We start from the raw sequence: 55509 nt of genomic DNA, 5'->3' as shown, positions 1-55509 counted from the left end.
GCAGCAGCTCGAATTCTCTCCTAAAATGAGGTGGGTGATCTTCAAGCTCGTCGGCGACGGACGCCCTTATCCCGAACACGGTCTGACGAACCGAGAGTGGGCGCAGATCCCTCCCAGGCAGGTCCGGCTCGACTCGTTGATCACCACGAAGGCCATGCTGGACCTGCACTCGTTGCTCGCCGCCGACTCCACTTTCTACGGCGACCTGTTCCCGCACGTGGTGCAGTGGCAGGGCGAGCTCTATCTGGAGGACGGCCTCCACCGGGCCCTGCGCGCGGCCCTGCACCAACGGTCGATCCTGCACGCCAGGGTCCTGGATCTGCCCAACTGAAACGCGCCGAAAAAGGGAGCCGCCATTCGCGGCTCCCTTTTCATGTGTCAACCTGATCGACGTGCCGTGTGTCACGTCCGCGTCTTTCAACATCGTTCGGAGAATGCCGTGTCGTATCCACCGCCACACGGGTCGTGGCCACCACCCGGATACGGTCCGCCGCCCTACTACTCGCAGCCGCCGGCGCACGAGTACGTCGAGGAGCCCGAGCCGCTCGACAATCGCAACCTGATCGTGCTGCTGGCCATCGGGCTGCCGCTGCTGCTCCTGAGCGCCTGCGGCGCGCTGTTCTTCGTCCTGACCGACGACGGCCGCCCGGAGGCCCGCGTCGGCGAGACGGTCCAGACGCAGGTCGTCGAGGACAGCCCGCCGGACATCCAGCTCAACCTGAATCCGCCGGCCGACGGGCCCACCCAGCAGCCCTGAGGGCAAAGAAAAGGGCCTCCGAGGTCGTCGGAGGCCCGATGGCGGTGGTGGTGGGATTTGAACCCACGGATGAGTTGCCCCATCACACGCTTTCGAGGCGTGCGCCCTCGGCCACTAGGCGACACCACCGCGGACGAGCTTACCGGATTCTCCGAGTAGCGAAGAACTCCTTCAGGACGGCAGAGCATTCTCCGGCCAAGACGCCCATGACGACCTCGGGCCGATGGTTGAGCCTCCGGTCGCGTACGACGTCCCAGAGCGAGCCCACGGCGCCGGCCTTCGCGTCGACGGCGCCGTACACGATCCGGTCGACCCGGGCGAGCACGGACGCGCCGGCGCACATCGTGCACGGCTCCAGCGTGACCACCAGCGTGCAGCCGCTCAGCCGCCACTGCCCGCGCAGCGCGGCGGCCCGCCTGAGCGCGAGCACCTCGGCGTGCGCGGTGGGATCGGCGGCGGACTCGCGGTCGTTGCCCGCCGCGGCCAGCACCTCGCCGAGCGGGCCGAGCACGACGGCGCCGACGGGGATCTCGCCCCTGCCGCCGGCCGCGACGGCCTCGGCCAGGGCCAGGCGCATCGCTTCCTCGTGGGTCAACGCAACCGGTCGAGCTCGTCGGCGAACGACAGCCGTTCGGCGATCACCGAGAGGATGTCGGCGGGCAGCAGGCCCTCCTCCATGCTCAGCTCCAGCAGCTCCTCCGAGCTCACGCCGAGGTCGCTGAGCAGCTCGAAGTCACCGGCGGGACGCACGCCGAGCCCGTTGCCCTCCTTGTCGGGGGCCGCGCCGGCGAACTCGGCGAACAACTCGCCCATGCTGTTGGAGGTGATCGCGTGCACGTCCGACAGGAACACCCGGGGCTCGTCCTCGCCGCGGTAGCGGGCGATCGCGAACCATTCGTCCTCGACCTCGACGCAGAGCAGGGCCAGCTCGTCGCCCGTCAGGCCCAGGGTCTCGATGACGGCGTCACCGAAGTCGTCGACGATCTCCGCGTCCCGCAGATCGACCTCTGCGCCGGTCCAGCCGTCAGAAGTCCTGACAAAAGCCGCAGAGAAGGTGTTGGACGCCATGCCCGCACTCCAGGGGGGTCAGCCGAAGACCGATTCGATGGCACGCTCGAACGGCTCGGAGAAGCCGAGCCGCGCGGCGATGCTGGACAGCACATCTTCGGGGAGGAGATCGATGTCGCCGGAGAGGATGCCCAGCTCCATCTCGTCCAATCCGAGATCGGCGAAGATCGACAGATCTCCCGCCGGCAGCACGGTCTCCTCGTCCTGGAGGATCTCGTCGAGCTCCTCCTCGTCGGGGACCGGCACGTCGAGGTAGTGCAGCACCTGGCGGGCTAGCGGGAAGTCCCAGGAGGCGGCGATGTCGGACAGGAAGACGTCGACGCGGTCGCCGAGCACGCGCAGCGCCACGAAGAACTCGTCGCCGACGGCGATCAGGCCGATGGTGCCGCTCTCGCTCGGCTGCTGCCTGAGGGCCTGGATCAGGCCCTGGAGGTCGGACGTGAGCGTGACGGGCAGCAGCTCAGCGTGCCACCGCTCGTCCTCGCGGTAAATCACTATGGCGAAGTCGAGCGCATCTTCGTCTGTCATCGCCATCCCCACCCGAGCCTCTGACACGACAGGTTCGTACCAGACCCCAATCGTTCCAGAACAGGCCACGCGGCGTGTGCTTCTCCGACCAAATTGTGATCAAAACCAAAGGCCCGGGATGCCACCACTCCGTCCACCGGATACCGTTGGCCTCTATGGAAACCCTCGTCGTCGACCATCCGCTCGTGGCCCACAAGCTCACCACGCTGCGCGATGTCCGCACCGACTCGCCGACCTTCCGCAGGCTCGCGGACGAGCTGGTGACGCTGCTGGCGTACGAGGCGACGCGCGACGTCCGGGTCACCGACGTGACCGTCCAGACCCCGGTCTCCCCCGCCCACGGGGTGCGCCTGGCCAAGCCCCAGCCGCTGGTCGTGCCCATCCTGCGCGCCGGGCTCGGCATGCTCGACGGCATGACCCGGCTGCTGCCCACCGCCGAGGTCGGCTTCCTCGGCATGATCCGCAACGAGTCCACCCTCCAGGCCGAGACGTACGCCACCCGCCTGCCCGACGACCTGTCCGGGCGTCAGTGCTTCGTCGTCGACCCGATGCTCGCCACCGGCGGCACGCTCGCCGCGGCCGTGCAGTTCCTGTTCGACCGGGGCGCGGTCGACGTCACGGCCATCTGCCTGCTGGCCGCCCCCGAGGGTCTGGCGTACATGGACAAGGTGTTCGCCAACTCGGGCAAGCCCATCCGCGTGGTCACCGCCGCCCTCGACGAGCGGCTCAACGAGAGCGGCTACATCGTCCCGGGCCTCGGCGACGCCGGCGACCGCCTCTACGGCGTGGTCTGACCCTTCCATCGGCTCCCCTTCTCCTTACGCTGGGTCGTCACTTCGTTACATACTGTGGTTGGGTGGGTACGAAGAGACAGGAAGGGAACTTCCGCATGCGCGTGGGGGAAGCACGATGAGCGACATGCCCGGTGCCGAGGAGTCCTCGTGAACGAGCGAGCGACCGGCAACAGCAGTGCCCCGTCTCATGCGACCGGCACAGGAGGGCGCATGAGCGAGCACACCGAGGCCGACCCGACCCCGTACGCGGAGGTCGAGGCCGCGCTGCGCGACGAGTTCGCCGGCGTGCATTCCTCCACCACCGTAACGCGCTGTGTGGAAGCAGCGCACTACGGCGCGCTGGAGGTAACCGGCTATGCGCATCCGAGCCTTGTGGAGCGCATCGCCCGGAAGCACCTTCACGTCCTGGCGCTGGTCGCCAGCGAACGTGGCTAAGCAAGATCAAAACTAACCCGCCAAGTTACCTTTACCCCGGCTACCGGGTGGGTAATGTATACGGCGGGTGGAGTGGGTTAGTGGCACGGAGGCGACAGTGCAGGTCAAAAAAGTCCTCACATACAGTGGGATCGCATTTGTGGCGTACTACCTGTTCGCACGACCAGCTGATGCCGCAGACGCGGTGAAGGGGGCGTTCGACACAGTGTTCAACGCGGCCGACTCTCTGGCCCAATTTGTGAACAACCTCGCATGAGACTGGTGACCCACGGGGACTCTGCTCCGTCGTCGGTCAACCGCTACCTCCTCCCCAATGAACAACAGGTCATCATGGTGCGGCGTCATCCCGCCGTGCTGCTGCGTCCGGTCGCCGAGGTCTTCGGCGGCCTGATCATCGCCGGGCTCCTCAGCAAGTTCTTCGGTGGAGGGGAGTCCGGCGGCACGGCGCTCGTCGTGGTGTGGTGGCTGTGGCTGCTGCTGCTCGTGCGGTTCGTGTGGAAAGTCGCGGAGTGGTCGGTCGATTACTTTGTGGTGACGTCCAAGCGGATGTTGCTCACCACGGGGTTGATCACGCGCAAGGTCGCGATGATGCCGCTCGGCAAGGTCACCGACATGAGCTTCCAGCGATCTCTCCTGGGCCGCATGCTCGGTTACGGCGAGTTCATCCTCGAGTCCGCTGGTCAGGACCAGGCTCTGTCAACGGTCGAGTACATTCCGTATCCGGAGACCCTCTACCTGGAGGTCTGCCAGATGCTTTTCCCCAGCAAGGACGAGAGCGACGATTAATCCCGCGTGGCAAATTCTTCACGCGGGGATACCAGATTCGGCTACTTCATGCAATCATTGCGTGTTGTTGACCCTTCCCCGCCTTGAGAGATGAGATGCCGAGTCAGGGAACCATCGGTGACCGCGTCCGTGGACTGCGGCTGAACAGGCGGATGTCCCAGGCCCAGTTGGCCGGACCCGACCTGTCTGACAGTTATGTCTCGCTCATCGAGTCGGGCAAGCGTACGCCGACTCCTGTCGTGGCCCGCCTCCTCGCCGAGCGGCTGGGATGCACCACCGAGTTCCTCCTGCACGGCATCGAGCCGCGCCAGCGCATCGACACCGAGCTGGGCCTTCGCCATGCCGAGCTTGAGCTGCAGCACGGCGACCCCGCGGTGGCGGCCGACCGCTTCACGGAGATCGTGAAGGCGGCCGACGAGGAGAACGCCATGCTCACCGCGCACGCCCGCTTCGGCCGGGCCCGTGCGCTGGAGGTCCAGGGGCGTCTCGGTCAGGCCGTCGAGGCGTTCGAACGGCTGCGCAGGGAGGCCGCCGCGCATCCCGAGCGCCTGGCCGACCTGCCGCTCACGATCGCGCTGAGCCGCTGCTACCAGCGGGCCGGCGACCGGCTGAGGGCCCGTGACCTGGCCGCGTCCGCGCTGGAGCAGGCCGAGCGGCTGTCCATCTCGCAGGGCGAGATCGCGGTCGACCTGGCCACCGCTCTGGTCGAGGCGCGCAGCGAGCGTCAGGGCGACTCCCCCGAACTCGAGTACGTCAAGCGGGTGCTGGACAACAGCGGCGTTCCTGAAGTTATGGACCGTTCCGAGGAGATCCACGCCCTGTGGCAGGCGAGCTCCGCCGCCGCCGCCGGCGAGGACTCCGCGCTGGCCGTGCGCCTGGCCGACGACGCCATCATGGCGGGCCGTCAGTCCCGGCTCGCGCTGCAGCTCGCGCGGGCGGCCATGCACTGGTCCAGGCTGGTCACCGCGCCGCTCGACGAGGCCGAGCGGCTGGCCGCCGCGGCGTCGCGCGCCTTCGCGTCCTCCCCCGGCAGCGTCCGCGAGCACGGCGAGAGCCTGGTCGCGCACGCTCGGGTGCGGCTGCGGGCGGGCGACCAGGCGGGTGCCGCCGAGCTGGCCACCACGGCGCTGGGGCTGGCCCACGACGGTTCGGGCACCACGCCGGCCGAGGCGAACCTCGTGCTCGCCACGGTCGCGCTCGACCTCGACGGCAGTGCCACGACGCAGCTGCGCACCGCGCACGAGATGCTCGACTCGCTCGACCGTCCGGTGTTCGGGTCCGACAGGCAGGCCGCCCGCTGCTGGCGCGAGCTGGGTGACCTCTATGGCAGGGTCGGGGAAAGAGCACAGCAGACCGCCGCATATCGTAAAGCCCTTGAAGCTGCCGGAGTTCGCTCCGCGTTGGCAGGGGTGACGGTCGAGGCCACGGTCGCGCACTGAACCTCCGGGAGCTCCAGATTTGGACTTTTGAGTCTGGAATAATTAGGGTCGACCAGTCATTGACTCATAGGATGATTGGTTTCCCCGGAGGAGGCGGACTGTGAGTCTGCGTACGGCGCAGCGGGCTTCGCTCGTCGACCAGGTGATCGATCAGCTCAAGGAGCAGATCACCTCAGGGTCGTGGCAGATGAACGGCAAGATCCCCACCGAGACCGTGCTCGCCGAGCAGCTCGGGGTGGGACGCAACACCGTTCGCGAGGCCGTGCGCGCGTTGACGCACGCCGGGCTGCTCGAGTGCCGTCAGGGGGACGGCACTTACGTCCGGGCGACCAGCGAGCTGTCCGGGGCGATGCTGCGCCGGCTGCGCCAGGCCGAGCAGCTGGAGATCCTTGAGGTGCGGCGCGCGCTGGAGGTCGAGTCCGCCCGGCTGGCCGCGACCCGCCGCACCGATGAGGACATCCGCCGCATCGAGGCCGCGCTGGCCGAACGCGACCGCGCCTGGGAGCTGGACGACCCCGACTTCTTCGTCGAGGCCGACCTCGCCTTCCACATGGCGGTCGCGCACGCCACCCACAACCTCGTGCTCATCGACCTCTACGAGGACTTCTCGGCGGCCCTGCGGGCCAGCATCACGGCCGCGGGCACGTCGTTCAACAAGAGCTACATCCCGCACGACGCCATCGCCCGCGCCATCGCGGCCGGCGACGCCACCGCGGCCGAGCGGGCCGGGCACGCCTGCATGGAGCACATCCTCATCGCCCTCACCGACTCCTGACCGGCCCTCAGGCGGCGGGGCGCAGCTCGGCCGCATGGTCCTTGGCGAACTCGGTGAAGGTGCGGCCCGGGCGCCCGGTCACGTCGGTGAAGGCCGTCGTCGTGAAGTTCCCCCAGTTCGCGGTGTACGCCGTGAGGTACTCCCTGGTGACGGCCGCGTCCCATTCGCGCAGGCCGGCGTCGATCATCGAGCGGTAGGCGTCGTCGGGGGCGACGGGCTGGTAGGCGATCGGCGTGCCGTAGACGTCGGTCAGGGCGGTGGCCGCCTCCCCCATCGAGATGCTGGCCGGGCCGGTGAGCGTGTAGGTGCGGCCCTTGTGGGAGGCCGGGTCGCGCAGCACCGCGGCGGCGAAGTCGCCGATGTCGCGGACGTCGATCAGCCCGATCCGGCCCTCGCCCGTGCCGCCGTAGAGGGTGTCGCCGGCGACCGAGCCGAACAGGTTCTGCATGAAGAAGGCCGGGCGGATGACGGTCCAGTCGAGGCCCGAGGCGGCCAGTTCGACGTCCGACAGGGCATGCAGGCGGCCGTTGCGCGTGGGGGCGTCGTGAGCGGCTCCGATGGCCGACAGGCGCACGACGTGACGCACCCCCGCCTTCCGGGCCGCCCAGAGGGCGTTCATGCTCGCATGCGGCGCCTGGGGGCCCATGGCGGTCAGCAGCCACAGGGTGTCGACCCCCTCGAAGGCGGCGTCGAGCGTGGCGGGCTGGTCGAGGTCGCCGACGGCCACCTCGACGCCCTCGGGGGCCTTGGCCGCGTCACGCACCAGGACGCGCACGTCGCTCAGGTCGCCCAGCGACTTCAGCACGGCCCCGGAGACGGTGCCGGTGGCACCGGTGATCAGGATGGTCATCGCAATGTCCCTTCTTCTGCGGAGATCAACTCGTCGATCAGGTCGAAGAACTTCTGGATGCCGGGCAGGTTCGCGCCCTTGGCACGGGAGGCGGCGAAGTCGTCGCCCGAGCGCCAGTCGACGACGTCCAGCCATTCGTCGTCGGACAGGCGGACCAGCCGGGCGCCGAGGAAGCCGGCGCGGTCGGCCGTGAAGTCGGCGAGCATGCCCGGACGGGCCGCCAGCAACTGGTCGGCGCGTTCCGGGGACACTCTGAATCTGGTGAGTTCCACCGTCGTGGTCATGGCATGACAATATAGTAAGAATCAGTGACAGTCAAAATTAGTGACTAATTGGAGGGCCGACACGTGCGCAGGAGTCATCGCAAGCAGGACGAACCAGATCTCGGGGTCCTGGCGGGGCGCACGCTCTTCGCCCTGCAGCGCGACCTGTTCGCCAAGCTGGCCGAGCAGGGGCATCCGGGGCTGCGGCCGCGGCACGGCGCCGTGCTGGCCTACCTGGACGAGGAGGGCAGCAGGGCGACCGACCTGGCCGCGCAGTCGGGGCAGCACAAGCAGGTGATCGGCACGCTGGTGGACGAGCTGGTCGCGCTCGGCTACGTGGAGCGGCAGCCCGACCCCGCGGACCGGCGGGCCAAGCTGATCGTGCCGACGGACAGGGCGCTGGACCACATGGCGAGGTCGGACGCGATCATCGCCGAGATGGAGGCCGCGCACGCACGGGCCGTGGGCGAGCAGGCGTACGCGGAGTTCAAGAGGGTCTTCAAGCTGGTCGCCGAGCGGCAGACGGGCACGGCGGAATGACGGCCGCTCAGGTCAGGCGCAGCGACATGACCAGGTAGCGGAAGGCGGGCTGGGCGTCGCCCGGCACGTCCTGGATGAGGGCGGGCCTGGTCGGCGACTCCATGTTGATCCTGGCCAGCTCGCTCTCGATGCCGGTCAGGCCGTCGAGCAGGAACTGCGACTGGAAGGCGATCTGGATGTCGTCGCCGCGCAGCTCGCAGGGGACCACCTCGGTGCCGCGCCCGATGTCGCCGCCGCCCGCCTGGATCAGCACCTGGCCCTGCGAGAACGACAGCCGGATCGCGGTGTTGCGCTCGGCCACCAGGGCCACCCGCTTGATCGCGTTGACGAACGGCGTCACCGCGACGTCGGCCCTGATCGACCAGTCGGAGGTCAGCCTGGCCCGGTAGTCGATGAACTGCTCGTCGAGCAGGCGCACGGTGGTGCTGCGGCCGACGCTCTCGAACCCGGCCACGCCGTCGCCCATCGCGACCGACACCTCGCCGCCGCGCAGCGACCTGGCCACCTCGACCAGCACCTTCGCCGGCACCATGGCCGATACGGCGACGTCGGGCGCGGCCGGACGCCAGGTGAAGTCGCGGGCGGCGATGCGGTAGCGGTCGGTGGAGGCCATCGCCACGGACTCGCCCTCGATGTCGACCCGGATGCCGGTGAGCATCGGCAGCGTGTCGTCGCGGCTGGCGGCGGGCGCGACCTGGCTCACGGCGGAGGCGAACACGCCGCCGCCGATCGCGCCGATGCTCGGGGGCATCGTCGGCAGGGCCGGGAAGTCCTCGACCGGCATCGTGATCAGCCCGAACTCGGCGCTTCCGCAGGTCAGCACGGCCTCGGCACCTTCGGTGACGATCTCGACGTCTTCGGCCGGCAGGCTGCGGCTGATCTCGGCGAGCAGGCGGCCGGGGATGAGCACGCTCCCGGGCTCGGCCACGTCGGCGTCGACCAGGGCGCGCGCGGAGACGTCGTAGTCGAAGGCGGACAGGGTCAGCTCGTCGCCCGCCTCCAGCAGCAACCCGGAAAGTACGGGCACCACCGGGCGGCTGGGCAGGACTCTGGCGGCCCATGCCACCGCATCTGCCAGTACATCGCGGTTAACCCGGATCTTCACGAGGATCCACCCTTTCGTCGCGCCGTGCCTCTATGAAAATAGCCGCTCCCACCGACAACTCCGGCTGTGTCCGGGCACGGCTGGGCACCCTGTGCACGATGGGCCTGGTGGGACCGGAAGGGCGGTCAGGCGCGGCTGTTCAGGTAGGCGAGCACGGCGAGGACGCGGCGGTTGTCGTCGTCGGAGGGGGCCAGGCCGAGCTTGGCGAAGATGCCGGCCGTGTGCTTGGCGACGGCGCTCTCGCTGAGGAAGAGCCGCTGGGAGATCGCGGCGTTGGAGCGGCCCTCCGCCATGGCCTCCAGCACCTCGCGCTCGCGGGGCGTGAGCGCGGCCAGCGGCTCGTTCCTGGCGTTGCTGGCCAGCAGCTTGGCGATCACCTCGGGGTCCATCGCCGTGCCGCCTTCCGCCACCCTGCGCACGGCGTCGACGAACTGCTCCGCGTTGAACACCCGGTCCTTCAGCAGGTAGCCGATGCCGCCCGAGCCGTCGGCCAGCAGCTCGCGGGCGTAGAGCTGCTCGACGTGCTGCGACAGCACCAGCACGGGCAGCCCCGGCAGCTGCGCGCGGGCGGCCAGCGCGGCCTGGAGGCCCTCGTCGGTAAACGTGGGCGGCAGCCGTACGTCGACCACCGAGACGTCGGGACGCAGCTCCAGCAGGCCCTTCAGCAGCTCCGGGCCGCTCTCCACGGCGGCGACGACCGTGAAGCCGTGCGCCTGCAGCAGATGGACCAGGCCGTCCCTGAGCAGGTAGAGGTCTTCGGCGACGAGCACCCGCTTCATCAGCACGACCCCAGGCCGCCGACGCGGCCGAGTACGAGGCTTCTGTTGTGGACGAGCCGGATGCGCATGGCCGCAATGTACATGAGGGTCCCGAGGGCGATGTTGGCCACGATCATCGGCCACTGCAGGGGCTCGGGCAGGTAGAGGGCGAGGAACCAGCTCCGCTCGTCGATGTGGAACGCCTTGAAGATGGCCGTGACGAGGCCCTGCGGGAAGAGCGGGCACCAGGCCGTGCCGTACAGGACGGCGATCGTGGCGGCCTTCTTGGGGGGCAGCTTCGCCTGGTCCGCCTGGTCGGGGAGGACGTGCGGGATGTCCAGGACGACGGTGGTGGGGCCGCCCGGCGGGCTGTGCAGGGCGAGCACGCCGTCGAAGGCGGCCAGGCGGCGTTCGATGCCGGTCAGGCCGCTGCCCCTGGCCGGGTCGGCGCCGCCCATGCCGTCGTCGCTGACGGTGACGCGCAGGGCCGCGCCGTTGACGCTGATGTCGATGGCCACCGACTCGGCGCCGCTGTGCCGGGCGGCGTTGGCGAGCAGTTCGCTGATCGCGAAGTAGGCCGCCGCCTCCACCGGGGGTTCCAGGCGGTGGGGCAGCTCGACGTCCACCTTGACGCGCAGCGGGCTGTCCATGGCCAGGGCGCGCACGGCGTCGGCGAGGCCGCGTTCGGCCAACACCGGCGGGTGGATGCCGCGGATGACGGTACGCAGCTCGGTCAGGGTCTCGGCGGAGGCGTCCCTGGTCTTGGCCAGCAGGGCCTTGGCGGCGGCCGGGTTGTCGTCGATGAGCTGCTCGACCGCGCCCAGCGTCATACCGATGGCCACCAGCCGGGCCTGGGTGCCGTCGTGCAGGTCGCGTTCGATCCTGCGCATCTCGGCGGCCTGGGAGTCGGCGGCGAGGTTGCGCACCTGCCTGAGATGGGTGACCTGGAAGGCCAGGCGGCTGGCGGAGGTGGCGCCGAGCAGGAGGCGGACCATGAGGGCGTACAGCCGCAGGCCGCGCGCCGGGAGCAGGACGAACAGCGGCAGCAGGCCGATCTTGACGATCGGGTCGAGCGTCAGCCAGAGCGTGTCGCGCCAGGTCGCCGGGTCGGTGAGCAGCCACTTGAACCGGTCGTTCCAGGCCGGCATGCGCGGCGACTTGTACAGCGTGCGGTCGACGCGGTAGAGGCCGTCGGCCATGGGGACCGGCGGGGGCGGCTCGGGCAGGTAGGGGGCCTCGATCTCGACGCCGGTCCAGGCGCGCAGCAGGTGGCGGTGGCGCTCGGCCGTCCGTCTGACCAGCCTGGCCTGCCACGGGAAGAAGAAGACCATCCCCAGCGCGAACGACAGCGTGATCATGGCGCCGGCCAGGGGGATCAGCGCCACCTCGACCAGCAGCAGCGCGAACAAGACCGCGACCTGCCCGAACCGTTGAAGCATGCTCCCAGTCTGCGCCAACATCCCCGCCGGGGACATTGCACCTAGATACACCCTTGCCCGGCATCTACCGAGATTCCCCGGACAACCCGCAGCTCCTAGCGTCGATGCCATGAAGGTGATCGAAGTGCGGAACCTGCGCAAGCAGTATCCGAACCACCTCGCGGTGGACGACGTGTCTTTCGAGGTCGCCGAGGGCGAGATCTTCGGCATCCTCGGCCCCAACGGCGCCGGCAAGACCACGACCGTGGAGTGCGTGGCGGGCATGCGCGCCGCGGACGGCGGCACCGTACGCGTGGCGGGCCTGGACCCGCGGCGCGACCGGGACGAACTGCGCAAGGTGCTCGGCATGCAGCTGCAGAGCGCCGCGCTGCCGGAGAAGATCAAGGTGCGGGAGGCCCTGGACCTGTACGCCTCCTTCTACCCCGAACCGGCCGACTGGCGGGAACTGCTCGAACACGTCGGCCTGGCGCACAAGCGGGACGCCTCCTTCAAGAGCCTCTCCGGCGGCCAGCGGCAGCGGCTGTCGGTCGCGCTGGCGCTGGTGGGCCGGCCGCGGGTGGCGGTGCTGGACGAGCTGACCACCGGACTCGACCCGCAGGCCCGCAGGGACACCTGGGAGCTGATCGAGCAGGTACGCGAATCGGGCGTGACGATCGTGCTGGTCACCCACTTCATGGAGGAGGCCGAGCGGCTCTGCGACCGGCTCGCGCTCATCGACGCCGGCAAGGTGGTGGCCACCGACACGCCCACGGGGCTGATCGCCCAGGTGGGGGCCGAGCAGCACGTACGGTTCCGCCCCTCCGGCCCGCTGGACGACGCCGTGCTGCTGGCGCTGCCCGAGGTGCGCGAGGTCGTCCGGCACGGCGGGCAGGTCTCGGTGTCCGGCACCGGCAACCTCGCCCACGTGGTCACGCTGGCCCTGGCCCAGCACCAGATCATCCCCGCCGACCTGCGCATCGAGCAGGCGACCCTGGACGACGCGTTCCTAGCGCTCACCGGAAGGAAGTTGTCATGACGAAGATCCTGCTCGTGGAGGCCAAGCTGCACCTGCGCGACTGGCCGTTCATGATCTTCACCATCGGGTTGCCGGTCGGTCTGCTGCTGGTGCTGGGGCTCAGCGTGCCGGACATGACCAAGCCCGACACCTCCGGGCTGCGGTCGGTGGACGCCCACATGCCGGCCATGATGACCCTGCTCGCGCTGCTGACGCTGGCCTGCAGCGTGCTGCCCACCGTGCTGGCCGGCTACCGGGAGCAGGGCGTGCTCAGGCGCATGTCCACCACGCCGGTGCATCCAGGACGGCTGCTGACCGTCCAGCTCCTGATCAACCTGACCGTCGGGGCCGTGTCCACGGTCGTGCTGATCGTGGCCGGGATGGCGGCGTTCGGGACGTCGGCGCCCAGGCAGTGGCTCGGGTTCGTGCTGGTCTTCCTGCTCGGCACCGCCGCGCTGATGGCCATCGGCCTGGTGATCGCGGCGCTGGCGCCCAACGGGAAGGCGGCCTCGGGGATCGGGTCGGCGGTGATGTTCCCGCTGATGTTCGTCGGGGGCATGTGGCTGCCGCGCGAGATGATGCCGGACGCCCTGCGCAAGGTCAGCGACTTCTCCGTGGCCGGACCGTTCGCCCAGGCGCTCAAGGACACCTGGGCGGGGCAGAGCCCCCAGCTCCTGCACCTGGTGGTGATGGCCGCGGGGCTGGCGGTGTTCGGGGGCCTGGCCGTGCGGCTGTTCCGGTGGGAGTAGGGACCTCAGCGGCGGGCCCAGACCGGGCGGGCACCGGTGACGTTGGTCATCAGGGAGTAGAGCGAAGAGGAGGAGGCGATGAACAGCCGATTCCTCTTCAGCCCGCCGAACACCAGGTTCGCCGTGAACTCCGGCAGCCTGAGCCGGCCGATCAGGGTGCCGTCGGGGTCGAAGCAGAGCAGCGCCTTGCCCGCCGCGGCCCAGACGCGGCCGGTGTCGTCGAGGCGCATGCCGTCGAAGTTGTCGGCCTGGGTGCCCTCGGCGAAGACCCTGCCGCCCGACAGCGTGCCGTCCTCACGCACCTCGAAGACGCGCAGGTGCCTGGCCCTGGTGTCGGCGACGTACAGGAGCTTCTCGTCGAGGGAGAAGGCCAGGCCGTTGGGGCGGACGAAGTCGTCGGCCACCACGCGCACCTCGCCGGTCACCGGGTCGGCGCGGTAGACGTGGCAGCCGTCGATCTCCTGCTCGGCCACGACGCCCTCGTAGTTGCTGGTGATGCCGTACGGGGGGTCGGTGAACCAGACGGAGCCGTCGGAGCGCACGACCGCGTCGTTGGGGCTGTTGAGGCGCTTGCCCTGCCAGCGGTCGGCGATGACGGTGATCGAGCCGTCGGTCTCGGTGCGGGTGACGCGGCGGTTGCCCTGCTCGCACGAGATCAACCGGCCCTCGCGGTCGAGGGTGTTGCCGTTGGTGTAGCCGGACGGCTGCCGGAACGGGCCGACGGCGCCGCTCATCTCGTCCCAGCGCAGCATGCGCTCGTTGGGGATGTCGCTCCAGACCAGGAAGCGACCGGCCGGGAAGTAGACCGGGCCCTCGGCCCAACGGGTGCCCGTGTAGAGGCGTTCGATCCGGTCGTCGCCGCCGATCGTGGCGAAACGCTCGTCCAGAACCTCGAACTCGGTGGGGATCGTGTCCATGGCGGTCACCATACGGCATTCGACCATCGGCACATTTCACCAGATAGCATTCGGTTGTGGATGAGATCGACAGGACATTGGTCGGGCTGCTGCTGGAGGACGCGACGCAGTCGTACGCCGCGCTCGGCAAGGCGGTGGGGCTGTCCAGCGGGGCCGCGCACGAACGCGTACGCAAGCTGCGCGAGCGCGGCGTGATCAGGCGCACCACCATCGAGGTGGACCAGGACGCCCTCGGCCGCACGGTGACCGCCTACGTGCTGGTGGACGGCGCGAGCTGGATGGGCGACAGCGCCGGCCTGCTGGCGCGGATCCCCGCCGTCGAGGAGGCCCACGTCATCGCCGGGCCCGCGTCGCTGCTGCTCAAGGTGCGCACGTCCAGCACCAAGGAGCTCCAGGACGTCCTGCGCCAGATCTTCGAGGTGGACGGCGTGACCGGCACCCAGACGGTCGTCGTGCTGGAGACGTTCTTCGAACGAAGCCTCAAGTAAGCTTCAGGTATGGTCGCCTGGAACAGCAGAGAACTGACGGTCGGACAGCTCGCCGAGCGCAGCGGCGTGGCCGTCTCCGCGCTGCACTTCTACGAGACCAAGGGGCTCATCGCCAGCCGCCGCACGGCCGGCAACCAGCGCCGCTACCACCGCGACACGCTGCGCAGGGTCGCCTTCATCCGGCTCTCGCAACGCCTCGGCATCCCCCTCGCGACCATCAAGGACGCGCTGTCCGAGCTCCCCGACGGGCGCACCCCCAACCGGGAGGACTGGGCCAGGCTGTCGGCCGCCTGGCGCGGCGAGCTCGACGACCGCATCGAGCAGCTTCAGCGGCTGCGCGACGACCTCACCGACTGCATCGGCTGCGGCTGCCTGTCACTCGACCGGTGCCCGGTGGCCAACCCCCGCGACCGGCTCGGCGACGAGGGACCGGGCGCCCGTCGCATGGACACCCGGCTGTCCCCGCCCAAGGTCTGCTGCGTCACGCCTTCGGCTGCGCAACCGGCGGAACGATGAGCGTCGGCCGGTGGGCGTGGTGCAGCACATGGTTGGACACGCTGCCGAGCAGCACCGACCTGACCCCCGCCAGACCACGCGAACCGGTCACGATGAGCGAGGCGTCCACCTCGTCGGCCACGTCGACGATCGTCTTCCAGATCGACTCGTTGTCGGCGACCGCGCGGTAGCTCACCTCGGGCAGCCCGGCGGCCGTGGCCAGCTCGGCGCCTTCCTTGGCGTAGTACTCGGCCTGGGCCTGCCCCTCGGTCTCGGTCTCGGGGGAGATCGCCCCCGCCGCCATCGGGTGCTTCCTGATCTGTACGAGCAGCGGCTCCCACACGGTGACGACGACGGTCGGCTGGGCGGCCAGATGCTTGGCGGCGAACTCGATGGCGCTGCGCGAGTCGGCCGAGCCGTCGTAGGCGATCAGGATGGTCATGGCGTTCTCCCCTTTGCTTCAGTCATCGGGTAAAGCGCCCTGATGATCGATCGCCATCCCTTCCGCGCTGTCTGGTTTGTCACACCTTGACCAGGCTTACCTGGTTAGTGCTGGGCCATGTCCACGAAACGGCTGTAATGCCCCTGGAAGGCCACGGTCACCGTGGCGGTGGGACCGTTACGGTGCTTGGCCACGATCAGGTCGGCCTCACCGGCCCGGGGCGACTCCCGCTCGTAGGCGTCCTCGCGATGCAACAGGATGACCATGTCGGCGTCCTGCTCGATGGATCCCGATTCGCGAAGGTCGCTGACCGCGGGGCGCTTGTCCGTGCGCTGTTCGGGGCCTCGGTTGAGCTGGGAGATGGCGATGACCGGCACCTCCAGCTCCTTGGCCAGCAGCTTGATCGCACGGGAGATCTCCGAGACCTCGTTCTGGCGGCTCTCGGTCTTCTTCGGCGAGCTCATGAGCTGGAGGTAGTCGATGACCACGAAGCGCAGGTCGTTGCGCTGTTTGAGCCGCCGGCACTTGGCCCGGATCTCCATCATCGACATGTTGGGCGAGTCGTCGATGAACAGCGGCGCCTCGGCGACCTCGCTCATCCTGCGCGCGAGGCGGGTCCAGTCGTCGTCGCCCATCATGCCCGAACGCATCGCGTGCAGGGCGACCCTGGCCTCGGCGGACAGCAGACGCATGGTGATCTCGTTGCGGGACATCTCCAGCGAGAAGATGACGGTGGTCATCCCATGCTTGATCGCCGCAGAACGTGCGAAATCCAGACCAAGGGTGCTTTTGCCGATGGCCGGGCGGGCGGCCACGACGATCATCTGGCCTGGGTGGAGGCCGTTGGTGAGCTGGTCGAGGTCCTGGAAGCCGGTCGGGACGCCGACCATCTGGCCGCCGCGGCTGCCGATGGCCTCCAGCTCGTCGAGGGCGCCCGGCATGATGTCGGCCAGCGGCGCGTAGTCTTCCGACGTGCGGCGCTCGGTGACCTTGTAGATCTCCGCCTGGGCGCGGTCGACGAGGTCGTCGACCTCTTCGTTCTGGCCGCCGTAGCCGAAGGAGACGATGCGGGTGCCGGCCTCGATGAGGCGGCGCAGGATCGCCTGCTCGCGCACGATCTTGGCGTAGTAGCCGGCGTTGGCGGCCGTGGGGACGACCGCCGTGAGCGTGTGGAGGTAGGCGGCGCCGCCCACCCGGGCCATCTCGCCGCGTTTCTGCAGCTCGTCGAAGACGGTGACGGCGTCGGCGGGCTCGCCGCGGCCGTAGAGGTCGGTGATGACGTCGTAGACCATCTGATGGGCGGGCCGGTAGAAGTCGTCGGACCGCAGGATCTCGACGACGTCGGCGATGGCGTCCTTCGACAGCAGCATGCCGCCGAGCACCGACTGCTCCGCCTCGATGTTGTGTGGCGGGGTGCGCTCGAAACCGGGGCCTCCGCCGCCCTCATCGTCAATGCTCACCGCGCCCCCTCGAACAACCTTGCAGGCGGTCGCACCACCCCCACTTGTAGCCGACCGGTGTGACAGTTTCGCTGGTTCGGCGCGTGAGGGCAACGCGGCCTGTGGACAACGCTGTGGGTGAGCTGTGCACTATCGCGCCCAGGGTGTGAAAGCTCTGTGGACGAGCCTGGGGATAACTCTTTCGGATATGCACCGATCATCGTCTGACCTGGGCAAACAGTGTCCACCGACTGTGGAGGAAAGAAAGTTGGCCCGACACGCCGTGTAATGGCCATAATAGACAAATGCCCATTACACCCCAGGACCGGGAGATTCTGCGGCTCGCGCTGCCGGCGTTCGGCGCGCTGGTCGCCGAGCCGCTCTTCCTGCTCGCCGACTACGCCATCGTCGGCCACGCCCTCGGCACCACGGCCGTGGGGGCGCTGGGCGTGGCGGGGGCCGTCCTGGCGACGCTGGTGAACCTCTGCGTCTTCCTGGCGTACGGCACCACGGCGTCCGTGGCGCGGCAGAGCGGCGCCGGCAACCACGCGCGGGCCATGCGCAACGGCGTGGACGGCATCTGGCTCGCCCTGTCCATCGGCGTCGTGCTCATCGCCCTGGGCTGGCCGCTCGCGCCGGCCATGGTGGACCTGTTCGGAGCCGGCCCCGACCAGGCCGCGCTGGCCGTGACGTACCTGCGGATCAGCCTGCTCGGCGCGCCCGGCATGCTGGTCGTGCTGGCGGGAACCGGGGTGCTGCGCGGCCTCCAGGACACCGTCACGCCGCTGGTGGTGGCCGTGGGCTCGTTCGCGCTGAACGCGGCGCTGAACGCCTGGTTCGTGCTGGGGCTGCATTGGGGCATCGCCGGTTCTGCCTGGGGCACCACGCTGGCCCAGACGCTGGGCGCGGCCGTCTACCTGGTCGTGGTGGTCAGGGGCGCGCGACGGCTCGGCACGCCGCTCGTGCCCGACCTGGCGGGCGTCCGGCAGGCCGGTACGGCCGGTCTGGCCCTGCTCGTCCGTACGGTGTGCCTGCGGATCGTGCTCATCGTGGGCACGGTGGTCGCCACCAGGATGGGCCAGGCCCAGCTGGCCGCGTACGCCATCGCCGGCCAGGTGTGGAACCTGATGGCCTTCGCCCTGGACGCGATCGCGATCGCCGGCCAGGCCATCACCGGACGCTCGCTGGGTGCCGGGGACACTGTCGCCACCAGGGCCGCGACCAGGCGGATGATGCAGTGGGGCCTGTGGTCGGGCCTGGCGCTCGGCGTGGCGGTCGTGGCGGCCAGGCCGCTGCTGCCCGGCCTGTTCGGCGCCGACCCCGCCGTGACCGGCGAGCTCCTGGCCGTGTTGTGGCCGGTCGCGCTGTTCCAACCGATCTGCGGGGTGGTGTTCGTGCTCGACGGCGTGCTCATCGGCGCGGGCGACCAGCGCTACCTGGCCTGGGCCGGGGTGTGGACGACGCTGGCGTACCTGCCCGCGGCGTTCATGGCCGCCGGGTTCGGCGTGGTCGCGCTCTGGTGCGCGCTCGGGGTGTGGATGATCGCCCGGTTGATCACCCTCGGACGGCGTGCGGCCGGCACGGCCTGGCTGGTGACCGGCGCGTAGCCGAACCGACCAGCCGCGTTACCGCTTCGGACGCCCGCAGGCCGGGTCACCGTAATCGTCCTGTGCTTGCCGTTGTCCAAGTGGTGAGACAGAGTGGGCGAGTTCCCTGAGCGGGGTGTTCCGTGTCCACGATTCTTCGACGACTGCCACCGTCAGAGGCGACCGGGTTACGCACCGGCGCCCGGCACAGCCTGTCCGAGGTCTACCGCCCGGCCGACCTCGTCGTTCTCGGTCTCGGCGTGATCATCGGCGCCGGCATCTTCAGCATCGCCGGCGAGCAGGCCCACACCATGGCCGGTCCCGGTGTGATCCTCTCGTTCATGATCGCCGGCATCGCGTGCCTGCTCGCCTGCCTGTGCTACGCCGAGCTGTCGTCCACGATGCCGACCTCGGGCAGCGCCTACACCTTCACGTACGTCATCTTCGGCGAGGTCTGGGCCTGGATCATCGGCTGGGCGCTGATCCTGGAGCTGCAGTTCGCCGCCGCGGTGGTGGCCAGGGCGTGGGCGTCCATCGCGGTCAAGGCGGTCGCCGACTTCGGCGTACGGGTGCCGCAAGGCGTGGACGACGTGCTCGTCCTGGTCATCCTGGTGCTGCTCACGGGCATCGTGGCCCTCGGCGCGCGGGTGGGGCTGCGGGCGCTGTGGATCATGGTGTCGGCCAAGCTGCTGGCCATCGGGGCGGTCATCGTCGTGGGCCTGACCCACATCGACGTGGCCAACTACGGCGACTTCTACGTCGAGCCCAAGACCCTGCCCGGCCGTCCGCAGACCATCATCGAGCTCTTCGCCGGGCACGGCCTGGCCTTCGGCTGGTTCGGCGTCTTCGCCGCGGCCTCGGCGATCGCGTTCGCCTACATCGGCTTCGACATCGTCGCGACCTCGGCCGAGGAGAGCGTGAACGCGCCGAAGTCCGTGCCCAAGGGCATGATCCGCAGCCTGGTGATCGCCACGGTCATCTATCTGGCGGTCGCGCTGGTCATGGTGGGCATGGTCTCGTACACGAAGATCAGCGGGGACGCACCGCTGTCCAGCGCGTTCCGTGCCGTGGGCGTGGACTGGATGGTGCACGTCATCGACGCGGGGGCGGTGCTCGGGCTGACGACCGTGATCCTGGTGCTGATCGTGGGTCAGACGCGGGTGTTGTTCTCGATGGCCCGCGACGGGCTGATCCCGCGCGGCCTGGCCACGGTCAGCCGCAAGTACCACACCCCGTCGCGGGTGACGCTGGTGATCGGGTTCGTCGCGATCGTGCTGGCCGAGTTCGTCCCGGTGCTCACCATGCAGGAACTGGTCGTCATCGGGACATTGTTCGCGTTCCTGTTCGTGGCGGCGGGGGTGATCGTGATGCGGCGGCGCATGCCGCACCTGGAACGCGGCTTCCGCGTGCCGCTCTCGCCGCTGCTGCCCGCTCTCTCGCTGGTCGCCACGCTGTGGCTGATGCTCAACCTGCGGCTGCTCACCTGGGCGTGGTTCGTCCTGTGGATGGCCTTCGGCCTGCTGGTCTACCTTCTGTACGGCCGCCGCCACAGCCTGCTCGCCACCCCGCGGGAGGCCCCGGTCGAACCCGGCCGGGGCCGCCACCGCCGCTAGAGGCGTCCGGATTCGAGCACGCTGCGCAGGAACTCCCTGGTCCGCGGCTGCTCCGGCGAGGCGAAGATCTTCTCCGGCGGGCCCTTCTCCACCAGCACCCCGCCGTCGAGGAAGCATACGGTGTCGGAGATGTCGCGGCAGAAGCTCATCTCGTGGGTCGTGAGGATCATCGTCATGCCCGTCTCCTTGAGCTCCTTGATGATCCCCAGCACCTCCACCACCAGCTGGGGGTCGAGCGCCGAGGTGACCTCGTCCAGCAACATCAGCCGCGGCTGCATGGCCAGCGCCCGGATGACCGCCACCCGCTGCTGCTGCCCGCCCGAGAGCTGGTCGGGGTACGCGCCGGCCTTGGCCGCCAGCCCGAATCTGGTCAGCAGCTCGTGCGCCTGCTCCTCGGCCTGTTCCTTGGACGCCCTGAGCACCCGCCGGGGCGCGAGCGTGATGTTGTCGAGCACGCTCATGTGCGGGAACAGGTTGAACGCCTGGAACACGATGCCGAGCCGCTTGCGCACGTCGTCGACGTCCACGCGGGGGTCGGTGATCTCCTGGCCGTCGAGGTGGATGGCGCCGTCGTCCACGGTCTCCAGCAGGTTCACGCAGCGCAGGAGGGTGGACTTGCCCGACCCGGACGCGCCGATCAGGCTGACGACCTCGTGCGCGCGCACCTCCAGGTCGATGCCGCGCAGCACGCTGTGGCCGTGGAAGTTCTTCCACACCCCTTCGATGGTCAGCAGGCTCATGCGCCACGCCTCCTGCGCGTACGGGCGGCCAGGTGGTCGGTGAACCTGGCCATCGGGATCGTGAGCAGGATGAACACCAGCGAGGCGACCAGGTAGGGGGTGTAGTTGAACTTGCTCGTGGCGATGATCTGGGCCTGCCTGAGCGCCTCCAGCGGCCCGATGGTGGCCACCAGCGCGGTGTCCTTCTGCAGCGAGACGAAGTCGTTGAGCAGCGGCGGCACGACCCGGCGGGTGGCCTGCGGGAGCACCACGAACCGCATGGCCTTGAAGTGGCTCAGTCCCAGCGAGCGGGCGGCGGCGATCTGGCTCGGATGCACCGACTCGATGCCGGAGCGGAACACCTCGGCCACGTACGCGCCGTACGACAGCGTCAGCGCGATCACGCCCAGCGTCGCCAGGTCGGTCGGGATGCCCTGCAACCGCAGTGCGGGCAGCCCGAACCCGACGAGGTAGATGACCAGGATCGTCGGCACGCCGCGGAAGACGTCGGTGTACAGCGTGGCCAGGGCCCTGATCGGGAAGAACGCGGGCGCGGTGATGCCCCTGGCCAACGCCACCAGCAGCCCGACGATCAGGATCAGCGGCTCGGCGATCAGGAACATCTTGATGTTGAGCAGGAACCCTTCCAGCACCTTGGGCAACGCGGCGACGAACCACTCGGGCGCGAAGAACGCCTCCCGGACCCGGGGCCAGCCGGGCGAGTTCGTGACCAGGACGGCGACCAGGACGATGAACACGATCGTCGAGGCCGTCGCGATCGAGGCCGAGCGGCGCGCCCGCGACCTGCGGACACGCTCGCGCTCAAGCTGCCGTTGCGAGGGGACGTGCTCGCTCACGGGCTTACTGGTCGGGCTCACGACAGTTCGGGCGCGCCCGCCGCCGAGCCCAGCCACTCCTGCTCGATCTTCGCCAGCTCACCCTTCGACTTCAGTGAGTCGACGGCCTTGTCGACGCAGGGCTTGAGCGCACTGCCCTTCTCCATGACCAGCCCGAACTCCTCCGGGGTGCCGCCCGTCGAGCTGAACTGGCCGACGATCTTGGAGTTCTCCACCTGGGCGGCCGTCACGTAGAACGCGGTGGGCAGGTCGACGACGATCGCGTCCACCTGCTTGTTCTTCAGCGCGTTCACGGCGTCGACCTGGTCGTTGTAGACGTTGGGCTCGGCGGACGGCTTGACGACGTCCTTCACGCCGGCCAGCGACGTCGTGCCCACCTGGACGCCGAACTTGGCGTCCTTGAGCTCGGCCACGCTCTTGGCCTCGGCGAACTTGCTGCCCTTGATCGCCACGACGGCCTGCTTGACCGTGTAGTAGCCCTTGCTGAAGTCGACCGCCTTGGCGCGGTCGGGGTTGATCGAGACCTGGTTGACGTCGAAGTCGAACTGCTTGGCCCCGGGCGCGAACGCGGAGTCGAACTTGACCGTGCTCCACTCCACCTCGGTCCGGTCGAAGCCGAGCTCACCGGCCACCGCGAACGCCACCGCGCTCTCGAACCCCTGGCCGTTGCTCGGGTCGTCGTTCTTGAACCACGGCTCGTAGGCCGGCTTGTCGGTGCCGACGGTCAGCTTGCCGCCGTTGACGAGCTTGAGCTGGTCCTTGGCGCAGGCGTCGGCCGCCGCGGAGCCGGTCGCCGCGGCACCGGTCGCCGTGGGGGCCGGTTGGTCGGCCGGGGCACATGCGACGGCCCCTACCGCGAGCACACCGATCGCGAGCAGCATCGTGGAACGGGCCATGGCAGAGCCTCCAGGGGGAAACACACACAAAGAACGCAGGCATTCTACGCGGCCCCATCAGGAATCAAGTGCGCAGGTCACCAGGCCAGCCGGTGCCGCGGGGGAACGCGTCGCGGCGGCACAGCCGTGAAGGCGCCCCGGCCCCCGAACCGGCCACAACCACGCGAGACCGGGCAACGGGCCCGGAACGCGAAAAAGCCCCCTCCTGGCGGAGGGGGCTTGATCAGCGCTCGTCAGCCGGCCACGACGTCGACGTCGACGGACGCCGACACCTCGGGGTGGAGCTTGACGGTGATCTTGTGCGACCCGACGCTCTTGATCGGGTTGCGGATCTCGATGCGACGGCGGTCGAGGATCGGGCCGCCGGCGGCCTTGACGGCGTCGGCGATGTCGCCCGTGGTGATCGAGCCGAACAGCCGGCCCGACTCGCCCGCGCGGGTGGACAGCCGCACGCGCAGGGCGCCGAGCTGGCCGGCGACCTCCTTGGCGGTGCCGAGGTCGCGGATCTCGCGAGCGTCGCGAGCCTTCTTGATGGTCTCGATCTGGCGCTCGGCGCCACGCGTCCAGCGCATGGCGTAGCCGCGCGGGATGAGGTAGTTACGGCCGTAGCCGTCCTTGACCTCGACGACGTCGCCAGGGGCGCCGAGGCCGGAGACCTCGTTGGTGAGGATGAGCTTCATGTCGACAGACCTCCTTAGCGCGCGGTGCTCGTGTAAGGCAGCAGAGCCACCTCACGGGCGTTCTTGATCGCGGTCGCCACGTCGCGCTGGTGCTGGGTGCAGTTGCCCGTCACCCGGCGCGCACGGATCTTGCCGCGGTCGGAGATGAACTTCCGCAGCAGCGCCGTGTCCTTGTAGTCGACATATGAGATCTTGTCGTGGCAGAACAGGCAAACCTTCTTCTTGGGCTTGCGCAGTGCCGGCTTAGCCATCGTGGTGCTCCTCTCAGAGCCCCGCTTTTCGGGCGGGAATGGACTCGGGCTTGTGGACAGGTGTTAGAAAGGCGGTTCGTCGCTGAAGTCGTTGCCGCCACCGAAGCCGCCGCCCTGGTTGCCGCCGCCGCCACCACCGAAGCCGCCGCCACCGCCGCCGCCCTGGTAGCCGCCGCCCTGGGGCGGGGCGGGCGAGGCAGAGGCCCACGGGTCGTCGGCGGGACCGCCGCCGAAGCCGCCGCCACCGCCGCCACCCTGACGGGTGGTGCGGTTGACCTTGGCCGTGGCGTTGCGCAGGGACGGGCCGACCTCGTCGACCTCGACCTCATAGACCGTGCGCTTCTCGCCTTCCTTGGTCTCGTAAGACCGTTGCTTGAGCCGCCCCTGCACGATGACCCGCATGCCGCGCTGGAGGCTCTCGGCGGCGTTCTCAGCCGCCTGCCGCCACACGTTGCAGGTCAGGAAGAGGCTTTCGCCATCCTTCCACTCGTTGGTCTGGCGATCCATGAACCGCGGAGTGGACGCGATGCGGAATCGAGCCACCGCTTGACCCGTCGGGGTGAAGCGCAGCTCCGGGTCGTCGACAAGGTTGCCGACGATGGTGATTACGGTGTCGCCTGCTGCCATGGCTAGCGCTCGCCTTCCTGCACGCCTTCGCTTGGGTTACGGCTCAGAGTACGGGTGCTCTCCGACAAAAAGCCGGTGGTCGTCAACAAGAAACCGCTCGTTGAGCCGCCTCCCGGAGGGGCGGCCCGCTTCGCGGCTTTCTTGTGGCTAGTGCACGTCCGGGCGCAGGACCTTGGTGCGCAGGATGCCCTCGTTGAGGTTCATCTGGCGGTCGAGCTCCTTGACCGTCGCGGGCTCCGCGGACAGGTCGATGACGGCGTAGATGCCTTCCGACTTCTTGTCGATGTCGTAGGCGAGACGGCGACGGCCCCAGACGTCGACCTTCTCCACGGTGCCGCCGTCGTTGCGGACCACGGTGAGGAACTGGTCGAGGGACGGCGCGACAGTGCGCTCATCGAGCGAAGGGTCCAGAATGACCATTACTTCGTAACGACGCATGCGGGACTCCAACCTCCTCTGGACTTTTGCGGTCACGACACTCTGCCGTGACAGGAGGACGCTGACGTCAGGCCGCGGCGCCCCATTTCGGCGCCCCGGGGCGATGGGTCACCCATCACAACGCAGCGCTGCCCAGGTTACCAGCCACGAGTAGGTGGGAAGGCCTGTAGGAAACCCAAGGGGGTGGCGGCTGTGCCACATGTGCTTCATCCCTCAGAGAGGGAGCGGTTCAAGCTCACGCTCAACACCGACGGACGCTCTCACCCGGTGGAGAACGGCCTGGCGGTCGCGACACTGGTGTGCGGGCTCGTGGCATTCGTCGCCGCGTTCTTCCCCGCCGCCCACGTGATCTCGTCCTGGATCGGCACGCTCGGTTTCGGGACCGGCCTCTACTCGCAGTACATCTCGGTGACCACGCCGCAGCGCTCGGTCAACATCGTGGGCCTGGTGGCCTCGTTCGTGGGGGCCGTGCTCGGCATCGCCCACGGCGGCTTCCTGCCCCACCCTTGACGGGCCCCGCACACGGCGAACGGCCCCGGTGACGCCGGGGCCGTCGGGTATATGTGACTCACCTGCCGATGTGCAGGTCGATGCCGAGCAGCACCAGGAACCAGAGGAACACCGCGAGCAGAGCCTCGGCGACGTCCCGGAGGAGACCCGGGGTGATGTAGTCGTAGATCCAGGCGACGTAGATTCCGACGATCACGTAGACCAATAAGATCAGCGCCCGCAGCCGCCAGCGTGTCATGTGCGCTCTCCTCGGGGGTAGGGGGTGCCGGGCGTCTTCCCGGAGGCGGTTCCGCCAAACGGATAAGCTCCTTGACATGGTGCGTATCGGAGCTCACGTCGACCAGGACGACCCCGCCGCTCACGCCGAACGGGTCGGGGCGGAGGTCGTGCAGTTCTTCCTCGGCGACCCGCAGGGCTACGCCAAACCGGTGCTGCCGGACAAGCCGGTCGAGGGCGTCGACGTCTACATCCACGCCCCCTACCTGATCAACGTCGCCACGACGAACAATCGCATCAGGATCCCCAGCCGCAAGCTGCTCGAACAGCACCTCAAGGCGGCCGCGGGGCTCGGCGCCAAGGGCCTGGTCGTGCACGGCGGCCACGTCAACAAGAGCGACGACCCGCAGGTGGGCTTCGACAACTGGCGCAAGGTGTTCGAGCGCATGGAGTGCCCGATCCCCGTGCTCATCGAGAACACCGCGGGCGGCGGCAACGCCATGGCCCGCAGGCTGGAGCGCATCGCCCGTCTGTGGGACGCGCTCGACGGCTTCGACGTGGGCTTCTGTCTCGACACCTGTCACGCGCACGCGGGCGGCGAGGAGCTGGTCGACCTGGTCGAGCGGGTCAAGGCGATCACCGGTCGCATCGACCTCGTCCACTGCAACGACTCGCGCGACGACTTCGACTCCGGCGCCGACCGGCACGCCAACCTGGGCCAGGGGAAGATCGACCCCGAGCTGATCCTGGCGGTCTGCCGCGCGGCGGGCGCCCCGGTCGTGGTGGAGACGCCGGGCGAGGGCCAGGCCGACGACATCGCGTTCCTGCGCAAGAACCTCTGAACGTCTCCCGACCGAAAACACACAGCCTGTGGATAACTTCCCTGGATTACCGAGGCGAAGAAACGGGTAGAGACTTCAGCCCGCCCAGGCGCCCGTGAGGAAGCGGGCCGCGTTCAGGTACATGAGCGGCCCGCAGATCATCGCGTACAGCACGATCACCCAGGGCTTCCTGGTCGCCACCTTGGCGACCAGGATCCACAGCGGGAACCACAACAACAGCGAGCGCGGGATCGACAGGTAGTACGCCGAGGTCATCAGCGCCGCCGCCTGCAACCCGCAGTAGACGGCCTCGCTCCACCTGCGCAGCGCCAGCAGCCACACCAGCACGCCCACCGCCAGCACGGCCCCGGCGATCTCCATGCGGAAGGCCACCGCGAAGTCGTCGGTGCCCATGGCCGAGTTCCACGTCGTGCGCCATGCCTCCCAGGGCCAGACGAAGTCGCGTCCCCAGCCGGCCTCCTGGGCGTGCTTCCACGCCAGCCAGTCGCCCGACCGCCGGTAGTGGTAGAAGGAGTACGCCGCCAGCGGAAGGAACGGCACCGCCAGCCATCCGGCCCGCCGCCACGACTCCCTGCTCCTGACGAACTCCACCACCAGCGCGACCGCCAGGAACAAGCCGGTGATCCGCACGCACGACGCCCCCGCCGCCAGCAGGACGGCCTGCGGCCAGCGTCCGAGCCGGGCGGCCAGCCACGCGGGGATCGCGAAGGCCAGGAACAGCGACTCGCTGTAGCCCGCCGACAGGAACACGGCCATCGGGAACAGCAGCAGCGCCAGCACCGCCATCCAGCCGGTCGCGCCCTCGAACTCGGCCAGCCTGGCCAGCGCGACCATCGCCACCGCCCCGGCGGCCAGCGAGATCAGCAATCCGCAGATCGCCCAGTCGGGCACCACGAGATGCAGCGCCCGCAGCACGACCGGCAGGCCGGGGAAGAACGCGGGCAGGCCGTCGTCGCGTGGTTTGCCCGGTTCGCCGTCGTACCCGTACTGGGCGATCGTGACGAACAGGCCGGCGTCCCATTGACGCCACTTGCCGGCGTACTCGGCCAGGGTCAGGCCGAGCAGCGTCGACAGCAGGAGCCCGGCCCGCGATCCGAGCCACAGCAGCAGCGCGTCCCGAGCGGCCGAGCGGGTGATCATCTTGTCTTCAGCACGAACCGGTCGGGGGCGTCGTCGAACACCCCGCCTGCCTGGTCGTCGACGCCGGCCTGGCGCACCACGTCCCGTTCAGGACGCAGGATGTCACGGACGACGAACGCCATCATGATGCCGATGGTGATGACCCGTCCCCAGACGGCGGTGAAGTAGGTGTCGTCCCCGATGCCCAGGTCGTCCCTGCTGAGCGGGGACTGGGCGAGCAGGTAGAGCCAGATCGCCGCGAAGTACCAGACCTCGGCGAGCTGCCACAACGCCAGCGGCTTCCACCTGGGCCTGGCCAGCACCGCGAACGGCACCAGCCACAACACGAACTGCGGCGACCACACCTTGTTCGTCATCATGAACGCGGCCAGGGCGAGGAAGCAGAGCTGCGCCAGCCGGGGCCGGCGCGGCGCGGTGAGCGCGAGCACGGCGATGCCCAGGCAGAGCACGGCGAGCGTCACCATGCCGAGCGTGCTGACGTCGGCCTCGCCCAGGACCCCCCAGCCCTTGCGCTGGAAGAACAGCCACGGCGAGCCCCAGTCGATGCCGCGTTCCTGGGAGAAGACGTAGAACCGGCGCCAGCCGTCCCAGGCGAAGACCATGAAGGGCACGTTCACCACGAGCCAGGCCGCCGCGGCCGACCCCAGCGTCACCAGGAACGGCCGCCAGCGCGCGGTCCGCAGCGTGAGCAGGAACAGCGCGCCGAGGAACATCAGCGGGTAGAACTTGGTCGCGATCGCCAGCCCGAGCAGCACGCCCGCGAGCACCTGCCGCCTGCGCGCCCAGGCCAGCAGCATGCCCATCGACAGCGCGCCGGCGACCAGGTCCCAGTTGATGTACGCGGCCAGGATCACGGCGGGCGAGATCGCGTACCACAAGGCGTCCCACCGGCGGGTGGGCCCGGCCACCGCCGCCATCAGCAGGACGCCGGCCACCAGGCAGATGCCGAGCAGCAGGACCGTCAGGTCGTAGAACCGGACGGCCTGCGCGACCTGGTCGAGCTCCAGCTTCCGCGAGATCCAGGCGATGACCTGCATCACCTCGCCGAGCACCACGGGGTACTCGACCTGCTTGTCGAACGGCACGTCGGCGAAGTACGGGTTCTGGGTCGCCAGCTGCCGGTCGAAGTACAGCGGGTAGATGTCGGTGTAACAGAAGTTCGTGTACGTCTGGACCTGGTCGTTCCATCCGCCGGTCCGGCACGGCAGCCGCACGACGTAGCCGAGCACGGCCCCCAGAGCAGCGATCAGCCCCAGGGGCAGGTACGGCACGGCACGCGCCGCCAGCGGGACGCGTGCCTCGGTCGTGGTCACCACTCCTCGTGTCGGGCGCTCATCTGCGAGGTTCCCGTCGGCCGGGAGTCGGGCACCTTGCCGCCTCCGCCGCCGCTCAGGATGCCGTGGTCGTCGGCCTCGGGGATGCCGGTGTCGCCCTGCGAGTCGTCGGTGACGTCACCGCTGTCGTCGTTGCACGGCGCGACCAGGCAGTTCTGCTCGCTGCCGTCGTCGAAGGGGTTGTCCCCGCCGTCGTCGAACGGGTTCGTGGCGGTCGGCGTCGGCGTCGGCGTCGGGCGCTCCACGATGTTCTCCGGCAGGCCGATGTCGGCCTTCTGCGGGAACTGCTCGATCGGCTTGCCCTCGTGCGCGGCGAGCATGAAGCGCCGCCAGGTCGCGGTGGGCGGGCCGGCGCCCTCGAAGCCGAGCGGGGCCTCCACGGCCGTGGTGTACGGGTTGTTCGGGCCGTACTTCTTGCTCGGCTTCTTCTCGTTGGGGACGACGGGACAGTTGGAGTGCCGGGGCTGAACGACCTTGCGTGTCTTGGTCACGCACTGCTCGCGGTAGAACCCCACAGCAGTGGAGATCTGCGGCGTGTAACCGACGAACCAGGCTTCCTTCTCGTTGTTGTTGGTGCCGGTCTTGCCGGCCGCGGGCCGGTTGCCGAGCCCCTGGCCACGGGCGGTGCCGCTCCTCAGCACCTCCTGCATGGCGGTCGTCGCGTCGGCGGCCACCTCCGCGTCGATGACCCTGGACGAGGTCCGCTGCTCGGGGTAGACGACCTGGCCGTTGAGCTTGACGTCCTGGACCACGTGGTACTTGGTGTACTTGCCGCCGTTGGCGAAGATCGAGTACCCGGCGGCCTGCTCGACCGGCGTCACCAGGGCGCTGCCGATGGCGAACTGGAACTGGTGGTCCTTGACGTCCTGGTCCATGCGCCCCTTGTCGAACCCGGCGTTCTCCACGAGCTCCTTCACCTCGTCGAGCTTCCCGGGCAGCTTGTACGCCATCGACACGTACGCGGTGTTGACCGACTCGGCCGTGGCCTTGACCACGTCGACGGCCTGGCCGACGTTGTGGCTGTTGCGGAAGCCGCCGTCCTGCTGGCCGGGGATGACCTTCGGCACGGTCTGGTTGCCCGGCACGTAGCTCTTGAGCGAGTAGCCGGCCTGCAGCCAGGCCGCCAGCACGTACGGCTTGAACGCGGACGCGGCCTGCTTCTCGGCGTCGAAGGGCTCGTTGAACGGGTCGGTGATGAAGTTCGAGCCGCCGTAGAAGGCCAGGACTCGGCCGTTCCGCGGGTCGACGGCGGCCAGACCGGCGTGGAACTCCTTCGACATGTTCGCCGTCGTGGCCTCGACCGCCGTCTTGGCGGCCTTCATGAGCTTCTCGTCGAAGGTCGAGGTGATCTGGTAGCCGCCGCTCCTGACCATGTCAGGGGTGAGCTTGCGCTGCTTCAGCTCCTCCAGCACCTGCGTGATCATGTAGCCGCGCAGGCCCGCGTAGACTTCCTTGATCTCGCCCTTGTAGACCTTGGGGAACTTGGCCTTCGCCGGCAGGTCGCCGTACTTCTGGGGCCACTGCTCGGCCATGTACTTGATGGTCGTGCTCCACCGTTCGCGCAGGCCGGGGTCGTCGGGGCCCCAGCTCGGGCGCTGGATGCGGGCGGCCAGGTAGGCGCCCTGCTCGGGGGTCAGGTCCTTGGCGTGCACGCTCTTGCCGAAGTACGCCTGCGAGGCGGCCTCGACACCGTATGCGAGGCCGAAGTTCACGGTGTTGAGGTAGCGGGCGAGGATGTCTTCCTTGCTCAGCGTCTGGTTGAGCTTGACCGCGACGAAGATCTCCTTGAGCTTGCGCTTGACGGAGACCTCCTGGCTGAGGCCGTCGTAGTAGCCGCGGGCCATCTGCTGGGTGATGGTCGAGGCGCCCTGGAGCTGCTGGCCGGTCGCGGTCATCCACACCGAACGGGCCATGCCCGAGATGGAGACGCCGGAGTCCTCGTAGAACGTCTTGTTCTCGATGGCGACCGTGGCGTCCTTGACCGTTTCCGCCATCTTGTCGATGGTGACGGTCTGCCGGGGCACGCCGAGCTTGGCGAGGACCTTGCCGTTGCGGTAGTAGAGCGTGCTCTGCTGCGCCACCGCCGACGCCTGCGTGCCCTCGGGCACCGGCGTGAGGTTGTACGCGACCATGATCATGCCGAAGATGCCGGCCGCCAGCACGACCACGCTGGCCACGACGATCTTCCAGCTCGGCACGAACCGGCGCCAGCCGCTGCGCTTCCTGCCCGGCGGGCCGGGCGGCTCGGGCGGCTCGCCCTGCCCGCTCGCCCTGCGCGAGCGCCTGGGCGGCGCGTCGCTGACCATCGTCTCCTGGTTGCTCATCGACCGCGTGTCCTGTCGCGCCCGGGAGCGGCTGCGCGGCGTCGGCTCCTCGCGCCCCTGGGGCGCCCCGTTCTGGGGCTGCGGTCCGGAGGCGGGGTCGCCGTACGGCTGCGCGGACATCGCACCCGTCTGCTCGTACGCGGCTTCAGGACGACGCTGCTGCTGCGAGGCACCCCAATCGGAATCGCCGGTTTGGGGAGGAGAACCTGGGGGCACAGAACGGGATGAGTTGGAGCGACGGCGCCTTCCCGGGCGGGCCGTCCCCTCATTCATGCTGTTACTCACACGTCCTCGCATCGTCGTCGGATAAAAACGGCGTATGGGCGTGAGGTGACTCGCCGCCCTCGGTGTTCACGGTTGGCCGACGAGGTCTGGCGGTCCGTTGCCGAGGACGAACGAGACCGTCAGGTGGTTCCAGGAACAACCTTGGCAGACCTCGACGACGTACACCCGGAACTCATCGTAATCATGGGCCATTTCGACAAGCTCTGACGTGGCCTTTGCCTGACCGGCATGCCGTCCCAGCGAATCGCCGAAGACATAGGTCACGTTGGTGACGTTCTCCCTCTCGCACACCGGGCAGAGACGTTCGGTCGGTTCGCCGAACACGCGGGCCGCGCGAAGGAGGTACGGCTGTGCGTCACAGAGGTCCCCGCGCGAGGCACGGCCCACCTCCAGGGAACGGACCGCTGCCCGCTTGGCGAGGCCGTAGTCCACCACCCTCCGCTGTGACCACATGAGCGCCAGACTACGGCGTTTTACCGAATCATCCCAACGGCTTGGCAAATCCTTTGATTGCGGCTTTATAGCGAATCGACGTATCCTCTGGATGTATCGACTCGATACATCGACGCGAGAGGGGGCGGTTCCAGTGGCCAGCGGACAAGGCAGAGTTCTGGAGCTAGCCGTGCTCGGGTCGCTGCACGAACAGCCGCTACACGGCTATGAGCTGCGCAAACGGCTCAACGCCCTGTTGGGCATGTTCCGTGCGTTCTCCTATGGATCGCTGTACCCCTGTCTGCGATCACTACTGGCCCAGGGCCTCATCGTGGAGGAGCAGCCCGCTCCCGCCACGATGGTCGGCGGCCGGTCGAAAATCGTCTACAAGCTCACCGCGGAGGGCAAGGAACGCCTCCAGGAGCTGCTGACCCAGGCCGGCCCGTCAGCCTGGGAGGACGAGAGCTTCGGTGTGCACTTCGCCTTCTTCAGGCACACGGAGGCCGAGGTGCGCCTGCGCATCCTCGAAGGCCGCCGCAGCCGCCTGGAGGAGCGCCTCGACAGCGTGCGCACGGCGCTGGCCCGTACCAGGGAGCGGCTCGACAGCTACACGCTCGAGCTGCAGCGCCATGGGCTCGAGTCGGTCGAACGCGAGGTGCGTTGGCTGAACGAGCTGATCGCCACGGAGCGGCGGGCCTCGGAAGGGCCCGAGAGAGATACCACGTCAACTGATGAGTAAGGGAGCGAGTGCGATGGGTTCGGTTCGCGTGGCCATTGTCGGTGTCGGCAACTGCGCGTCTTCGCTGGTCCAGGGCGTCCACTACTACAAGGATGCGGACCCGGCCGCGCGAGTGCCGGGCCTGATGCACGTGAAGTTCGGTGAGTACCACGTGGGTGACGTCGAGTTCGTCGCCGCCTTCGACGTGGACGCCAAGAAGGTCGGCCGCGACCTTTCCGAGGCGATCGTCGCCAGCGAGAACAACACCGTGAAGATCACGGATGTGCCGCCGACCGGGGTGACCGTGCTGCGCGGCCACACCTTCGACGGTCTGGGCGAGTTCTACCGCGAGATCATCGAGGAGTCCGACGAGGAACCCGTCGACGTGGTCAAGGTGCTCCGCGACAACCAGGTCGACGTGCTGGTGTCGTACCTGCCGGTGGGCTCGGAGGAGGCCGACCGCTTCTACGCGCAGTGCGCCATCGACGCCAAGGTGGCGTTCGTCAACGCGCTGCCGGTCTTCATCGCCTCCGACCCCGAGTGGGCCGAGAAGTTCACCGAGGCCGGGGTGCCGATCGTCGGCGACGACATCAAGTCGCAGGTCGGCGCCACCATCACGCACCGCGTGCTGGCCAAGCTGTTCGAGGACCGCGGTGTCGAGCTGCTGCGCACGTACCAGCTCAACTTCGGCGGCAACATGGACTTCATGAACATGCTGGAGCGCAGCCGGCTCCAGTCGAAGAAGATCTCCAAGACGCAGTCGGTCACCTCGCAGATCCCGCACGAGATGGGCAAGGCCGACGTGCACATCGGCCCGTCGGACCACGTGCCGTGGCTCGACGACCGCAAGTGGGCGTACGTGCGCCTGGAGGGCCGCTCGTTCGGCGACACCCCGCTGAACCTGGAGTACAAGCTGGAGGTCTGGGACTCCCCCAACTCGGCCGGCATCATCATCGACGCCGTGCGCGCGGCCAAGATCGCCCTCGACCGGGGCATCGGCGGCCCGATCCTGTCGGCGTCGTCGTACTTCATGAAGTCGCCGCCGGAGCAGTACTCCGACGACGAGGCCCGCGAGTACGTCGAGAAGTTCATCAAGGGTGAGGTCGAGCGCTGACCTGTGGGCCCCTCGCGGCCGCGGCTCAGCCGCGCGCGGCGGGGGCAGTTCGTCGTCGGGGGCCGGACGCCAGGTCATCGGGTCGGCGCCCAGCTCGCTGAGCAGCGGCACCTGCTCCCTGCACCACGGCGAGATCGCCAGCAGGCCGCTGCGCACGCCCTCGGCGAACTCCTTCCACGGCATCCAGCGCACCTCCCCCACCTCGTCGGGGTTGGGCGCCACCGGGGCGTCGACCGTGACGCGGTAGACCGGGCACAGCTCGTGCTCGACGATGCCGTTGCCCATGACGGCGCGGTAGGAGAAGCCGGGCAGCATGAGATCGGCGCCGCCGGCGTGCAGGCCCAGCTCGTAGGAGAGCCTGCGGATGACCGCCCGGCCGAGCGGCTCGCCCGGCAGCGGGTGGCCGCAGCAGCTGTTGGTCCAGACGCCGGGCCAGGTGATCTTGTGGCTGGCCCGCCTGGTGAGCAGCACGCGGCCTTCGGGGTCGAAGACGTAGCTGGAGAAGGCTAGATGGAGCGGGGTCTCCCGGCCGTGCACCGACGTCTTGGGCGCGGTGCCGAGCGCGTGCCCCTCGCGGTCGACCAGCACAACGTGTTCCTCAGTGGTCACGCTTTGAAGCGTACGAGATCGTCGTGCGCCTTCGGAACCCGCCCGGCCACCTCCGGCGCATCCTATGCCGCGGTGCGCCCGGCTAGGCTGACGGGGTGTCATTCGTCGCCGATCTCCGCGTCGTCCTCCAGGGCCGTGACTTCCGACGGCTGTTCAGCACGCGGCTGGTCTCCCAGTTCTCCGACGGGATCTTCCAGTTCGGCGTCACGAACTTCGCCTTCTTCAGCCCGGAGAAGCAGACGACCGCCCTGGCGGTGGCCGCCGGCCTGGCCGTGCTGTTCCTGCCGTACAGCGTGCTCGGGCCGTTCGTCGGGGTGTTCATCGACCGGTGGTCGCGGCGGCAGATCCTGGTCGTCGCGCCGTTCGTGCGCGGTGGGCTGCTGCTGGTCGCGGCGGCGCTGGTCGCCTCCGACGTGCCCGACCCCGTCTTCTATGCGGCCGCGCTCGGCGTGCTCGGGGTCAACCGGTTCTTCCTGGCCGCGCTCGGCGCCTCGCTGCCGCACGTGGTGCCGTCCGACCGGCTGATGGCGGCCAACGCGGTGACGCCGACCTGCGGCACCGTGGTCACGTTCGTCGGCGTGGGCGTCGGGTTCCTGCTGCGCGAGGTGTTCGGCGACAGCGACCGGGGCATCGGGCTGCTGCTGGTCGTGTCCGGCGTGATGTTCGGGCTGAGCGCCCTGGTCGCCCGCACGATGGACCGCGCGCTGCTCGGGCCGTCCTACGACCCCGATCAACCCCAGGCCCGCGAGGCCCTGCGCAACGTGGTCGCGGGCCTGGTCGACGGCGCCCGCCACCTGGCGCATCGCCGCGACGCCGCCGCGACCATGGGCGCGATGGCCGCCCACCGCTTCCTGTACGGCATGGCCACCGCCCTCGGCATCATCCTGTACCGCTACTACTTCACCGACGGCGATCCCGACGCCGCCCTGCGCGGCATCGGCCTGGTGGTGGCCGCCTCCGGCTTCGGCTACTTCCTCGCGGTGATCATCACCCCGTACGCGACCGAGCGGTTCGGGATCGGCCCCTGGGTGGTCATCGCGCTGTCGTCGGCCGGCGTGCTGGCGGGCGCGCTCGTCCTGCCGTTCCAGACGTGGGGGCTGCCGATCGCCGGCTTCGTGCTGGGCGTGGCCGGGCAGAGCGTCAAGATCTGCGCCGACACGACCGTCCAGCGCGACGTCGAGGACGCCTACCTCGGCCGCGCCTTCTCGCTCTACGACATGCTCTTCAACGGCATGTACGTGCTGGCCGCCGCGCTCTCTGCCGCGATCCTGCCGCCCAACGGCAAGTCGTACCTGGCCGTCGTGATCATCACGGTCGGCTACCCCCTCGCGGGGCTGGCCTACCGGATGGTCACGACGTCGTCGTCACGCTCCCAGGCCGTGTGACCTCGCCCAGTCGAGCAGCGCCTGGGTGGCCGCCTCCTTGCCGAGCACGCCCTTGTCCAGCCTGAGGTCGAGCAGGAACTTGTACGCCTGGCCCACCACGGGCCCAGGGCCCACGCCGAGGACGGCCTGGATCTCGTTGCCGTCGAGCTCGGGCCGCATCTTGGCCAGCTCCTCCTCCTCGGCGAGCCGGGCGATGCGCTCTTCGAGCTGGTCGTAGGTGCGCGACAGCGCCGCCGCCTTGCGCTTGTTGCGGGTGGTGCAGTCGGCCCTGGTCAGCTTGTGCAGGCGGCCGAGCAGGTGGCCGGCGTCGCGCACGTAGCGGCGCACGGCGCTGTCGGTCCACTCCCCCGTGCCGTAGCCGTGGAAGCGCAGGTGGAGCTCGACCAGCTGGGAGACGTCGGCCACGACGTCCTTGGGGAACCTCAGCTCGGTCATGCGCTTCTTGGTCATCTGCGCGCCGACGACCTCGTGGTGGTGGAACGACACCCGCCCGCCGGCCTCGTGGCGCCGGGTCTTGGGCTTGCCGATGTCGTGCATGATCGCGGCCCAGCGCAGGATCCGGTCGGGCTTGCCGTCCTCCTCCTGGGCGATGGCCTGGTCGAGGACGGTCAGGCTGTGCTCGTAGACGTCTTTGTGCCGGTGGTGCTCGTCGATCTCCAGGCGCAGCTTGGGCAGCTCGGGCAGCACGTGCGCGGCCAGGCCCGTCTCCACCAGCAGGCGCAGGCCCTCGCGCGGGTTGGCGCCGCAGAGCAGCTTGTCGAGCTCGTCGCGGATGCGCTCGGCCGAGACGATCTCGATGCGCTCGGCCATCGCGGTCATCGCCGCCAGGGCGGCCCGGTCGACGCCGAAGCCGAGCTGGGAGGCGAACCGGGCGGCCCTGAGCATGCGCAGCGGGTCGTCGGCGAACGAACGCTCGGGGGTGCCGGGCGTGCGCAGCCGCTTGGCGCGCAGGTCGTCGAGGCCGCCGTAGGGGTCGACGAACTCGTGGCCGGGCAGGCGCACCGCCATCGCGTTGACCGCGAAGTCGCGCCGCTCCAGGTCGGCCTCCAGCGTCTCGCCGTAGGCGACCTCGGGCTTGCGCGACTTGGGGTCGTAGGACTCGCTCCGGTACGTGGTGATCTCGATCAGCCAGTTGCCCTTGCGCAGGCCGACGGTGCCGAAGTCGATGCCGATCGTCCACACGGAGTCGGCCCAGTCCCTGACGACGTCGAGCACCCTGTGGGGGTTGGCGTCGGTGGTCAGGTCGAGGTCGTTGCCGACGCGGCCCAGCAGGATGTCGCGCACGGGCCCGCCGACGAGGGCCAGCTCGTGGCCGTGGTCGGCGAACAGGCGGCCGAGCTCGTCGGCCACCGGTGCGATCTTGCGGAACAGGTCGTGCATCGCCCGCTGCTGGCTTTCGGTCATTGTTGAGTCGGACAAACCCTGTCGGTCCTTCGATTCCGGAACATATCCCCCGAGCCACATCAGGTCCGGGTTACCTTCGGTCTGGGGACCGTCGGGGGCCATGGAACAGGGCGAGACGGAGGAGGACTTCATGAAGGACGCCCTCGCGATCCACCGCTGGCTCCTCGCACACCAGGTCCATCATGAGATCGTACGCCTTCCGCGCCCCATGACTTGCGCGGAGGAACTGCCGGAGACGGTCTCCGCGGAGCCCGGGCGGTGCGTCGTGGTCACCGTGTTCGACGTCGCCACCAGGATCGGCAGCGAGGTCGTCGTCGCCGTCGTGTCCACCGCGGCGGCCCCGCCCCAGCCCGGCGTCGTCGGGGGCCTGCTGGGCGCCCGCCAGGTGCGGCCGGCCCCGGCCTTCCTGGTCAACTCGGCCACCGACTACACCGACGGGCTCGTCTGCCCGCTGCTGCTGCCGGAGTCGCTGCCGGTGCTCATCGACGACCGGCTCGTCGCCGACGACATGGCGGTCTTCACGGCCACCGGCGAACGGCACACCGCACTCTGTCTTCGTGCGCTCGACCTGCTGAACCTCCTCACCGGCAAGACCGTCGACCTGCGTACGCCCCGACCACGGGGAACACGCGAGGCGGTCGCGCCGCGGCACTGAACCCGTACCATTGCGGGCGTGCGCCGTCGTACCCCAGCTCTGGCATGCGCGTGATCCGTAAGGTCGCGCTGCTCGCCGTGATGTCCGTCGCGTCGCTCGCCCCCATGGTGGCGGCGGCGCCGAACTCTGCTGCCACGGTGGAGGCGGCGCGGGAGACGCTCTCGGTCTCCATCACGTCGATCACGCCACAGGTGACGAGCAGCCCGACCGACGAGATCAAGTTCACCGGCACGGTCCGCAACGACACCGGAACCGCGCTCGGCCCCCTCCGCGTACGCCTGCGCTACACGAGCGAACGTTTCTACGACCGCGCCTCCATGGCGGCGTACCAGACCGACCAGAACAACGCCACGCTGCCCGGCAACGTCTCCCGCACCTCGGCCATGGACATCCCGGCCCTGGCCGTCGGCGGACAGGCCACCTGGACGTTCACGGCGACCCCGATCCAGCTCGGCTACCGCGCGTTCGGCGTCTACCGGATCGCCGTCGACGTCTCCCAGAACGAAGTGCCGATCACGGCGCAGCGCACGTTCCTCACCTATGCCCCGCCCACCACGCCGAAGCTGCCGCGCAACAAGCTGGCCGTCGCCCTGCCCGTCATCGACCAGCCCCACCGGGGCTCCGACGAGACGTTGTTCGTCGACGACAAGCTGAGCCAGGCGCTCAGCGGCAAGGGCCGCCTGGCCGACCTGGCCCGCATCGCGCAGACGGCGCCGAAGAAGGTCACCTGGTTCGTCGAGCCGTCGCTGCTCGACGACCTGAAGGCGATGACCAAGGGCTACCACGTCAAGACCAAAGACGGCACCGAAGGCAAACCGGCCAACGACACCGCCGGCACCTGGCTGTCCACCATGAGCACGGCGCTGGCCGCCTCCCCCGTCATCGCCACCCCCTACGGCGACCCCGACGTGGCGGCCCTGGCCCACCAGGGGCTCGACGCGCAGCCCGGCCGGGCGATCGAGCTCGGCGGCCAGACCGCCAGGGCGCTGCTCAACCGCAACGCGCAGACCTCGATCAACTGGCCGCCCGCGGGCGTGCTCGACGCCGACGCGCTCGACCTGCTCTCGGTCAGCCCCGGCAAGGTCTCCACCGTCCTGCTCAACTCCACCAACCTGCCGCCGCAGCCGCCCGTCAGCCACACGCCCGACGCCGCCGCCACGCTCGACACCGTCGCCGGCCCGGTCAAGGCGCTGGTCGCCGACGCCGAGCTGAGCCGGCTGTTCGAGCCGACCGCGCCCACGACGGTGCTGCTCAGCACGCAGCGCTTCATCGCCGAGACCGCGATGATCGCCGCCGAGACCGGGCAGGTCGAGCCGCGGTCGCTGGTCGTCGCGCCGTCGCGCCGCTGGGACCCCAACCCGACGCTGGTCACCAGCCTGCTGAAGACCGCGGACAAGCTGCCGTGGCTGTCGATGACCACCCTCGACTCGATCAAGCCGAGCAAGACGGCCACGCCGCGGGCCGGGCTCACCTACACCGACCAGGACCGCAAGGAGGAGCTGAGCGCCAAGTACCTGGCCCCCGTCAAGGAGGTCGCCACGCAGGCGCAGCTCACCGCCTCGGTCACCGGGACCAAGGCGCCCTCGGCCTTCGACGCCGCGGTGCTCAGGCTCACCTCGTCGGCCTGGCGCAACAACACCCGCGCCGGCCGCGCGGTGACCAAGCTCGTCGGCACGGCCGTCGACGAGCGGATCGACAAGATCCAGATCACCGACGCGCCGCGCACGCTCGCCGGCAGCAACGGCGTGGTGCCCATCAGCGTGAAGAACTCGCTGGACAAGCCCGTCACGCTGCACATCGACGTCAAGTCCAACGACCGCGGGCGGCTGCAGATCCAGCCTCCGCCGCCGGAGCCGCTGGTGATCGGCGGCAACCAGAGCGGCACGCTCCAGGTCTACATGACCGCCACCACCAGCGGCGACGCCACCGTCACCGTGCAACTGCGCACGATCGACGGCCTGCCCTACGGCAAGCCGCAGCGCCTGACCATCCGCACCACCGGCTACACCGGCATCGCCCTGGTCATCGTGGGCGCCGCGCTGACGGTGATGCTCGCCGCCGTCGTGACGCGGATCCTGCGCCGCCGGTCGGAGCGACGGCTCGCGCGAGCGGGCAAATCCCGGGAGAGTGAGACCGTATGAGCCGCATGCTGCGGGCCAGCGCCATCATGGCGGCGGGCACGATGGTGTCCAGGGTCACCGGGTTCGCCCGCACGATGGTGCTGGCCTACGCCATCGGCACCGCGGCGCTGGGCGACTCCTACAACGCGGCCTACGCGATCCCGTACAGCATCCTCGACCTGCTGCTGCTCGGCGTGCTGAGCAGCGTCGTGGTGCCGATGATCGTCCGGGCGCAGCAGCACGACGCCGACGGCGGCCGCGCCTACGAGCAGCGCCTGCTGACGCTGGCCACCGCCGTGCTGGTCGTGGTCGCCGTGCTCGCCGTGCTGGGCGCGCCGCTGCTCATCGACCTCTACACCGACTGGGACCGCGGCAGCATCAAGTTCGAGACCGGGGTCATGCTGGCCCGGTTCATCCTGCCGCAGCTCGCCTTCTTCGGGATCGGCGCGGTGGCGGGCGCCATCCTGAACACCCGCGACCGCTACGGCGCTCCCATGTGGGCGCCGGTGCTCAACAACCTGGTCGTCATCTGCGTGTTCGTGGCCTACGCCGTGGTCGGCAGCGGGTCCGACATCGAGGCGGTCACCACCGGCGACCTCGCGCTGCTCGGTCTCGGCACCACGGCGGGCATCGTCGCCCAGGCGGTGGTGCTGATCGTCGCGCTCAAGCGGGTGGGGTTCTCGTTCGTGCCGCGTTTCGACGTGCGCAACGCCCGGCTGGGCGAGATGGGCAGGGCCGGAGTCTGGACCATCGGCTACGTGGTGGTCACCCAGCTCGGGTTCATGCTGACGACCAACCTGGCCAGCTCGGCGGGCAACGAGGTGGCCGGCCACGGCATCAGCCCGTACACGCTGGCGTTCCAGCTCTTCCAGCTCCCGTACGGGATCATCGGGGTGTCGGTGATCACGGCGATGCTGCCCCGGATGAGCCGGGCGGTGGGCGAGGGCCGGCTCGACGACGTGCGCACCGAGTTCGGGTCGAGCGTGCGGCTCATCTGCTCGCTCATGGTGCCGGTCTCGCTGCTGCTGATGGTGCTCGGCCCGGCGATCACCGTGCCGATCTACGGCCACGGCGCCAACAGCGTCGCCGACGCCGTCTACATCGGGAACGTGCTGCAGGTCTACGGCCTCGCGCTGGTGCCGTTCGCGGTGTTCCAGCTCCTGCTGCGGGTGTTCTACAGCTTCGGCGACACCCGTACGCCGGTGTTCGTGGGGGCCGGCACGACCGCGGTCAACGCGCTGCTCATGGTGATCTTCTTCGTGCTGCTGCCCGCCCGCTACGCGGTGATGGGCCTGGCGCTGGCGTACGCCGTCGCGTACGGGCTGGGCGCGGTCCTGGCCTGGACGCTGGCCAGCCGCCGCGTCCAGGGCCTGGGCGGCTGGACCATCGGCACGGCGCTGACCAGGATGTACCTGGCCTCGCTGCCCACCGCCGTGCTGGGGCTGCTCACGGTCTGGGTGGTCACTCAGCTGTTCGGCGGTCTCGGTTTCGTCAACTCGCTGATTGTCCTGGCCGTGGGTGGTGGGCTGGGACTGTTGCTCTATCTCGCCGTCGCCCACAGGATGCGCATAGCGGAGGTCAACTCACTCGTTGGTATGGTCGCCAGACGCGTAGGTCGGTAGTAATTGGGAAATCCGGCATATGGACGGACTTGACCACGACGGCTGACGAGTTTCCCGCTGGCAAAGAACGCGGGCGGAATCGACTCGGCACTACCATGGTGCCCGACACGCGCGAATGGAAGCAGGAGGGGCGTGGGCGGATCCACCCGGCATAGCGTGCCTACGTGGGACACCACCACGCAGGTGAGTCGAGTCATGAGCACGCCCGATCGGCCTAGCGGAGAGAGCCTGTGAGCACGTCGGCCGTGGAACCCGGCACCCGACTGGCCGAACGCTTCCGGCTGGAGGACCGCGTCACCGAGTCCGACGGCGCGACCCTGTGGAAGGCGATCGACGAGATCCTCGCGCGCCCGGTGGCGGTGCACACGTTCGGCCCCGACTTCCCGCGCGTGCACGAGGTCGTCACCGCCGCCCGTGCCGCGAGCCGGCTCACCGACCCGCGCCTGACGCAGGTGTTCGACGCCGGCGAGGACGACAAGCACTCCTACGTGGTCAGCGAGTGGGTCACCGGCGAGACGCTGACCGACCTGCTCGCCGCCGGCCCGCTGGAGCCCGAGCGCGCGGCCGGTCTGGTGGCCGAGGCCGCCGAGGCGCTGGCGCACGCCCACGAGGCCAAGCTCTACCACCTGTGCCTGCGCCCGTCCCACCTGGTCTGGACGACGGGCAACACGGTCAAGGTGCTCGGCGTGGCCGTCGACGCCGCGCTGTCCGGGCTCACCACCGACCAGCCCGCCCTCGACGACGCCGAGGGGCTGGGCAGGCTGCTGTACGCCGGCCTGACCGGCCACTGGCCCGGCGACGAGGAGGAGGGCGGCCTGCCCGCCGCTCCCATGATCGACGGGCACTTCTGCTCGCCGCGGCAGGTCACGGCCGGCGTCCCGAACTATCTGGACACCGTCACCGTCCGCGCCTGCCTTCCCGAGTCGCGCAAGGGCCAAGGCGCGCTGGTGAGCCCGTCCGAGGTCGCCGAGGCGCTGGCCGACGTGGCGCGGCCCATGCCGATCGCCATCTCCTACCCCTCGACGCCGGCGGTCGCCTCCGCCTCCCACACCGAGGGCCTCGACATCGCCCACCGGCAGCAGCGCACCATGCCGCCCCCGCCGCCCGTGCCGCGCCGGCCGCCCAGCCAGGGCGGCGGCAGCGTGCTCAACCGGGTGCTGATGACGCTGGTGGTGCTGCTGGTCATCGCCGCCGTGGGCGTCGGCGCCTGGACGATCGGCCGCAGCCTCGGCAGCCCCGCCACCCCCGAGGCGTCGGTCAGCCCGACCACCGGCAAGTCCTCCGCCTCGGCCTCGGCCCAGGCCGTCAAGCCGGACAAGGCCAAGGGCTTCGACCCCCTCGGCGACGACGGCGACGAGAAGTCCGACATCGCCGAGCTGGCCATCGACGGCAAGCCCAGCACGGCCTGGACGACCCAGAGCTACGGCAACGCCGAGCTGGGGAACCTCAAGAAGGGCGTCGGCCTGCTGCTCGACATGGGCAAGTCCATGCAGATCAGCGACGTGGTGGCCACGCTGGCCAAGGCCGACGGCGCGAGCGTCGAGCTGAAGGTCGGCGACTCCCCCGAGCTCGGCTCGCTCAAGACCGTGGCGACCGAGAAGAGCGCCTCGGGCAAGACCACCCTGACCCCCGAGGACCCGGCAACCGGTCGGTACGTTTTGATCTGGTTTACGCGCGTTCCGGCAGATGCGGGCCAGTTTCGTGGCACCATCTATGAAGTAGTGGTGCATTCTCCCGGATCGGCATAAATCAGGAATCTCTCTTGTGAACTCCCCACCCGAGACACCCTCACCAGCGGAGCGGCCGGCGATCACAGACGCCGAGCTGCTGACCGCGCACATCAACGGGGATCCACACGCGTTCAGCGAGATCGTCAAAAGGCACCGTGACCGCATGTGGGCGGTGGCGCTGCGTACTCTCGGTGACCCTGACGAGGCGGCGGACGCCGTTCAGGACGCGTTCGTCTCCGCATATCGCAAGGCCGCCTCGTTCCGTGGCGAGGCGGCGGTCACCACCTGGCTCCACCGCATCGTCGTCAACGCCTGCCTCGACCGGATGCGGCGCAAGTCCGTCCGTCCGGTGGCCGACGACGAACTGATCGAGGCCGCCGAGCGGGACAGTCCGCTCCCCGACCAGACCGTCGAGCGCGAGGTCTCGATGGAGGTTTCGGCCGCTCTGAAACTGCTGCCCGCCGACCAGCGAGCGGCGCTCGTGCTCGTGGACATGATGGGCTATTCGGTCGAAGACGCAGCTCAGGTGCTACAGGTGCCGAGCGGTACCGTGAAGAGCAGATGCGCACGGGGTCGCGCGAAACTTGCCCCAATTCTTTCGCATCTGCGGAACCGTTCGGACCTCAATCGCGTCTCATCCGCGAAGGGAGCAGAACTTCGTGACGGGTGATACGCACTACGATCTTGAGGTCCTGGCCGAGCTGGCAGAGGATCTCTTGGACGCCGCGACGGCACGCCGGGTCCGCGAGCATCTCGCGGTCTGCGACCCCTGTGGGGAGCTGCTGGCAGACCTTGCGGCGGTTCGCGAGGTGCTCGCGGCGACCCCAACACCGGCCATGCCGATGGGCGTCGCACTGCGCATCGACAAGGCGCTGGCCGCCGAGGCGGAGTCCCGCCGCGGGGGTGTCGACCTCGTGGAAGCACCAGACTGGGACAGGCTCATGCGGGACTCCCCGTGGGAGCAGCCGGCGGCGGAGATCCCCGAGCCGGTACGTCTCGGGGTGGTCTCCGACGACGGCACCATCGTCCCGGCCCGGACCAGGTCGGCACGGCGGCGCAGGTGGGCCATGCCCGCCGTGGCGGCGTCGGCGGCGGCCGCGGTGGTGGTCGGCACGCTGGCGCTCTCGGGCGGGTTGCTGGCCGGCGGGAGCGAGCCGGGCGGTTCGTCCGGGCCCACGGTGGCGCAGCCCGCGACACCGTCGAAGCCCCACCAGCGGGCCAGGGCCTACGCGCTGACCGACAGCAACTACAACTACAGCGACCGGGAGCTGCGCCAGCCGCTGCTCGGGTACTTCGGCGCCGCTCCGGCCCTCGAAGGCCCCACGGACACCGCCAGGGTCGACCGATGCGTCGGCAAGGTGGCCGCCCGTTCGAAGCTGAAGACGTTCGCGGTCGACCAGGGCCAGTACAACGGTCAGGAGGCGCTGATCGTGGCCTCCTGGAAGGACCAGGCCGCCAAGAAGCTGCGCATCGACATCGTCGACCCGTTCAACTGCAAGAACCTGCGCAAGCCCACATTGGGCCGCTGGTAATCGAAAGCCCACGTCAGAGCCCGCTTCGGCGGGCTCTTTCGTTTTGCGGGCAGGGCCGGGAATCAGCGCGGCCTAGGATCTGTTGAGCCCGAAGCAAACAGCAGACGAGGAAGGCGTGGGAGCGTTGAGCGACGTTCGTAACGTGATCATCATTGGGTCGGGCCCTGCGGGCTACACCGCGGCCGTCTACTCCGCGCGCGCCGAACTCAAGCCGCTGGTCTTCGAGGGCTCCGTGACGGCGGGCGGTGCGCTCATGAACACCACCGACGTGGAGAACTTCCCCGGGTTCCCCGACGGCATCATGGGCCCCGATCTGATGGACAACCTGCGCAAGCAGGCCGAGCGCTTCGGCGCCGAGCTGGTGGCCGACGACGTGGTCGAGGTCGACCTGGAGGCCAACCCCAAGGTCGTCAAGACCCACACCGACACCTACTACGCCAAGTCGGTGATCCTGACCATGGGCTCGGGCTACCGCGAGCTCGGCCTGGAGAACGAGAAGCGCCTGTCCGGCCACGGCGTGTCCTGGTGCGCCACTTGCGACGGTTTCTTCTTCCGCAACAAGGACATCGTGGTCGTGGGCGGTGGCGACACCGCCATGGAGGAGGCGACGTTCCTGACCCGGTTCGGGCGCATGGTGACGGTCGTCCACCGGCGTGGTGAGCTGCGCGCCAGCAAGATCATGCAGGAGCGCGCGTTCGCCAACGAGAAGATCCGTTTCGTCTGGGACTCCGAGGTCGTCGACGTGCTCGGCGACACCAAGGTCGAGGCGGTCAAGCTGCGTAACGTCAAGACCGGCGAAGAGTGCGAGCTGGCGACCGACGCGCTGTTCCTGGCCATCGGTCACGACCCGCGCACCGACCTGGTCAAGGGCCAGGTCGAGCTCGACGAGAACGGGTACATCAAGGTCGCCTCGCCGTCGACCGCCACCAACATCGACGGCGTGTTCGCGGCCGGCGACGTCGTCGACCACACCTACCGCCAGGCCATCACCGCGGCCGGCACCGGCTGTGCCGCCTCGCTCGACTCCGAGCGCTGGCTCGCCAACAACGAGAAGTAAGGAGCGCACCGTGAAGGCAGTTACCGACGCCACGTTCGAGACCGAGGTCCTCAAGAGCGACAAGCCCGTGCTGGTCGACTTCTGGGCCGAGTGGTGCGGCCCGTGCCGTCAGGTCGCGCCCATCCTCCAGGAGATCGCGAACGAGCACGGCGACAAGCTCGAGATCGTCAAGCTGAACATCGACGAGAACCCCGAGGTTCCCCGCCAGTACGGCGTGCTCCAGATCCCCACGATGAACGTCTACAAGGGGGGCGAGGTCGTGAAGCAGATCATCGGCGCCAAGCCGAAGGCCATGCTGCTGCGCGAGCTCGACGGCATCATCTAGTCGCCCTCATGTGAAGGCCCCCTGCGGCGATGCCCGCGGGGGGCTTTCGTTTGCCCTTCTTCGGCCCCCAAGAGCCGTCAGACGGGACGAAGGGCGCGCTCCGGACTCATGGACCCCAGAAGGCGTTCGAGGGCCACCTCGACGTCCTCACGCCACGAGATGGCGCTCTTCAGCTCCAAACGCAGGCGCGGAAACCGCAAATGCGGTCGAACCGTCTTAAAACCTACAGAAAGCAAGTATTCAGCAGGAACTACACAACTAGGCTCTTCCCACTTCAGGTCGCCGAACGCCTCAATGGCCTTCACCCCGCGCCGGGTCAGATCCTTCGCCACGCCCTGAATCAGCATCCGGCCCAGCCCGCCGCCCGAGAACTCGGGGATGATGTGGGCCGTCATCAGCAGCACCGCGTCGGCGCTCACCGGCGAGGTGGGGAAGGCCAGCGAACGCGGGCTGTAGAGCGGCGGGCTGTAGAGGACGAACCCGGCCGGAACCCCGTCGACGTAGGCGATTTTCCCGCAGCTGCCCCATTCCAGCAGGGTGCCCGAGATCCAGGCCTCCTTCTCCAGCCCGGAGTCGCCGGAGTGCACGGCGCGCTCGCCACTGACGGGATCCAGCTCCCAGAACACGCACCGCCGGCAGCGGCGTGGCAGATCTTCGAGATTGTCCAGGGTTATGTTGACCAGCCGGCGCGACAACTACGGCCCCTATCGTCGACCCAGAAAAGCGCGCGAAAACCGCGTCCGTTGGTGGCATGGTAGCTCAGTGAAGATGGAGCCAGCGGATACCACGACGGTCGAGCCCGGTCACGAAGGACATGTCCGACTGGCGTAATCTGGTATTTCGGTCCGATATGACACCTAGGAGGTGGGCCGTGACGGAAGAGCAGGATCACGGTCAGACACCCGCGACCCAAGGGTCGCGCATCGACGCCTACGTCGATCGGTACGCCGCGCGAGCTACCGGGATGGTCGCCTCCGAGATCCGAGCTCTCTTCGCCGTCGCGTCGAGACCCGAGGTGGTCTCGCTCGCCGGCGGCATGCCGTACGTCACGGCGCTCCCCCTCGACATGGTCGGCGAGCTGGTCTCCGACCTGGTCACCACGCGCGGCACGGTCGCGCTGCAGTACGGTTCCGGCCAGGGTGACCCGCACCTGCGCGAGCAGATCTGCGAGGTCATGCGGCTGGAGGGGATCGAGGCCGGGGCGAACGACGTCGTCGTCACCGTCGGTTCACAGCAGGCGCTCGACCTGATCACCCGGATCTTCATCGACCCGGGCGACGTCGTGCTCGCCGAAGGCCCGTCGTACGTAGGGGCCCTGGGGACGTTCTCTGCCTACCAGGCCAAAGTGGTCCACATCGCCATGGACGATCAGGGCATCGTGCCCGAATCGCTGGCGCAGACCATCTACGCGCTGGAGACCGCCGGAGCGCCCGTCAAGTTCCTCTACACGATCCCGACCTTCCAGAACCCGGCCGGCGTCACGCTCAACCTGGCCAGGCGGCAGCAGGTGCTCGACATCTGCCAGCGTGCCGGCATCCTCATCATCGAGGACAACCCGTACGGCCTGCTCGGCTTCGACGGCGAGCCCATGCGCGCCCTGCGCGCCGACAACCCCGACGGCGTGGTCTACCTGGGGTCGTTCTCCAAGACGCTCGCCCCCGGCTTCCGCGTCGGCTGGGCGCTCGCGCCGCACGCCATCCGCGACAAGCTGATCCTGGCCATGGAGTCGGCCGTGCTGTCGCACTCGGTGTTCACGCAGCTCGCCGTGGGCCAATTCCTGGCCACGCAGCCGTGGCGGGAGCAGATCAAGTCCTTCAAGGAGCTCTACCGCGAGCGGCGCGACTCCATGCTGGACTCCCTGGAGGCCCTGATGCCGCCCGAGGTCACCTGGACCCGTCCGGCCGGCGGCTTCTTCGTCTGGGCGACCCTGCCCGAAGGGCTCGACTCCAAGGCGATCCTGCCGCGGGCCGTGGCCGAGCGGGTGGCGTTCGTGCCCGGCACCGGGTTCTTCTCCGACGGCAGCGGCGCCCGGCACATGCGGCTGTCCTACTGCTTCCCCGAGCCCGATCGCATCCGCGAGGGCGTCCGGCGCCTGTCCGGGGTGATCGAGCAGGAGATGCAGCTCCGGGACATGTTCGGCACCGGCTCCGGTCCCGAGCGGGCCGGCGTCGACACTCCGGGGCCCGAACTGGCCTAGCTTCCTCGGTACGGCCGGCGCTCCCCGGGGACGGGGACGCCGGCCGTACTCGTGTGCGGGCCTCACCTACACCATTCGCCGCCAGCCGCCGGTACGGTTGGACGCGTACGATCAGCGGAGGAGATGTGATGAGCGATCTGGGCCACGTGCTCGTGCTGGCCGGGGGCCTCTCCTATGAGCGGGAGGTGTCCCTGCGCTCCGGCCGCCGGGTGAGCGAGGTGCTGCGCGCCACGGGCATCGACGTGGAGGCCCGCGACACCGACGCCTCCCTCGTGCCCGCCATCCTCGCCGACCCGCCCGAGGCGGTGTTCGTCACCCTCCACGGCGGCGCGGGCGAGGACGGCGCGATCCGTTCCGTGCTCGAACTCCTCGACGTGCCCTACGTCGGCGCCGGCCCCGACGCCTGCCGCGTGGCCTTCGACAAGCCCACCGCCAAGGCCGTCGTACGCTCGGTCGGCCTGCGCACCCCCGAGTCCGTCACCCTCCCCAGGGAGACCTTCCACGACCTCGGCGCCACCGTCGTGCTCGGCCGCATCATCGACCGTCTCGGCCTCCCCCTGTTCGTCAAGCCCGCCCGCGGCGGCTCGGCCCTCGGCGCGTCCATCGTCCGCACGGCCGAAGAGCTGCCCGCCGCCATGGTCGGCTGCTTCGCCTACGGCGACACCGCCCTCATCGAGCGGTACGTCGAGGGCGTCGAGGTGTCGGTCTCGGTCGTCGACCTCGGTGAGGGGCCCGTGGCGCTGCCGGCCGTGGAGATCGTCCCCGACGCCGGCGTCTACGACTACGCCGCCCGCTACACCGCCGGGCACACCGAGTTCTTCGCCCCCGCCCGCCTCTCCGCGGCCGCCGCCGACGCCTGCGCCCGGATGGCCGTGACGGCGCACACGGCGTTGGGGCTGCGGGACATCTCCCGTACCGACCTGATCGTGGACGCGGCCGACGACCCGCACTTCCTGGAGGTCAACGTGGCGCCGGGGATGACGGAGACATCGCTGCTGCCGATGGCCGCGGAGGCAGCGGGACGCGACCTCGGCGACCTCTGCCGCACCCTCCTCCAAAACGCCGCCCACCGCCCCCGCCCCTAACGCCCCTCTCCTCGCCCCTCTTCCCCGCGGCGGCTCCTCTCCACCGCCGCGCGCCAGCTCTTCACGTCCCCGCGCGGCGACTCTTCTCTTCCGCCGCGCGGGCGCTGCTCTCTTGTTCACCGCGCGCCGCCGCCTGTTGTCCAGCCCGCGAGAGCTCCCCCCTTGTCCACCGGGTGACGACCGCTCTCGTCCCTCACGCTGCTGCTGCTCTCTTGTCACTTGTGCGGCGACTCCCCTTGTCCCCCGCACGACAACCCCTTCGTCCAACAGGCGACCACCGCTCCCGCCGGGCGCGCGGCTGCTACTCCCTTCTCCCCCGTGCGGCGCCTCCCCTCGTCTGCCGCACGCCACCCCCCTCGTCCACCGACTCTCTTCCGCGACGCGACCGCTCTCGTGCTCCGCGTGATGCCTCCCCCTGTCCCCCGGGCGGCGATCCCCCTCGTCCGCCGCACGACAGCCCCCTCGTCCATCAGACGACCACCGCTCCTGTTCCTGCACGACTACCGCCCCCTTATCCCTTCATGCGGCGACTCCCCTTGTCCATCGCACGACAGCCCCCTCATCCGCCAGGCGACCACCGCTCCTGTCCCTCACACGACCGCTGCCCCCTTGTCCCTCATGCGGCGACTCCTCTTGTTCGCCAGGCGACCACCGCTCTCTTCCGCGGCGCGGCCGCCTTCGTGCACCGCGTGGTGCTGCCCCTGTCCCCCGCGGAGACTCCCCCTGTCCACCGCACGACAGCCCTCTTGTCCGCCAGGCGGCGACTGTTTGCGTCCCGCCACGTGGCTGCTGCCCCTCGTCTACCGCGTGGCTGCTCCCTTCTCCGCGCGGCCAGCCCCCTCTTCTGCAGCGACAGCTCCTCCATTCCCCCGTGCGGCAACTCCTGCACTTCCCCCGCGTGGGCCCGCCCCCTCCCGTCTCACCCTCCGAATCCGGCCCTGTTTCCTCGCCTCCCCTCTCCGCTCCTTCCTCCGTCTCCCGCTTGAGACGAGCTCCTGTCTCCTCACGCACCCACTTTCGAAGCCGGCCTCCCCTCCCTTGCAGGGGTGCCTCTCGCAGCGCGTCACCCACCTCTCCGCCAGAGCCCTGCAACCAACGCCTCTCCTGGTCCCACCTCCTCAGCGCGTTCCTCCTACGTCCCTCGCTCCCCGCGTCCCGGCGCGCTCCCCCTGGCCGCTGCTCTCCACCGCTCCCCCAGCCGAGCGCCTCGCCCACCGGATGTCCTTCAGCGTGCCTCTCCTCGACCGCCTGTCACTGACCGCCTTCAGCGCACTTCTCTCTCGGGACGTCTCCCACGGCGCGTCACCGCTTCTCCCGCAGCAGGAATTTCCTCCACGCCGTTCATCAGCGCCTCTCCTTGGCCGTCCATGACTGACCGCTTTCGGCGCCTCTCCCTTAAGACCTCCACCCGCAGCACGCCACCGCTTCTCCTCCAGCGCGCCTCGCTCATGGTTACTGGTCATCAGCGCTCCCGCCCGCCATCCGTCACTGAGCAGTTCTCCCCGACACCTCGACACCTCGCCGCCGCGTCCGCTTCAGCGAGGCTCTCCTCGGCCACCCCTCGGCGAGGCCTCTTCAGCGCGTGTCCTCTCCAACGCCTTCGGACTCATGGCCCGGCGTTTCCCATCGCGCCCGCCATCCCGTGCGCCGAACTGACGGCGCCTTCTTGAAGGCTTGCTTCCCTTGCGCTCTGCGGCGCCGGAACCGCATGCCTCGGTGTCGCCGACCTTCCCCCTCCCCACCGGTCGCCCCCTGACGGGCGGCCCCTCCTCCTTTCGATGCCTCGGCTGGTTGCAGTCGCTTCACCCATGAACAGCGGCCGTGGACCCGCCAGACCCCGCCGACCGCTCCGCCGCCATCCATCGCTATGCCGCAAAGGCGGCCCGATCGCAACCGCACCGTCCCACAGCCCTGACAACGGCCACCGTTTGAAGCATCAGCGCAACGCCGGCGAGAAGCACCACCGCCAACGCCCACGAGGGAACTGCGAGAACCACCATCGGCGCCCCCGCCCCTCCCAACCTCCCGCCCAAGCACCTTGCATAGCCTTACGGTGTGCCGATCAATCCCGCCCACCCAAAGAGCTTCGCCAGCGACAACCACGCAGGCGTGCACCCCGACATCCTCAACGCCATGACCGTCGCCAACCAGGGAGACGCTCCCGCCTACGGCGACGACACCTGGACCTCAACCTTCGAGCGCAAAATCAAGGAAACGTTCGGCCCCACAGCGGAAGGCTTCGCCGTACTCAACGGAGCCGGTGCCAACATGGTCGGCCTGGCCCTCATGCTCGGCCGCTACGACGCCATCCTCTGCGCCGACACCGCCCACATCGCCACCCACGAAACGGGCGCCACGGAACGCCTCCTGGGCGTGAAGCTCCGAACCATTCCCACCCCGCAGGGCAAGCTCCACCCGGACGACATCAAGGCCCACCTCCACCTCATCGGCCAGCACCACGAGCCCCAACCGACGGTCGTCTCCATCTCCCAGGTGACCGAGTTGGGCACCTGCTACTCCCCCACCGAGATCGCCGCCCTGGCCGAAACGGCCCACGCCTCCGGCCTACGCCTCCACGTGGACGGTGCCCGCCTCGCCAACGCCGCCGCCCACCTGAACTGCTCCCTGAAGGCCATCACCACGGACGCAGGCGTGGACGTCTTCAGCTTCGGCGGCACCAAGAACGGCGCCATGGCCGCGGAAGCGGTGGTCGTCCTGGATCCATCCCTGACGGACGCAGTCCCCTACCTCCGCCGCCAGTCACTCCAGCTGGCCTCCAAGATGCGCTTCATCTCAGCCCAGCTCTCCGCTCTCCTGACCGACGACCTGTGGCGCCGCAACGCCTCCCACGCCAACCAGATGGCACGCCGCCTGGCGGACGGCCTCGCGGACGTACCCGGCGTCACCCTCACCCACCCCGTGGAGTCCAACGCCGTCTTCGCCACCCTCCCCCACGCCACCTCAGAATCCCTCCTGCAGGACTACCTCTTCCACTACTGGGGCGAGACCGCAGGCACGGTCCGCTGGATGACCGCCTTCGACACCACCGAAGAGCACGTGGACGACTTCCTGGCCGCCCTCCACAAAGCAGCCACCCCCTGACCTCCGGCCCCGTTTCACGTGAAACACCGCCTCCGACCACGCTCCTCCGACTGGGAGTCCCGCAGGCGTTTCACGTGAAACACGGCCACTCGCCGCTCCAGGGGCGCCGTTCGATGTAGAACCCGCCAGAGGTCCCGCCAGGCGCGAACGCGAGGCGTGGGGCCCGAGACGCGGGGCGTAGGGCGCGGAGGCGCGGGGCGTGGGGCGCGGGCGTGAGGGGTAGGGCGCGGGGTACGGGGCGTGGGGTGCGGGGCGTGGCCAGCCGAACCGCCTGATGCCAGCTCGAGAAGGGGCCGTGGCTAAACGAGAACCTCCCCGCGCGACCATCAGCACGCTACTTCGAGAACGAAGCCGCCGAGCAATCACCACGCGGCACTGAGCGAGCTGGGGGCCTAGGAAACCGGTCGAGCCGGTGGAGCCGGAGAGCCAACCGAGCTGGAGAGCCGGTCGAGGCGGAAGCCGGGTGAGCTGGAGAGCCGGTCGAGGCGGAGAGCCGACCGAACTGGAGAGCCGGGCGAGCTGTAACGAGCTGGAGAGAGACCCAAGACCGTAGCCCGGCCAGCCATCGCGCTCGCCACGCATGCCGCACCCCCGACGCGACACAGCGCACACGCCCACCGCGACGCTGCGGACACGCCCACAAGACGAAGCGAGACCGGACGCAGACGAACAGAAGAGCAGGCGAACAGAAGAGAGAAGAGAAGAGAAGGAGGAAAGAGTCGAGGAAGCGGTTTCACGGGAAAGAGCGAGTGGTTTCACGTGAAACAGGCGAGGTCAGTCCTCGCGCTCCCGCATCGCCCGTGCCGCCTCAGGCGCCATCGTCCCGATGATGCGCTCAAGGTCGTCGATCGTCGCGAACTCCACCACGATCCGCCCCTTACGCCGCCCCAAATCGACCTTGACCTTCGTCTCGAAGTGGTCGGAGAGCCGGTCCGCCAGATGGGTCAGACCAGGAGCCGTAGGCTTGGGCACCTGCCGCTCCCGCGGCGCCTTCTGAGCAGCCTTCGCGCTGCCCATGGCGACGATCTCCTCCACCGCCCTCACGGACAACAGCTCCGCCACGATGCGCTTGGCCAACTCGACCTGCTCCTCCGCACTGCTCAGGCCAAGCAGAGCACGAGCGTGCCCGGCGCTGATGGTGCCGGCGGCCACGCGGAGCTGAACCTCCGGCGGGAGGTTCAGCAGCCGGAGCGTGTTGGTGATGTGAGATCGAGAGCGCCCCACCTTGCTGGCCAGCTGCTCGTGGGTCGCCTGGAAGTCGTCCAGCAACTGTTGGTAGGCGGCCGCCTCTTCCAGGGCGTTCAGCTGCTCGCGCTGGAGGTTCTCGATGAGCGCGTCCCGGAGGAGGTCGGTGTCCTGGGTGTTCCGGACGATTGCCGGGACCGGGTCGAGACCGACCTGCTGGCACGCCCGCCAGCGCCGCTCCCCCATGATCAGCTCATACTGACCGCCACCCACGGAGCGCACCACGATCGGCTGCAGAAGGCCGACCTCGCGGATGGAGTCGGCGAGCTCCTGGAGGCGCTCGTCGTCGAACACCTCACGCGGCTGACGCGGGTTGGGCACGATCGCGGTCAGCGCGACCTCTCTGAAGTACGCTCCAGCGATCGGCTTCGGACCTGCCTCGACCGTGGAACCGTTCGAGGGAGCGGGCGCCGCACCCGGGCCGTCAACGATGGGTCCGGTCGGGATGAGCGCCCCGAGTCCCTTGCCCAATCCCCGCCGCTGCTGACTCACTGCGTCTCCTCATCCAGCCGGTCGATTCCGGTCACTCCAGGAGAGGTTACCGTTGCGGGCCCAGCGGGGTGCCCCCACGCCACACACAGTCCTGTGGGATTTACGCCGACACGGTTACAAATCTGCCCAACACACGACTCGCGCCGAACGAGACCGCCTACCGCCGACGTCCACCGGGTCCAACCCGGAGCAGGCATACCGGAGCGCGGGCTACGCCCTCAAGCCGTACCTATGAGACCCGCGAGCGACCAGAGGTCAGGCCACGGTGGCGCGGTGGGCGATCTCGCGGGCCGCGTCCATGTACGCCATCGCCCCGCTCGACCCCGGATCGTACGTCATGACCGACTGCCCATAGCTGGGCGCCTCCGACAGGCGGACGCTGCGCGGGATGACCGTCTTCAGCACCGTCTCCCCGAAGTGCGACCGCACCTCGTCGGCGACCTGCGAAGCCAGCCGGGTACGCCCGTCGTACATCGTCAGGACGATCGTGGAGAGCCGCAGAGCCGGGTTGAGGTGAGCCTTGATGAGGTCGACGTTCCTGAGGAGCTGCCCCAGGCCCTCCAGCGCGTAGTACTCGCACTGGATCGGGATCATGACCTCTTCGGCGGCGACCAGGGCGTTGACCGTCAGCAGGCCGAGGGACGGCGGGCAGTCGATGACGATGTAGTCGAACTCCTCCTCGTACGCCGCCAGCGCCCGCCGGAGCCGGGCCTCCCGCGCCACCAGCGAGACGAGCTCGATCTCGGCGCCGGCCAGGTCGATCGTGGCGGGCGCGCAGTAGAGGTTCGGCATCTCGGGGACCTGCTTGACGATCTCCACCATGGGCAGATCGTCGACGAGCACCTGATAAACATCCGGTACGTCACCGCGATGCTCAGTGGCCAGAGCCGTCGAGGCGTTGCCCTGCGGGTCGAGGTCCACCACGAGGACGCGCTGGCCGTGCATCGACAGGGCCGCGGCAATGTTCACCGAAGTGGTGGTCTTGCCGACGCCGCCCTTCTGGTTGGCGACCGCGATCACTCTGCATTTCGCCGGCCGCGGCCAGGAGTTGTCGCCGTCGCCGCTGGTGCCGCCCCTCTGGGTGGCGGCCGGCTGCTCGACGGCTGGCTGGGTGGCGGCCGGTTGGGTGGCGGCAGGTGTTTCACGTGAAACCACTGAACTGAGCGCCTCTCGTACCAACGGCGAATCACCGGGGTTCAGGGGGGTCTGGGTCACGTTGGCCATCCTTTCAACCAGTGGTGTGCCGGTGCCGGGAATTTGCTGTTGCGACACGCCCATTTCGGGCCATCCAACCCCGGTTGGGCTC

The 55509-nt window shown here is 69.2% G+C and carries 58 protein-coding genes, 1 tRNA gene and 1 pseudogene; 31 read left to right on the top strand and 29 right to left on the bottom strand.

What is annotated here, in order from left to right; translation table 11 throughout:
• The first annotated feature begins 34 nt into the window (after positions 1–34).
• Positions 35–331, top strand: coding sequence for a type II toxin-antitoxin system VapB family antitoxin (locus ACNF49_RS05070; RefSeq protein WP_352318431.1), 297 nt, complete (start codon positions 35–37; stop codon positions 329–331).
• A gap of 108 nt (positions 332–439) precedes the next feature.
• The gene (locus ACNF49_RS05065; RefSeq protein ID WP_357973912.1) at positions 440–757 is read left to right on the top strand and encodes a hypothetical protein; all 318 of its coding nucleotides are present in this window, start codon (positions 440–442) and stop codon (positions 755–757) included.
• A gap of 39 nt (positions 758–796) precedes the next feature.
• Here ACNF49_RS05065 and ACNF49_RS05060 read toward each other — a convergent pair.
• The 4 genes from ACNF49_RS05060 to ACNF49_RS05045 form a co-directional block, all read right to left on the bottom strand.
• Positions 797–886: transfer RNA gene (locus ACNF49_RS05060), tRNA-Ser, on the bottom strand.
• A gap of 10 nt (positions 887–896) precedes the next feature.
• The gene (locus ACNF49_RS05055; RefSeq protein ID WP_482945485.1) at positions 897–1334 is read right to left on the bottom strand and encodes a nucleoside deaminase; all 438 of its coding nucleotides are present in this window, start codon (positions 1332–1334) and stop codon (positions 897–899) included.
• 14 nt (positions 1335–1348) lie between these two features.
• Positions 1349–1825, bottom strand: coding sequence for a tRNA adenosine deaminase-associated protein (locus tag ACNF49_RS05050; protein WP_357973916.1), 477 nt, complete (start codon positions 1823–1825; stop codon positions 1349–1351).
• Positions 1826–1843: 18 nt separating this feature from the next.
• Positions 1844–2359 carry a tRNA adenosine deaminase-associated protein gene (locus ACNF49_RS05045; RefSeq protein WP_482942942.1) on the bottom strand — a complete coding sequence of 172 codons (516 nt, stop codon included), beginning with the start codon at positions 2357–2359 and terminating at the stop codon, positions 1844–1846.
• Between the two features lie 149 nt (positions 2360–2508).
• Here ACNF49_RS05045 and upp point away from each other — a divergent pair, with 149 nt between their 5' ends.
• From upp to ACNF49_RS05020, 5 genes are all read left to right on the top strand, one after another.
• Positions 2509–3147, top strand: a complete 639-nt coding sequence (gene upp, locus ACNF49_RS05040; RefSeq protein WP_357973920.1) for a uracil phosphoribosyltransferase — start codon at positions 2509–2511, stop codon at positions 3145–3147.
• 210 nt (positions 3148–3357) lie between these two features.
• The gene (locus ACNF49_RS05035) at positions 3358–3582 is read left to right on the top strand and encodes a hypothetical protein (protein WP_352318442.1); all 225 of its coding nucleotides are present in this window, start codon (positions 3358–3360) and stop codon (positions 3580–3582) included.
• A 252-nt stretch (positions 3583–3834) separates the two neighbouring features.
• A complete protein-coding gene (locus ACNF49_RS05030; RefSeq protein ID WP_357973922.1) occupies positions 3835–4368 on the top strand; it encodes a PH domain-containing protein in 534 nt (177 codons plus the stop codon).
• Between the two features lie 95 nt (positions 4369–4463).
• On the top strand, positions 4464–5807 hold the full coding sequence (locus ACNF49_RS05025; protein WP_482942941.1) for a helix-turn-helix domain-containing protein: 1344 nt from the start codon (positions 4464–4466) through the stop codon (positions 5805–5807).
• 100 nt (positions 5808–5907) lie between these two features.
• On the top strand, positions 5908–6582 hold the full coding sequence (locus ACNF49_RS05020) for a FadR/GntR family transcriptional regulator (RefSeq protein ID WP_352318450.1): 675 nt from the start codon (positions 5908–5910) through the stop codon (positions 6580–6582).
• A 7-nt stretch (positions 6583–6589) separates the two neighbouring features.
• Here the strand turns inward: ACNF49_RS05020 and ACNF49_RS05015 are convergent, their stop codons facing one another.
• Together ACNF49_RS05015 and ACNF49_RS05010 are read right to left on the bottom strand one after the other, a co-directional pair.
• Positions 6590–7432, bottom strand: coding sequence for an SDR family oxidoreductase (locus ACNF49_RS05015; protein WP_482942940.1), 843 nt, complete (start codon positions 7430–7432; stop codon positions 6590–6592).
• Complete coding sequence (locus tag ACNF49_RS05010) at positions 7429–7716, bottom strand: antibiotic biosynthesis monooxygenase (RefSeq protein WP_357973929.1); 288 nt, start codon at positions 7714–7716, stop codon at positions 7429–7431. The genes ACNF49_RS05015 and ACNF49_RS05010 overlap by 4 nt, the downstream gene beginning before the upstream one ends.
• A gap of 63 nt (positions 7717–7779) precedes the next feature.
• Between ACNF49_RS05010 and ACNF49_RS05005 the strand changes: the two genes are divergently transcribed.
• Positions 7780–8235, top strand: coding sequence for a MarR family winged helix-turn-helix transcriptional regulator (locus tag ACNF49_RS05005; protein ID WP_357973933.1), 456 nt, complete (start codon positions 7780–7782; stop codon positions 8233–8235).
• Between the two features lie 7 nt (positions 8236–8242).
• Here the strand turns inward: ACNF49_RS05005 and dnaN are convergent, their stop codons facing one another.
• The 3 genes from dnaN to ACNF49_RS04990 form a co-directional block, all read right to left on the bottom strand.
• A complete protein-coding gene (gene dnaN / locus ACNF49_RS05000) occupies positions 8243–9340 on the bottom strand; it encodes a DNA polymerase III subunit beta (protein WP_482942939.1) in 1098 nt (365 codons plus the stop codon).
• Between the two features lie 125 nt (positions 9341–9465).
• Positions 9466–10119, bottom strand: a complete 654-nt coding sequence (locus ACNF49_RS04995; protein WP_357973939.1) for a response regulator transcription factor — start codon at positions 10117–10119, stop codon at positions 9466–9468.
• A complete protein-coding gene (locus ACNF49_RS04990) occupies positions 10119–11537 on the bottom strand; it encodes a sensor histidine kinase (protein ID WP_357973942.1) in 1419 nt (472 codons plus the stop codon). The genes ACNF49_RS04995 and ACNF49_RS04990 overlap by 1 nt, the downstream gene beginning before the upstream one ends.
• A 109-nt stretch (positions 11538–11646) precedes the next feature.
• On the opposite strand from ACNF49_RS04990, the gene ACNF49_RS04985 reads away from it, so the two are divergent.
• The gene (locus tag ACNF49_RS04985; RefSeq protein ID WP_482942938.1) at positions 11647–12552 is read left to right on the top strand and encodes an ABC transporter ATP-binding protein; all 906 of its coding nucleotides are present in this window, start codon (positions 11647–11649) and stop codon (positions 12550–12552) included.
• The gene (locus ACNF49_RS04980; protein ID WP_482942937.1) at positions 12549–13280 is read left to right on the top strand and encodes an ABC transporter permease; all 732 of its coding nucleotides are present in this window, start codon (positions 12549–12551) and stop codon (positions 13278–13280) included. Before ACNF49_RS04985 ends, ACNF49_RS04980 begins: the two co-directional genes overlap by 4 nt.
• 5 nt (positions 13281–13285) lie before the next feature.
• Here ACNF49_RS04980 and ACNF49_RS04975 read toward each other — a convergent pair whose 3' ends face one another.
• Entirely contained in the window at positions 13286–14197 is a 912-nt protein-coding gene (locus tag ACNF49_RS04975) for an SMP-30/gluconolactonase/LRE family protein (RefSeq protein WP_482942936.1), read from the bottom strand.
• A 56-nt stretch (positions 14198–14253) separates the two neighbouring features.
• Between ACNF49_RS04975 and ACNF49_RS04970 the strand changes: the two genes are divergently transcribed.
• Together ACNF49_RS04970 and soxR are read left to right on the top strand one after the other, a co-directional pair.
• Positions 14254–14685 carry an Lrp/AsnC family transcriptional regulator gene (locus ACNF49_RS04970; RefSeq protein ID WP_357973954.1) on the top strand — a complete coding sequence of 144 codons (432 nt, stop codon included), beginning with the start codon at positions 14254–14256 and terminating at the stop codon, positions 14683–14685.
• Positions 14686–14694: 9 nt separating this feature from the next.
• Entirely contained in the window at positions 14695–15201 is a 507-nt protein-coding gene (soxR, locus tag ACNF49_RS04965; RefSeq protein WP_482942935.1) for a redox-sensitive transcriptional activator SoxR, read from the top strand.
• Here the strand turns inward: soxR and ACNF49_RS04960 are convergent.
• The gene (locus tag ACNF49_RS04960; protein ID WP_357973958.1) at positions 15167–15622 is read right to left on the bottom strand and encodes a universal stress protein; all 456 of its coding nucleotides are present in this window, start codon (positions 15620–15622) and stop codon (positions 15167–15169) included. The two genes, soxR and ACNF49_RS04960, sit on opposite strands and share 35 nt — an antisense overlap.
• 104 nt (positions 15623–15726) lie before the next feature.
• Positions 15727–17082 (bottom strand): replicative DNA helicase, encoded by a 1356-nt coding sequence (gene dnaB, locus ACNF49_RS04955; protein WP_482942934.1) that lies wholly within the window; start codon positions 17080–17082, stop codon positions 15727–15729.
• Between the two features lie 284 nt (positions 17083–17366).
• On the opposite strand from dnaB, the gene ACNF49_RS04950 reads away from it, so the two are divergent.
• Positions 17367–18668 carry an MATE family efflux transporter gene (locus ACNF49_RS04950; RefSeq protein ID WP_482942933.1) on the top strand — a complete coding sequence of 434 codons (1302 nt, stop codon included), beginning with the start codon at positions 17367–17369 and terminating at the stop codon, positions 18666–18668.
• Positions 18669–18790: 122 nt separating this feature from the next.
• Entirely contained in the window at positions 18791–20260 is a 1470-nt protein-coding gene (locus ACNF49_RS04945) for an APC family permease (protein ID WP_357973967.1), read from the top strand.
• On the opposite strand, the gene ACNF49_RS04940 is transcribed toward ACNF49_RS04945, so the two are convergent.
• From ACNF49_RS04940 to rpsF, 7 genes are all read right to left on the bottom strand, one after another.
• Positions 20257–21000 (bottom strand): amino acid ABC transporter ATP-binding protein, encoded by a 744-nt coding sequence (locus ACNF49_RS04940; RefSeq protein WP_482942932.1) that lies wholly within the window; start codon positions 20998–21000, stop codon positions 20257–20259. The genes ACNF49_RS04945 and ACNF49_RS04940 overlap by 4 nt on opposite strands.
• Positions 20997–21836, bottom strand: coding sequence for an amino acid ABC transporter permease (locus ACNF49_RS04935; protein WP_482942931.1), 840 nt, complete (start codon positions 21834–21836; stop codon positions 20997–20999). The genes ACNF49_RS04940 and ACNF49_RS04935 overlap by 4 nt, the downstream gene beginning before the upstream one ends.
• 17 nt (positions 21837–21853) lie before the next feature.
• A complete protein-coding gene (locus ACNF49_RS04930; protein WP_482942930.1) occupies positions 21854–22732 on the bottom strand; it encodes an ABC transporter substrate-binding protein in 879 nt (292 codons plus the stop codon).
• 233 nt (positions 22733–22965) lie between these two features.
• Positions 22966–23412 (bottom strand): 50S ribosomal protein L9, encoded by a 447-nt coding sequence (gene rplI, locus ACNF49_RS04925; RefSeq protein ID WP_352322940.1) that lies wholly within the window; start codon positions 23410–23412, stop codon positions 22966–22968.
• A gap of 14 nt (positions 23413–23426) precedes the next feature.
• Positions 23427–23663, bottom strand: coding sequence for a 30S ribosomal protein S18 (gene rpsR / locus ACNF49_RS04920; protein WP_020543048.1), 237 nt, complete (start codon positions 23661–23663; stop codon positions 23427–23429).
• 63 nt (positions 23664–23726) lie between these two features.
• Entirely contained in the window at positions 23727–24290 is a 564-nt protein-coding gene (locus ACNF49_RS04915; protein ID WP_357973979.1) for a single-stranded DNA-binding protein, read from the bottom strand.
• Positions 24291–24437: 147 nt separating this feature from the next.
• A complete protein-coding gene (gene rpsF, locus ACNF49_RS04910; RefSeq protein WP_026214314.1) occupies positions 24438–24728 on the bottom strand; it encodes a 30S ribosomal protein S6 in 291 nt (96 codons plus the stop codon).
• Between the two features lie 192 nt (positions 24729–24920).
• Between rpsF and ACNF49_RS04905 the strand changes: the two genes are divergently transcribed.
• Positions 24921–25238, top strand: coding sequence for a hypothetical protein (locus ACNF49_RS04905; RefSeq protein ID WP_357973982.1), 318 nt, complete (start codon positions 24921–24923; stop codon positions 25236–25238).
• Between the two features lie 58 nt (positions 25239–25296).
• Here the strand turns inward: ACNF49_RS04905 and ACNF49_RS04900 are convergent, their stop codons facing one another.
• Complete coding sequence (locus ACNF49_RS04900; RefSeq protein ID WP_357973985.1) at positions 25297–25476, bottom strand: hypothetical protein; 180 nt, start codon at positions 25474–25476, stop codon at positions 25297–25299.
• 76 nt (positions 25477–25552) lie between these two features.
• On the opposite strand from ACNF49_RS04900, the gene ACNF49_RS04895 reads away from it, so the two are divergent.
• A complete protein-coding gene (locus ACNF49_RS04895) occupies positions 25553–26296 on the top strand; it encodes a deoxyribonuclease IV (protein ID WP_482942928.1) in 744 nt (247 codons plus the stop codon).
• A 75-nt stretch (positions 26297–26371) separates the two neighbouring features.
• On the opposite strand, the gene ACNF49_RS04890 is transcribed toward ACNF49_RS04895, so the two are convergent.
• The 4 genes from ACNF49_RS04890 to ACNF49_RS04875 all read right to left on the bottom strand — a co-directional run bounded on the left by ACNF49_RS04890 (position 26372) and on the right by ACNF49_RS04875 (position 31832).
• The gene (locus tag ACNF49_RS04890; RefSeq protein WP_357973991.1) at positions 26372–27436 is read right to left on the bottom strand and encodes a mannosyltransferase family protein; all 1065 of its coding nucleotides are present in this window, start codon (positions 27434–27436) and stop codon (positions 26372–26374) included.
• Entirely contained in the window at positions 27433–28749 is a 1317-nt protein-coding gene (locus ACNF49_RS04885) for a glycosyltransferase family 87 protein (RefSeq protein ID WP_482942927.1), read from the bottom strand. The genes ACNF49_RS04890 and ACNF49_RS04885 overlap by 4 nt, the downstream gene beginning before the upstream one ends.
• Positions 28746–31214 carry a transglycosylase domain-containing protein gene (locus ACNF49_RS04880; RefSeq protein WP_482942926.1) on the bottom strand — a complete coding sequence of 823 codons (2469 nt, stop codon included), beginning with the start codon at positions 31212–31214 and terminating at the stop codon, positions 28746–28748. The genes ACNF49_RS04885 and ACNF49_RS04880 overlap by 4 nt, the downstream gene beginning before the upstream one ends.
• A gap of 231 nt (positions 31215–31445) precedes the next feature.
• Positions 31446–31832 carry a DUF5318 family protein gene (locus tag ACNF49_RS04875; RefSeq protein ID WP_352322948.1) on the bottom strand — a complete coding sequence of 129 codons (387 nt, stop codon included), beginning with the start codon at positions 31830–31832 and terminating at the stop codon, positions 31446–31448.
• Between the two features lie 133 nt (positions 31833–31965).
• Between ACNF49_RS04875 and ACNF49_RS04870 the strand changes: the two genes are divergently transcribed.
• The 3 genes from ACNF49_RS04870 to ACNF49_RS04860 are packed head-to-tail and all read left to right on the top strand — an operon-like array spanning position 31966 to position 33890.
• Positions 31966–32550, top strand: coding sequence for a PadR family transcriptional regulator (locus tag ACNF49_RS04870; RefSeq protein ID WP_125640646.1), 585 nt, complete (start codon positions 31966–31968; stop codon positions 32548–32550).
• Positions 32551–32563: 13 nt separating this feature from the next.
• Complete coding sequence (locus ACNF49_RS04865) at positions 32564–33643, top strand: inositol-3-phosphate synthase (protein WP_357974001.1); 1080 nt, start codon at positions 32564–32566, stop codon at positions 33641–33643.
• Positions 33627–33890: a hypothetical protein gene (locus tag ACNF49_RS04860; RefSeq protein ID WP_482942924.1), complete on the top strand. Its 264-nt coding sequence runs from the start codon at positions 33627–33629 to the stop codon at positions 33888–33890. The genes ACNF49_RS04865 and ACNF49_RS04860 overlap by 17 nt, the downstream gene beginning before the upstream one ends.
• Here ACNF49_RS04860 and idi read toward each other — a convergent pair.
• Positions 33806–34354 (bottom strand): annotated as a pseudogene (gene idi, locus ACNF49_RS04855) (isopentenyl-diphosphate Delta-isomerase); the annotation flags it as partial. The gene ACNF49_RS04860 and the pseudogene idi overlap by 85 nt on opposite strands.
• On the opposite strand from idi, the gene ACNF49_RS04850 reads away from it, so the two are divergent.
• Positions 34348–35637 (top strand): MFS transporter, encoded by a 1290-nt coding sequence (locus ACNF49_RS04850; RefSeq protein ID WP_482942923.1) that lies wholly within the window; start codon positions 34348–34350, stop codon positions 35635–35637. The pseudogene idi and the gene ACNF49_RS04850 overlap by 7 nt on opposite strands.
• Here ACNF49_RS04850 and ACNF49_RS04845 read toward each other — a convergent pair.
• Positions 35617–37041 carry a CCA tRNA nucleotidyltransferase gene (locus tag ACNF49_RS04845; protein ID WP_357974010.1) on the bottom strand — a complete coding sequence of 475 codons (1425 nt, stop codon included), beginning with the start codon at positions 37039–37041 and terminating at the stop codon, positions 35617–35619. The two genes, ACNF49_RS04850 and ACNF49_RS04845, sit on opposite strands and share 21 nt — an antisense overlap.
• A 100-nt stretch (positions 37042–37141) precedes the next feature.
• Here ACNF49_RS04845 and ACNF49_RS04840 point away from each other — a divergent pair, with 100 nt between their 5' ends.
• The 8 genes from ACNF49_RS04840 to trxA all read left to right on the top strand — a co-directional run bounded on the left by ACNF49_RS04840 (position 37142) and on the right by trxA (position 46082).
• The gene (locus ACNF49_RS04840; RefSeq protein WP_482942922.1) at positions 37142–37696 is read left to right on the top strand and encodes an aminoacyl-tRNA deacylase; all 555 of its coding nucleotides are present in this window, start codon (positions 37142–37144) and stop codon (positions 37694–37696) included.
• 44 nt (positions 37697–37740) lie between these two features.
• Entirely contained in the window at positions 37741–39837 is a 2097-nt protein-coding gene (locus ACNF49_RS04835) for a DUF6049 family protein (protein WP_482942921.1), read from the top strand.
• Positions 39834–41438: a murein biosynthesis integral membrane protein MurJ gene (gene murJ / locus ACNF49_RS04830; RefSeq protein WP_357974020.1), complete on the top strand. Its 1605-nt coding sequence runs from the start codon at positions 39834–39836 to the stop codon at positions 41436–41438. The genes ACNF49_RS04835 and murJ overlap by 4 nt, the downstream gene beginning before the upstream one ends.
• 230 nt (positions 41439–41668) lie before the next feature.
• Positions 41669–43186, top strand: a complete 1518-nt coding sequence (locus tag ACNF49_RS04825) for a protein kinase family protein (RefSeq protein ID WP_357974023.1) — start codon at positions 41669–41671, stop codon at positions 43184–43186.
• A gap of 16 nt (positions 43187–43202) precedes the next feature.
• The gene (sigM, locus tag ACNF49_RS04820) at positions 43203–43838 is read left to right on the top strand and encodes an RNA polymerase sigma factor SigM (RefSeq protein ID WP_352322958.1); all 636 of its coding nucleotides are present in this window, start codon (positions 43203–43205) and stop codon (positions 43836–43838) included.
• Positions 43828–44700 (top strand): anti-sigma factor family protein, encoded by an 873-nt coding sequence (locus ACNF49_RS04815; RefSeq protein WP_357974026.1) that lies wholly within the window; start codon positions 43828–43830, stop codon positions 44698–44700. Before sigM ends, ACNF49_RS04815 begins: the two co-directional genes overlap by 11 nt.
• 124 nt (positions 44701–44824) lie before the next feature.
• On the top strand, positions 44825–45757 hold the full coding sequence (trxB, locus tag ACNF49_RS04810) for a thioredoxin-disulfide reductase (protein ID WP_397178769.1): 933 nt from the start codon (positions 44825–44827) through the stop codon (positions 45755–45757).
• A gap of 10 nt (positions 45758–45767) precedes the next feature.
• Positions 45768–46082, top strand: a complete 315-nt coding sequence (gene trxA, locus ACNF49_RS04805) for a thioredoxin (protein ID WP_352322961.1) — start codon at positions 45768–45770, stop codon at positions 46080–46082.
• Between the two features lie 77 nt (positions 46083–46159).
• On the opposite strand, the gene ACNF49_RS04800 is transcribed toward trxA, so the two are convergent.
• Positions 46160–46777 (bottom strand): GNAT family N-acetyltransferase, encoded by a 618-nt coding sequence (locus tag ACNF49_RS04800; RefSeq protein ID WP_357693328.1) that lies wholly within the window; start codon positions 46775–46777, stop codon positions 46160–46162.
• Between the two features lie 269 nt (positions 46778–47046).
• On the opposite strand from ACNF49_RS04800, the gene ACNF49_RS04795 reads away from it, so the two are divergent.
• The 3 genes from ACNF49_RS04795 (at position 47047) to ACNF49_RS04785 (ending at position 52466) form a co-directional block, all read left to right on the top strand.
• Positions 47047–48279 (top strand): aminotransferase-like domain-containing protein, encoded by a 1233-nt coding sequence (locus ACNF49_RS04795; RefSeq protein WP_352362288.1) that lies wholly within the window; start codon positions 47047–47049, stop codon positions 48277–48279.
• Between the two features lie 128 nt (positions 48280–48407).
• Positions 48408–49364, top strand: a complete 957-nt coding sequence (locus ACNF49_RS04790) for a D-alanine--D-alanine ligase family protein (protein ID WP_357974032.1) — start codon at positions 48408–48410, stop codon at positions 49362–49364.
• 2055 nt (positions 49365–51419) lie between these two features.
• Complete coding sequence (locus tag ACNF49_RS04785) at positions 51420–52466, top strand: threonine aldolase family protein (RefSeq protein WP_482942920.1); 1047 nt, start codon at positions 51420–51422, stop codon at positions 52464–52466.
• Between the two features lie 774 nt (positions 52467–53240).
• Here the strand turns inward: ACNF49_RS04785 and ACNF49_RS04780 are convergent.
• Both ACNF49_RS04780 and ACNF49_RS04775 read right to left on the bottom strand, forming a co-directional pair.
• Positions 53241–54203 (bottom strand): ParB/RepB/Spo0J family partition protein, encoded by a 963-nt coding sequence (locus ACNF49_RS04780; protein WP_357974038.1) that lies wholly within the window; start codon positions 54201–54203, stop codon positions 53241–53243.
• A gap of 255 nt (positions 54204–54458) precedes the next feature.
• Positions 54459–55427, bottom strand: coding sequence for a ParA family protein (locus ACNF49_RS04775; RefSeq protein WP_482942919.1), 969 nt, complete (start codon positions 55425–55427; stop codon positions 54459–54461).
• Positions 55428–55509 lie beyond the last annotated feature (82 nt).

This window comes from Actinomadura sp. ATCC 39365 (assembly GCF_054392275.1).
The sequence above is the reverse complement of the archived record's forward strand: the minus strand, read 5'-3'. Positions and strand labels throughout refer to the sequence as shown.

Bases quoted from the DNA above. Each gene is read 5' to 3' on its own strand.
- ACNF49_RS05055 (WP_482945485.1), bottom strand. From the start codon at position 1,334: ATGCGCCTGGCCCTGGCCGAGGCCGTCGCGGCCGGCGGCAGGGGCGAG.
- ACNF49_RS05050 (WP_357973916.1), bottom strand. From the start codon at position 1,825: ATGGCGTCCAACACCTTCTCTGCGGCTTTTGTCAGGACTTCTGACGGC.
- ACNF49_RS05045 (WP_482942942.1), bottom strand. From the start codon at position 2,359: ATGGCGATGACAGACGAAGATGCGCTCGACTTCGCCATAGTGATTTAC.
- upp (WP_357973920.1), top strand. From the start codon at position 2,509: ATGGAAACCCTCGTCGTCGACCATCCGCTCGTGGCCCACAAGCTCACC.
- ACNF49_RS05035 (WP_352318442.1), top strand. From the start codon at position 3,358: ATGAGCGAGCACACCGAGGCCGACCCGACCCCGTACGCGGAGGTCGAG.
- ACNF49_RS05030 (WP_357973922.1), top strand. From the start codon at position 3,835: ATGAGACTGGTGACCCACGGGGACTCTGCTCCGTCGTCGGTCAACCGC.
- ACNF49_RS05025 (WP_482942941.1), top strand. From the start codon at position 4,464: ATGCCGAGTCAGGGAACCATCGGTGACCGCGTCCGTGGACTGCGGCTG.
- ACNF49_RS05015 (WP_482942940.1), bottom strand. From the start codon at position 7,432: ATGACCATCCTGATCACCGGTGCCACCGGCACCGTCTCCGGGGCCGTG.
- ACNF49_RS05010 (WP_357973929.1), bottom strand. From the start codon at position 7,716: ATGACCACGACGGTGGAACTCACCAGATTCAGAGTGTCCCCGGAACGC.
- ACNF49_RS04995 (WP_357973939.1), bottom strand. From the start codon at position 10,119: ATGAAGCGGGTGCTCGTCGCCGAAGACCTCTACCTGCTCAGGGACGGC.
- ACNF49_RS04990 (WP_357973942.1), bottom strand. From the start codon at position 11,537: ATGCTTCAACGGTTCGGGCAGGTCGCGGTCTTGTTCGCGCTGCTGCTG.
- ACNF49_RS04985 (WP_482942938.1), top strand. From the start codon at position 11,647: ATGAAGGTGATCGAAGTGCGGAACCTGCGCAAGCAGTATCCGAACCAC.
- ACNF49_RS04980 (WP_482942937.1), top strand. From the start codon at position 12,549: ATGACGAAGATCCTGCTCGTGGAGGCCAAGCTGCACCTGCGCGACTGG.
- ACNF49_RS04975 (WP_482942936.1), bottom strand. From the start codon at position 14,197: ATGGACACGATCCCCACCGAGTTCGAGGTTCTGGACGAGCGTTTCGCC.
- soxR (WP_482942935.1), top strand. From the start codon at position 14,695: ATGGTCGCCTGGAACAGCAGAGAACTGACGGTCGGACAGCTCGCCGAG.
- ACNF49_RS04960 (WP_357973958.1), bottom strand. From the start codon at position 15,622: ATGACCATCCTGATCGCCTACGACGGCTCGGCCGACTCGCGCAGCGCC.
- ACNF49_RS04950 (WP_482942933.1), top strand. From the start codon at position 17,367: ATGCCCATTACACCCCAGGACCGGGAGATTCTGCGGCTCGCGCTGCCG.
- ACNF49_RS04940 (WP_482942932.1), bottom strand. From the start codon at position 21,000: ATGAGCCTGCTGACCATCGAAGGGGTGTGGAAGAACTTCCACGGCCAC.
- ACNF49_RS04930 (WP_482942930.1), bottom strand. From the start codon at position 22,732: ATGGCCCGTTCCACGATGCTGCTCGCGATCGGTGTGCTCGCGGTAGGG.
- rplI (WP_352322940.1), bottom strand. From the start codon at position 23,412: ATGAAGCTCATCCTCACCAACGAGGTCTCCGGCCTCGGCGCCCCTGGC.
- rpsR (WP_020543048.1), bottom strand. From the start codon at position 23,663: ATGGCTAAGCCGGCACTGCGCAAGCCCAAGAAGAAGGTTTGCCTGTTC.
- ACNF49_RS04915 (WP_357973979.1), bottom strand. From the start codon at position 24,290: ATGGCAGCAGGCGACACCGTAATCACCATCGTCGGCAACCTTGTCGAC.
- rpsF (WP_026214314.1), bottom strand. From the start codon at position 24,728: ATGCGTCGTTACGAAGTAATGGTCATTCTGGACCCTTCGCTCGATGAG.
- ACNF49_RS04900 (WP_357973985.1), bottom strand. From the start codon at position 25,476: ATGACACGCTGGCGGCTGCGGGCGCTGATCTTATTGGTCTACGTGATC.
- ACNF49_RS04895 (WP_482942928.1), top strand. From the start codon at position 25,553: ATGGTGCGTATCGGAGCTCACGTCGACCAGGACGACCCCGCCGCTCAC.
- ACNF49_RS04890 (WP_357973991.1), bottom strand. From the start codon at position 27,436: ATGATCACCCGCTCGGCCGCTCGGGACGCGCTGCTGCTGTGGCTCGGA.
- ACNF49_RS04880 (WP_482942926.1), bottom strand. From the start codon at position 31,214: ATGTCCGCGCAGCCGTACGGCGACCCCGCCTCCGGACCGCAGCCCCAG.
- ACNF49_RS04875 (WP_352322948.1), bottom strand. From the start codon at position 31,832: ATGTGGTCACAGCGGAGGGTGGTGGACTACGGCCTCGCCAAGCGGGCA.
- ACNF49_RS04865 (WP_357974001.1), top strand. From the start codon at position 32,564: ATGGGTTCGGTTCGCGTGGCCATTGTCGGTGTCGGCAACTGCGCGTCT.
- ACNF49_RS04845 (WP_357974010.1), bottom strand. From the start codon at position 37,041: ATGACCGAAAGCCAGCAGCGGGCGATGCACGACCTGTTCCGCAAGATC.
- ACNF49_RS04840 (WP_482942922.1), top strand. From the start codon at position 37,142: ATGGAACAGGGCGAGACGGAGGAGGACTTCATGAAGGACGCCCTCGCG.
- ACNF49_RS04835 (WP_482942921.1), top strand. From the start codon at position 37,741: ATGCGCGTGATCCGTAAGGTCGCGCTGCTCGCCGTGATGTCCGTCGCG.
- murJ (WP_357974020.1), top strand. From the start codon at position 39,834: ATGAGCCGCATGCTGCGGGCCAGCGCCATCATGGCGGCGGGCACGATG.
- ACNF49_RS04795 (WP_352362288.1), top strand. From the start codon at position 47,047: ATGGTCGCCTCCGAGATCCGAGCTCTCTTCGCCGTCGCGTCGAGACCC.
- ACNF49_RS04790 (WP_357974032.1), top strand. From the start codon at position 48,408: ATGAGCGATCTGGGCCACGTGCTCGTGCTGGCCGGGGGCCTCTCCTAT.
- ACNF49_RS04775 (WP_482942919.1), bottom strand. From the start codon at position 55,427: ATGGCCAACGTGACCCAGACCCCCCTGAACCCCGGTGATTCGCCGTTG.